40 protein-coding genes (2 of these 40 cut by a window edge) are annotated in these 57,671 nt (G+C 71.4%); 17 read left to right on the forward strand and 23 right to left on the reverse strand.

Annotated features, from left to right (window positions below; translation table 11 throughout):
• Window positions 1-705 carry the 5' portion of a LacI family DNA-binding transcriptional regulator gene (locus tag ACY34I_RS12480; protein WP_462754942.1) on the reverse strand. Its footprint begins 405 nt before the window's first position, so only the first 705 of its 1,110 coding nucleotides appear in the window; its start codon is at window positions 703-705; its stop codon lies off the left edge, out of view.
• A 63-nt stretch (window positions 706-768) separates the two neighbouring features.
• On the opposite strand from ACY34I_RS12480, the gene ACY34I_RS12485 reads away from it, so the two are divergent.
• The 5 genes from ACY34I_RS12485 to ACY34I_RS12505 all read left to right on the forward strand — a co-directional run bounded on the left by ACY34I_RS12485 (window position 769) and on the right by ACY34I_RS12505 (window position 20,255).
• Window positions 769-3,240, forward strand: a complete 2,472-nt coding sequence (locus ACY34I_RS12485) for a beta-galactosidase (protein WP_462754944.1) — start codon at window positions 769-771, stop codon at window positions 3,238-3,240.
• A gap of 214 nt (window positions 3,241-3,454) precedes the next feature.
• Entirely contained in the window at window positions 3,455-4,333 is an 879-nt protein-coding gene (locus ACY34I_RS12490) for an AfsR/SARP family transcriptional regulator (protein ID WP_462754946.1), read from the forward strand.
• 148 nt (window positions 4,334-4,481) lie between these two features.
• Complete coding sequence (locus tag ACY34I_RS12495) at window positions 4,482-10,232, forward strand: RHS repeat-associated core domain-containing protein (protein WP_462754947.1); 5,751 nt, start codon at window positions 4,482-4,484, stop codon at window positions 10,230-10,232.
• Window positions 10,233-10,378: 146 nt separating this feature from the next.
• Window positions 10,379-15,943, forward strand: a complete 5,565-nt coding sequence (locus ACY34I_RS12500) for an RHS repeat-associated core domain-containing protein (RefSeq protein ID WP_462754949.1) — start codon at window positions 10,379-10,381, stop codon at window positions 15,941-15,943.
• Window positions 15,944-15,953: 10 nt separating this feature from the next.
• On the forward strand, window positions 15,954-20,255 hold the full coding sequence (locus ACY34I_RS12505; RefSeq protein WP_462754951.1) for a LamG-like jellyroll fold domain-containing protein: 4,302 nt from the start codon (window positions 15,954-15,956) through the stop codon (window positions 20,253-20,255).
• A gap of 117 nt (window positions 20,256-20,372) precedes the next feature.
• On the opposite strand, the gene ACY34I_RS12510 is transcribed toward ACY34I_RS12505, so the two are convergent.
• Both ACY34I_RS12510 and ACY34I_RS12515 read right to left on the reverse strand, forming a co-directional pair.
• Complete coding sequence (locus ACY34I_RS12510) at window positions 20,373-22,052, reverse strand: Na+/H+ antiporter (protein ID WP_462754952.1); 1,680 nt, start codon at window positions 22,050-22,052, stop codon at window positions 20,373-20,375.
• A gap of 265 nt (window positions 22,053-22,317) precedes the next feature.
• Window positions 22,318-23,709, reverse strand: coding sequence for an aminotransferase-like domain-containing protein (locus ACY34I_RS12515; protein WP_462754954.1), 1,392 nt, complete (start codon window positions 23,707-23,709; stop codon window positions 22,318-22,320).
• Between the two features lie 88 nt (window positions 23,710-23,797).
• Here ACY34I_RS12515 and ACY34I_RS12520 point away from each other — a divergent pair, with 88 nt between their 5' ends.
• The 5 genes from ACY34I_RS12520 to ACY34I_RS12540 are packed head-to-tail and all read left to right on the forward strand — an operon-like array spanning window position 23,798 to window position 28,314.
• Complete coding sequence (locus tag ACY34I_RS12520) at window positions 23,798-24,787, forward strand: substrate-binding domain-containing protein (protein WP_462754956.1); 990 nt, start codon at window positions 23,798-23,800, stop codon at window positions 24,785-24,787.
• Window positions 24,788-25,606: a deaminated glutathione amidase gene (locus tag ACY34I_RS12525; protein WP_462754958.1), complete on the forward strand. Its 819-nt coding sequence runs from the start codon at window positions 24,788-24,790 to the stop codon at window positions 25,604-25,606.
• Between the two features lie 31 nt (window positions 25,607-25,637).
• Complete coding sequence (locus ACY34I_RS12530) at window positions 25,638-26,561, forward strand: ABC transporter substrate-binding protein (protein ID WP_462754960.1); 924 nt, start codon at window positions 25,638-25,640, stop codon at window positions 26,559-26,561.
• Between the two features lie 5 nt (window positions 26,562-26,566).
• Entirely contained in the window at window positions 26,567-27,523 is a 957-nt protein-coding gene (locus ACY34I_RS12535; RefSeq protein WP_462754961.1) for an amino acid ABC transporter permease, read from the forward strand.
• Window positions 27,520-28,314 carry an amino acid ABC transporter ATP-binding protein gene (locus ACY34I_RS12540; protein ID WP_462754963.1) on the forward strand — a complete coding sequence of 265 codons (795 nt, stop codon included), beginning with the start codon at window positions 27,520-27,522 and terminating at the stop codon, window positions 28,312-28,314. The genes ACY34I_RS12535 and ACY34I_RS12540 overlap by 4 nt, the downstream gene beginning before the upstream one ends.
• 141 nt (window positions 28,315-28,455) lie before the next feature.
• Here the strand turns inward: ACY34I_RS12540 and ACY34I_RS12545 are convergent, their stop codons facing one another.
• The 8 genes from ACY34I_RS12545 to ACY34I_RS12580 form a co-directional block, all read right to left on the reverse strand.
• Window positions 28,456-28,965 carry an FBP domain-containing protein gene (locus tag ACY34I_RS12545; protein WP_462754965.1) on the reverse strand — a complete coding sequence of 170 codons (510 nt, stop codon included), beginning with the start codon at window positions 28,963-28,965 and terminating at the stop codon, window positions 28,456-28,458.
• Window positions 28,966-29,046: 81 nt separating this feature from the next.
• Window positions 29,047-29,253, reverse strand: coding sequence for a hypothetical protein (locus ACY34I_RS12550; RefSeq protein ID WP_462754967.1), 207 nt, complete (start codon window positions 29,251-29,253; stop codon window positions 29,047-29,049).
• A gap of 269 nt (window positions 29,254-29,522) precedes the next feature.
• Window positions 29,523-30,350, reverse strand: coding sequence for a DUF72 domain-containing protein (locus ACY34I_RS12555; protein ID WP_462755131.1), 828 nt, complete (start codon window positions 30,348-30,350; stop codon window positions 29,523-29,525).
• 136 nt (window positions 30,351-30,486) lie between these two features.
• Window positions 30,487-31,704, reverse strand: a complete 1,218-nt coding sequence (locus ACY34I_RS12560) for a L,D-transpeptidase (RefSeq protein WP_462754969.1) — start codon at window positions 31,702-31,704, stop codon at window positions 30,487-30,489.
• A 144-nt stretch (window positions 31,705-31,848) separates the two neighbouring features.
• A complete protein-coding gene (locus ACY34I_RS12565) occupies window positions 31,849-33,021 on the reverse strand; it encodes an anhydro-N-acetylmuramic acid kinase (protein ID WP_462754970.1) in 1,173 nt (390 codons plus the stop codon).
• Window positions 33,018-33,923, reverse strand: a complete 906-nt coding sequence (murQ, locus tag ACY34I_RS12570) for an N-acetylmuramic acid 6-phosphate etherase (RefSeq protein WP_462754971.1) — start codon at window positions 33,921-33,923, stop codon at window positions 33,018-33,020. Before murQ ends, ACY34I_RS12565 begins: the two co-directional genes overlap by 4 nt.
• Before the next feature lie 192 nt (window positions 33,924-34,115).
• Entirely contained in the window at window positions 34,116-34,673 is a 558-nt protein-coding gene (locus ACY34I_RS12575) for a hypothetical protein (protein ID WP_462754972.1), read from the reverse strand.
• A 59-nt stretch (window positions 34,674-34,732) separates the two neighbouring features.
• Window positions 34,733-35,497 (reverse strand): DUF427 domain-containing protein, encoded by a 765-nt coding sequence (locus ACY34I_RS12580; protein ID WP_462754973.1) that lies wholly within the window; start codon window positions 35,495-35,497, stop codon window positions 34,733-34,735.
• Window positions 35,498-35,733: 236 nt separating this feature from the next.
• Here ACY34I_RS12580 and ACY34I_RS12585 point away from each other — a divergent pair, with 236 nt between their 5' ends.
• Entirely contained in the window at window positions 35,734-36,957 is a 1,224-nt protein-coding gene (locus tag ACY34I_RS12585; protein WP_462755133.1) for a multidrug effflux MFS transporter, read from the forward strand.
• A 55-nt stretch (window positions 36,958-37,012) separates the two neighbouring features.
• Window positions 37,013-37,942: a diacylglycerol/lipid kinase family protein gene (locus tag ACY34I_RS12590; protein ID WP_462754974.1), complete on the forward strand. Its 930-nt coding sequence runs from the start codon at window positions 37,013-37,015 to the stop codon at window positions 37,940-37,942.
• 76 nt (window positions 37,943-38,018) lie between these two features.
• Here ACY34I_RS12590 and ACY34I_RS12595 read toward each other — a convergent pair whose 3' ends face one another.
• The 5 genes from ACY34I_RS12595 to ACY34I_RS12615 all read right to left on the reverse strand — a co-directional run bounded on the left by ACY34I_RS12595 (window position 38,019) and on the right by ACY34I_RS12615 (window position 40,427).
• Window positions 38,019-38,297 carry a hypothetical protein gene (locus tag ACY34I_RS12595; RefSeq protein WP_462754975.1) on the reverse strand — a complete coding sequence of 93 codons (279 nt, stop codon included), beginning with the start codon at window positions 38,295-38,297 and terminating at the stop codon, window positions 38,019-38,021.
• A gap of 26 nt (window positions 38,298-38,323) precedes the next feature.
• Window positions 38,324-38,695, reverse strand: coding sequence for a DUF2267 domain-containing protein (locus tag ACY34I_RS12600; RefSeq protein ID WP_462754976.1), 372 nt, complete (start codon window positions 38,693-38,695; stop codon window positions 38,324-38,326).
• On the reverse strand, window positions 38,595-39,152 hold the full coding sequence (locus ACY34I_RS12605; protein ID WP_462754978.1) for a ribosomal maturation YjgA family protein: 558 nt from the start codon (window positions 39,150-39,152) through the stop codon (window positions 38,595-38,597). The genes ACY34I_RS12600 and ACY34I_RS12605 overlap by 101 nt, the downstream gene beginning before the upstream one ends.
• A 90-nt stretch (window positions 39,153-39,242) precedes the next feature.
• On the reverse strand, window positions 39,243-39,974 hold the full coding sequence (locus ACY34I_RS12610) for a L,D-transpeptidase family protein (RefSeq protein WP_148797469.1): 732 nt from the start codon (window positions 39,972-39,974) through the stop codon (window positions 39,243-39,245).
• Between the two features lie 105 nt (window positions 39,975-40,079).
• Complete coding sequence (locus ACY34I_RS12615) at window positions 40,080-40,427, reverse strand: hypothetical protein (RefSeq protein ID WP_462754980.1); 348 nt, start codon at window positions 40,425-40,427, stop codon at window positions 40,080-40,082.
• A 220-nt stretch (window positions 40,428-40,647) separates the two neighbouring features.
• Between ACY34I_RS12615 and ACY34I_RS12620 the strand changes: the two genes are divergently transcribed.
• The 3 genes from ACY34I_RS12620 (at window position 40,648) to ACY34I_RS12630 (ending at window position 43,594) form a co-directional block, all read left to right on the forward strand.
• On the forward strand, window positions 40,648-41,400 hold the full coding sequence (locus tag ACY34I_RS12620) for a dienelactone hydrolase family protein (RefSeq protein ID WP_462754982.1): 753 nt from the start codon (window positions 40,648-40,650) through the stop codon (window positions 41,398-41,400).
• Window positions 41,401-41,478: 78 nt separating this feature from the next.
• Entirely contained in the window at window positions 41,479-42,867 is a 1,389-nt protein-coding gene (locus tag ACY34I_RS12625) for an FUSC family protein (protein ID WP_462754983.1), read from the forward strand.
• Between the two features lie 13 nt (window positions 42,868-42,880).
• The gene (locus tag ACY34I_RS12630) at window positions 42,881-43,594 is read left to right on the forward strand and encodes an RraA family protein (RefSeq protein ID WP_462754984.1); all 714 of its coding nucleotides are present in this window, start codon (window positions 42,881-42,883) and stop codon (window positions 43,592-43,594) included.
• Between the two features lie 2 nt (window positions 43,595-43,596).
• On the opposite strand, the gene ACY34I_RS12635 is transcribed toward ACY34I_RS12630, so the two are convergent.
• Window positions 43,597-44,133, reverse strand: coding sequence for a hypothetical protein (locus ACY34I_RS12635; protein WP_462754985.1), 537 nt, complete (start codon window positions 44,131-44,133; stop codon window positions 43,597-43,599).
• 314 nt (window positions 44,134-44,447) lie between these two features.
• The gene (locus ACY34I_RS12640; RefSeq protein WP_462754986.1) at window positions 44,448-46,322 is read right to left on the reverse strand and encodes a Xaa-Pro dipeptidyl-peptidase; all 1,875 of its coding nucleotides are present in this window, start codon (window positions 46,320-46,322) and stop codon (window positions 44,448-44,450) included.
• A 135-nt stretch (window positions 46,323-46,457) separates the two neighbouring features.
• Between ACY34I_RS12640 and ACY34I_RS12645 the strand changes: the two genes are divergently transcribed.
• Together ACY34I_RS12645 and ACY34I_RS12650 are read left to right on the forward strand one after the other, a co-directional pair.
• The gene (locus ACY34I_RS12645; protein WP_462754988.1) at window positions 46,458-47,012 is read left to right on the forward strand and encodes a DUF1707 SHOCT-like domain-containing protein; all 555 of its coding nucleotides are present in this window, start codon (window positions 46,458-46,460) and stop codon (window positions 47,010-47,012) included.
• A gap of 191 nt (window positions 47,013-47,203) precedes the next feature.
• Complete coding sequence (locus ACY34I_RS12650) at window positions 47,204-51,883, forward strand: family 78 glycoside hydrolase catalytic domain (protein WP_462754989.1); 4,680 nt, start codon at window positions 47,204-47,206, stop codon at window positions 51,881-51,883.
• 97 nt (window positions 51,884-51,980) lie between these two features.
• Here the strand turns inward: ACY34I_RS12650 and ACY34I_RS12655 are convergent, their stop codons facing one another.
• From ACY34I_RS12655 to ACY34I_RS12675, 5 genes are all read right to left on the reverse strand, one after another.
• Entirely contained in the window at window positions 51,981-52,973 is a 993-nt protein-coding gene (locus ACY34I_RS12655; RefSeq protein WP_462754991.1) for a TIGR03842 family LLM class F420-dependent oxidoreductase, read from the reverse strand.
• Window positions 52,974-52,985: 12 nt separating this feature from the next.
• Window positions 52,986-54,389, reverse strand: coding sequence for a dihydropyrimidinase (hydA, locus tag ACY34I_RS12660; protein WP_462754992.1), 1,404 nt, complete (start codon window positions 54,387-54,389; stop codon window positions 52,986-52,988).
• Window positions 54,386-55,228, reverse strand: a complete 843-nt coding sequence (locus ACY34I_RS12665) for a nitrilase-related carbon-nitrogen hydrolase (RefSeq protein ID WP_462754994.1) — start codon at window positions 55,226-55,228, stop codon at window positions 54,386-54,388. Before ACY34I_RS12665 ends, hydA begins: the two co-directional genes overlap by 4 nt.
• Window positions 55,225-56,781 carry an NCS1 family nucleobase:cation symporter-1 gene (locus ACY34I_RS12670; RefSeq protein WP_462754995.1) on the reverse strand — a complete coding sequence of 519 codons (1,557 nt, stop codon included), beginning with the start codon at window positions 56,779-56,781 and terminating at the stop codon, window positions 55,225-55,227. The genes ACY34I_RS12665 and ACY34I_RS12670 overlap by 4 nt, the downstream gene beginning before the upstream one ends.
• A 244-nt stretch (window positions 56,782-57,025) precedes the next feature.
• On the reverse strand, window positions 57,026-57,671 hold the final stretch of the coding sequence (locus tag ACY34I_RS12675; RefSeq protein ID WP_462754997.1) for a PucR family transcriptional regulator. The gene runs 959 nt beyond the window's last position; 646 of the gene's 1,605 nt are visible here — the last part of the coding sequence; its start codon lies beyond the right edge, outside the window; its stop codon occupies window positions 57,026-57,028.

The following is a 57,671-nucleotide window of genomic DNA, read 5'->3' on the forward strand; positions in this document are numbered from 1 at the left end:
CAGCCGCCGCAGCACCTGCTCGGCGGCGTGCACGCCGTCGGGCTGCTGCAGGCCGACCCGGATCGGGGCCCGGGGCAGCGGCAGCTCCAGCTCCCGGTGCGCCCGTCGGAACCCCGCCCAACGCTCGGTCACGTCGGGCGAGCCGCTCGGGTCGCCGACGAACTCCAGCCGGCGCAACCCGTGGTCGACCAGCAGGTGCCGGGTCAGCGCCGCCGTCGCGGCGGCGTTGTCCACCCGCACGGCCGGCACCCCGGCGGGCCCGTCGCCGGCCAGCACGACGATCGGGAGCGTGGTAGCCAGCTCCTCGATCGTCTCGTGGGAGACCGTGCCGCCGAGCACGGCCAGGCCATCGACCCGGTGGGCCATCTCCATGACCTCCGCGTCGGAGTCGGCGCGCAGGTGGGTGCAGAGAATGTGGACGCTGGTCCTGGTCTTCACCGCCTCCGACTCGAAGCCCTGGATCAGCTCGGAGAAGTACGGCCCGGACAGCCCGGGGAAGACCAGGCCGACCGCGCCGTGCCGGCGCGCCGCCAGGGCACGACCCAGATGGTGCGGGCGGTAGCCGTGCTCCTCGATGGCTTGCAGCACCCGGCGGCGGGTCTCCTCGGACACCTGGCCGGTGCCGTTGGAGACCCGGGACACCGTCGCGACCGAGACCCCGGCCAGGCGAGCGATCTCCCGAACCGTCAGCCGACTGTTGCTCATACCACCACCGACCCGCTACGTTCTCGGTCACTGAAACCGGTTACAGCAGCACCATAGGCAGCTGTGCCGCAGTTCACAACCGCACGGCCCGAGATTTCCGACGACGAGGAGTTGTCCTCGATGGCCACCGTCGCGTTGCACCGCCGCCGCATCCTGCTCAACGACCGACCGCACCTGCTGCTCGCCGGAGAGGTGCACTACTTCCGCCTGGACCCCGGCGACTGGGCCGACCGGCTGCACCACCTGCGTGACGCCGGCGCCGACACCGTCGCCACGTACATCCCCTGGCTCTGGCACGAGCTGCCCGACCGCTCGGTCGACCTGCACGGCCGCACCCACCCGCAGCGGGACCTGGCCGGGTTCCTCGACCTGGCCCACCGCCTCGGGCTGCGGGTCGTCGCCCGGCCCGGCCCGTTCGTCATGGCCGAGCTCAAGAACGAAGGCATTCCCCACCGGGTCCACGAGCAGGCGCCGCACCTGCTACCGACCACCTGGGACGGCCGGCCGGTACCCACCCGCACCCTGGACTACCTGGCACCGGAGTTCCTCACCGCCGCCGACGGCTGGTATGCCGCGGTCATGCCGCTGCTCGCGGAGCGGCTGGCACCCCGCGGCGGGCCGGTGGTCGCCGTGCAACTCGACAACGAGATCGGCATGCTCTCCTGGGTCACCAACGCACCCGACCTCACCGACACCGTCTGCGCGGACCTGCGCCGCTGGGCCATCCAGCGGTACGGCCGGGCGGAAGCCGACGCCCGCTTCGGCGCGGCCGACGCTCGATCATGGGCGACCGTGCTGCGGCACCCGCCCGAGCCGGTCTCCCTCGCCGTGCACGACGACCTCGGGCGGTACATGCGCGATCGGTACCGCCGCTACATGCTGGCGTTGCGCCGGTCGGCGCAGCGGCACGGGATCACCGGTGTTCCGCTGATCGTCAACGTGCATGGCACCGACGCCGGGCGGGGGCGGACCTTTCCCATCGGCATCAGCCAGCTGTACGAGGCGTACCGCGGCCAGCCGCAGCTGACCTCGGGGTCGGACCTGTACCTGGGCGACCTCACCGTGACCAACGTGGCCGACCTGTACGTCGCGAACGCGTTCCTGGCGGCCGCGCACGACGGCGACCAACCGCTGACCTCGATGGAGTTGGAGGCGGGCACCGGCGACTACGGCGAGGACCTGTCGGTGCTCCACCCGCCCGAGGCGGTCGAGCTGAAGACCCGGCTCTGCGTCGCCCAGGGCAACCGGCTGCTGAACGTCTACCTCTTCGCCGGCGGGCACAACCCGCCGCTGGCGGAACCCGTCGGTGACGGCAACGACCGCATCGCCTTCACCGGGCAACGGCACGGGTTCGCCGCGCCGGTCGGCCCGGAGGGCCAGCTCACCCCCGCGTACACCGCCGTCCGGCGGGTCTTCCACGCCGTCCGCGCGGTGGCGGACCTGCTCGCCGACTCCGACGAGGAGTACGACGACCTGACGCTCGGCTTCGTGCCGGACCACTACCTGACCGAATACCACCACCCGGCCTCGGCGGTCCGGGCCGCGCAGGTGGCAGACCTGGAGCGCTTCCGCGGCATGGGTCCGCGGGACGTCCTGGCCCGGGCGCTGCTCTTCACCGGTCTGTCGTTCCCCGCCGTAGACCTGCAGTCCGGTGCGTTGGACGCGGCGCCCCCGCGGGTGCTCGCGCTGGCCAGCCCGCCGACCCTGCACCGGGACGTGCAGCGGCGGCTGGCCCGCTACGTCCACACCGGCGGGCGCCTGCTGCTGCACGGCGTCCTGCCCGAAACCGATCACGAGGGACGCCCGTGCACGGTGCTCGCCGAGGCGCTCGGCCTGCGGCCGCGCGACCGGGTCGACGAGGACCACCCGCGCTACTTCCCGTCCGTGGTCGGGCACGGCTTCGCCGCCGGCCGCCCCGAGGTCCGCGTCGGGTACGCGCACCTGATGGACCCGGGCCCGGGGACACCCGTGCTCACCGAGGTCGGCTCCGGCAGGGTGTGCGGCGTCGAGGCCACCGCAGGCCGGGGGAGGGCCCTGGTCATCGGCTGCGACTACCCCGCCCACCTGGACTTCTGGCGCACCGCGCTGGCCCGGCTCGGCGTACGACCGCGGTGGCGCCACGACGCCGACGCGCCCGGCCTGGTCGTCACCTCCACCGTCGACCCGAGCGGGCAACGGCTGCTGCACCTGCTCAACGTCGCCCCGTCGGGGGTGGCGACCGCGCTGGCCCACCGGGATGAACCGCTGGTCGGTGGTCGACGGATCCGCGTCGACGCCCGCAGCGGCCTCATGCTGCCGGTCGGCGTCCGCGTCGGCGAGGAGACGGTGATCGTCGGCTCCACCGCCGAGCTGGTGGGCTTCGACGGCGGGGAGGTGCTGCTGCGCCCGACGCAGGACGAGGACGTGGTGGTGCTGGACACCAGCCGGACGGTTACCACCGACCGGGGCGATGTCCACGTCGCCGGCGGGCGGGTGAGCGTCACGGTGCCGCGCCGGACCGTGGAGGACCCGCCGATCCGGCTCACCCTGACCTGACCGTGCCATGCGCACGTAGCCGGATGAGCGACAGACCGCGACCAGGCGCTCACTGTTCGGGTTTGTTCGCCTCCGTTCGGGACGCTGGACATCCAGCCCTCGGCGAATTGACGATCTTGCCGTGTTAGCTGTGAATTTGCTGGGTCCCCTAGAGGTGCGGCAGCGGGGGTGCCTGGTGCCCATCCCGACCGGGAAGGCGCGCACCCTGCTGGCGATGCTGCTGCTTGATCGGGAACGCATGCTACGTCGGGCGACGGCCTACACCGAACTATGGGGTGACTCCGTGCCTGCCTCGGCCGCCTCGAACTTCCGCAGCTATCTCGCCGAGTTGCGGCTGTGGGTGATGGACCTGGGCGGTCAACTGTTCCAGGGCCGCTACGGCTGGTCCTTGACCATCGCCGGCAGCGTCGACGCTCTGCAGTTCCAGGCCATGATCGACGAAGGTCGCAGTGCGCGGCGCGACGGCGACCGGGCCTCGGCGATCAGACTCTTCGCCGACGCGGTCTCGCTGTACCGAGACTCGCCGATGCTCGACGTGCCGCAGGGGCCGGCCCTGTTCGGATACGCGCAGGCCCTGCTCGTCCTGTGGCAGTCCGCCGTGGAGGAGTACGCCGAACTGCTGATCGAGGCGGGCGAGCCTGATCGGGCACGCCTGCTGTTGCATTCCTTTCTCGGCCGCCAGCCATATCGCGAGCGGGCCTGGGGCCACCTCATGGTGGCCTGTAGCAGCAGCGGCGATGTCGCGGCCGCCGTTGACGCGTACCGGCGCGCCTGTGGCTATCTGGCCAACGATCTCAAAGCGCGGCCGAGCCCGCTGTTGACGTCGCTGTACGAGGCCATTCTGCGCGGAGATCCGCGGGTACGGCTCGGGTCTGGTCCGGCGCCGCACTACCAAGGCGGTTGGCGACGGGACACCGGCGCGGTGTGCGCTCCGAAATGCGCACAGGCGTGCGGCACCGACCAACCCTACCCGCATGAGAGAACGAGTAACGAGATGGCGTGCGGTTGTGGCGTCAGCGACCGGGGCGGTGTTGGCAGCGACGCTGCTGGCCGTGCCGGCGCAGGCCAAACCGGATCGCCTGCTCCGTCCTGACCCGCCCAAGCCGGCGTCGACGCCGGGCACCAGTGCCGCTCAGACCGCCGGACACCGGCCGGGCCCCGAGGAGGCCAGGTTCCTTCGCGCCTCGCCGGGCGCGACCTGGCAGGCCGCGGTCGCCGCGCCCACAGGGGTACGAGCGGAGGTGCTTGACCGCGCCGCCGCCACCCGTGCCGGGGTCAACGGCCTGCTCCTGCGAGTCTCCAGCGACAAAGCCAAGACCGCGTCTGTCGAGGTCGACTACCGCGGGCTGAGGCACGCTTACGGCGGTGACTGGGCCTCGCGCCTGCAGTTCGTGCGGGTCCACGACGGCAAGGTGTTCCCGGGCCGAAACGATCTGAGAAACGGAAAGCTGCGGGCCGAGCTGCCGCTGCCGGCCAAGTATCGCCTGCCGAGCGGGCAGCGTGCGGATGACGATCCGACTTTCGCCCAAGCGAGTCTGTTCGCGGTGACCGCCGCATCCAGTGGTCCCAACGGCAGCTTCCAGGCCACGACCCTGTCGCCGTCGCTGAGCTGGCAGGTCGGGCTGAACTCCGGTGACTTCAGCTGGTCGTACCCGATGGGGGTGCCCGACCTTCCCGGATTGACCCCCGACCTGGGTCTCAACTACTCCTCGGGCAGTGTCGACGGGCGGATGGCGGCGACGAACAACCAACCGTCGATCATCGGTGAGGGCTTCGACTCGCAGGCCGGGTTCATCGAGCGCTCCTACCAGTCGTGCAAGGAGGACGGGCAGGCCACCTCGCAGGAGTTGTGCTTCGCCTCCCAGAACGCGACTGTCGCGCTGCCCGGCATCAGCGGCGACCTGGTACGCGACGACGCGACCGGCGTCTGGAAGTCCGAAGAGGACAGCGGATGGCGCGTGGAACTGCTCACCGGCGCAGCCAACGGCGACAATGACGGTGAGCACTGGCGGCTGACGTCACCGGAAGGCACCCAGTACTTCTTTGGCCGGTCGGCGGCGGCGAAGTCGGCATGGACGGTGCCGGTCTTCGGCGACGACGCGGGGGAGCCGTGCCACCATGCCGTGTTCGCCAGCGCGTGGTGCACCCAGGCGTACCGGTGGAACCTCGACTACGTCGTCGACACCCACGGCGATGCGACGGCGTACTACTACGACACCGAAACCAACTACTACAGCCGGGCGCAGTACGTGCGGGCCGGGCAGTTGAACCGGATCGAGTACGGCTTCCGCGACGGCTCGGCCGCCCCGGCGCCGGGGCGGGTCTCGTTCACCACCGCGCCGCGCTGCATCCCCGGGACTGTCTGCGACCCGGCGACCAACCCGGAGAACTTCCCCGACGTGCCGTTCGACCAGCAGTGCACGAGCACGACATGCGCCGTCACGACCCCGACCTTCTGGACGACGAAGCGGCTGGCGAAGATAACCACCCAGATCTATCACGACTCCGGATACCGCGATGTCGCGTCGTGGACGCTCAACCACGAGTTTCCCTCGAACGGCGACGGTACCGACCCCGGGCTGTGGCTGGAGTCGATCGTTCACACCGGGCACGTCGGTGGGACGGTGGCGATGCCGCCGGTGCAGTTCGACGGGGAACTGCGCGACAACCGGGTCGACGGGCTCGACATGGCACGCCCGTTCGCCAAGTGGCGGTTGAAGACCATCAGCAATGAGACCGGTGGCCGGATCGAGGTCACGTACGCGGAGCCGGAGTGTCATCGGTCGAGCCTGCCCGTGCCCGACAGCAACGCGATGGCCTGCTATCCCGGGTACTGGCTAATGGGTGGCTCCACCGAGCCGACGCTGGACTGGTTCCACAAGAGCGTGGTCAGCCGGGTCGTCGAGCGAGACATGACCGGCAGCGGCAATGCGGCGGAGGTCACCGAGTACGAATACCTCGGTGGCGCCGGGTGGACCCACGACATGGGTGAGCTGACGCCGGCCCGGTTCAAGTCGTGGGGACAGTTCCGTGGCTACCAGCGCACCCGGGTCAAGCACGGCGATCCGCTGGCCGGGACGCAGAGCGTCGAGGAGCACCTGTTCCTGCGGGGCATGGACAACGACCTGCTCGCCAACGGCACGCGGCGTGACGTGTGGGTCAGCGACTCGCAGGGCGGCAGCATCGAGGACAAGCCGGTGCGGCGGGGCTTCACCCGGGAGATGACCGTCTTCAACGGCACCGACTGGCTCAGCAAAACCATCTCGGAACCGTTGGAGATCCGCAGGACCGCCAGCCGCAACCGGTCGATCGGGCCGCTGGAGGCGTACCTGACCGAGGAGCGGTCCGAGCGTGAGTACACCAAGCATCCGAACGGGGTCTGGATCACCGAAACCCTGTACTCGTACGACGACTACGGCCGGGTGATCCAGACCCATGATCGCGGAGACGTGTCCAACCCGGATGACGACACGTGCGCCCGGACGTCGTACACGCAGAACCTCACCTCGTGGATCATCGACACGTTGGCCAGGATGGAAACGGTCAGCGTGGGCTGCGACGTCACGGCGACAGACGCCGACCTCATCGGCGACCAGCGCCAGTACTACGACGGCGCGACCAGCATCACCATGCCCCCCGTCAGGGGCGATCTGACGAAGTCGGAGGAGGTGTCCGAGCCGGGCGTCTACGTGTTGGTAGGTTCCGCGCGGTACGACGTGCACGGCCGCCCGATCGAGTCGACGGATCCGTCCGGTGACAAGGGCACGGTGACCTACAGCCCGGAGACCGGTGGGCCGGTGACGTCAGTCGTGCAAACCAACGCCCTCGGGCACACCAGCACCACCTCCCTCGACCCGTTGCTGGGCACCGTCCTGTCCACGGTCGACGCCAACGGTGTCCGTACCGACATGACCTACGACCCGCTGGGCCGGCTCACCGCGGGCTGGGCCCCCGGGCGCAGCAAGGCGGCCGAACAGTCACCCTCGGCGACCTTCTCCTACCTGGTGCGGGGCAACGCGCCCTCGGTCGTCACCAGCAGCACGCTGCTGTCCAACGGCTCGTACCTGGTCAGCCGGAACCTCTTCGACGGGTTCCTGCGGCTGCGCCAGACGCAGAGCCCGTCACCGGCCGGCGGCCGGGTCATCACCGACACCCTCTACGACAGCCAGGGTCGGGTCTTCAAGACCAACGACGACTACTGGAACGCCGATTCCGCCCCGGCGACCTCGTTGTTCCTGGTGTCAGACGCCAGGGTGATGGCCCAGACGCGCTACCTCTTCGACGCCGCGGGGCGCGAGACCGACGAGCTCCTGCTGTCGGAGGGGGTCGAGAAGTGGCGTACCAGGACGTCGTACGGCCCGAACTGGACGGCAACGGACCCGCCCGCGGGCGGCACGCCGACCATGGAGGTCTTCGACCTCGAAGGCCGCACCGTCGAGCTGCGGCAGTTCCACGGCGACTCGCCGACCGGCGCCTACGACGCGACAAAATACACGTACAACAAGGCCGGGCAGAAGGCGAGCGTGACCGACGCGGCCGGCAACGTGTGGCGCTCCTCGTACGACCTGCGTGGCCGGATGATCCGCGACGAGGATCCCGACTCCGGGGTCACGGTCAGCACCTACGACGACGAGGACCAGCTGATCTCCAGCACCGATTCCCGCGGCAGCACGGTGACCAGCACCTATGACGCTCTGGGGCGCAAGACCGGCCAGTTCAAGGGGCAGACGAAGCTGGCCGCGTGGACGTACGACACGCTCCCCAACGGCAAGGGGTTGCCGGTGGCCTCAATCCGGTACGTCGACGGAAACGCCTACTCCAGCGAGGTCACGGGCTACCAGCAGGGAACCGGCCGCGCGCTGGGGTCGAAGGTGACCATCCCCGGATCGGAGGAAGGTCTGGCTGGTACGTACACCACCAGCCTGACCTACGACGGGTTCGGGCGGCTCACAAAGACCGAGCTCCCATCCGCGCCGGGGCTGCCCGCCGAGGCCCTCACCCACAGGTACAACGAGTTTGACCTGCCGCAGCAGCTGTCGGGGCTGGACAGCTACGTCAACGACACGTCGTACGACGAGTTCGGCCGCGTCACCAGCACCGCACACGGCGCGGCAGGGCACCAGGTCTGGTCCGGGTTCGGGTTCGACCCGGTGACCGGGCGGCTGGAGTTCGCCTCGATGGACCGCGAGGACGAGAACGACCCGAGCGTGTCAGCGGTGACCTACACCTACGACCCGGTCGGCAACGTGCTGTCCAGCGCGGACGCCGTCTCCGGCGACCAGCAGTGCTTCGGCTACGACCACCTGACCCGGCTGACCGAGGTATGGACCCCGTCGTCCGGCGACTGCGGCGACGCGCGATCCGCGACCGCGCTGGGCGGGCCCGCAGCCTACTGGCACTCGTTCACCTACGACAAGACCGGGAACCGGCTGTCCGAGGTCCGCCACGCGGCGGGTGGGGACACCACCCGGGCGTACACCTATCCCACGGCGGGCTCGGCGCAGCCCCACACCCTCAAGTCGGTGACCACCACCGGCCCCAGAGGGTCGAAGACCGACACCTACACCTACGACAGCACCGGCAACATGCTGACCCGGCAGGGCCAGAACCTCACCTGGGACGCGGAGGGGCAACTTGAGAGAATCGGAGACACCTCGTTCCTGTACGACGCCGACGGTAACCGGCTGATTCGTCGCGACGCCTCCGGCACCACCCTCTACCTCGGCGGGCTGGAGATCCATCGCGGTGCCACTGGGAGCCTCTCCTCGACCCGCTACTACGGCAACGTTGCCGTACGCACCTCGGCCGGGTTGAGCTGGCTGGTCTCCGACCACCAGGGCACCGCCAACGTCACGATCAACGCGTCGGACCTGTCGGTGACCAGGCGGTACCAGACTCCGTTCGGGCAGACACGCGGCACTGCCGTGAGCTGGCCGTCAGAGCGCGCTTTTGTCGGCGGAACGAAGGACCCGTCGACCGGGCTCGTCCATCTCGGCGCGCGGGAATACGACCCGGAGATCGGTCGCTTCATCTCGATCGACCCGATCGTCGACGAAGGCGATCCGCAGCAGATGAACGGGTACGCGTACGCGAACAACTCACCGGTCACGTTCTCGGACCCGGACGGGTTGAAGTACAGGTGCTCCAACCCGCGGCAGTGCGACGGCAGCGACGCAAAGCAGAAGGCGGACGCAGCCAAGCGGGCGGCTGCCGCGCGAAAGGCCGCCGCCGAGCGGGCCCGCCAGGAGCAGATCCGGGCCCGCAACCGGGCGGCAATCGGCCGAGCGCAGGCCAAGGCGGCGCGGGACAAGGCGGCGGCGGAACGCAGGAAGGAGCGCATCCGCGCCAAGAACCAGGCGGCGGCGGCCAAGGCGGCGGCGAAGGCGGCCCGGGACCAGGCCAAGAAGGAACGGGCGGCGCAGAAAAAGCGGGACGATGCACTGGCGAAATGCGGCGGAAGCATTCGTGCCTGCCAGAAGAAGGACGAAGAGCGCTACACGAAGAAGGTCTGCTACAACAAGGCCTCTTGCGAGCACTACGAGCGCCGCTTCGTCAAGCCGAAGCAGCCCGCTGCGAAGAAGTGCGGTGGACGTTACGGCTGTACATCCATGGGACCTGCCAAAGGACCGCTCAAGCAGACGGCAGGATCGTCCTGCCATGGGTTCGCTCTGGACTGCTGGAAGGCGGATAACGACACGGTCATCCGAAACGTCTCCAAGGGTGCGGTGATAGTCGGAGGCGCCGCGGCCGGAGCGGTCGCCTGCGGGACGGTTGTCCTGTGCGCTGCGGGCATCGGCGCGGCCGCCGGCGCCCTCGGTTACGCGGTTACCGCCGATGAGGAGGAGTGGGACAACGGCGACTTCATAACCGAAGTCCTCGGCGGCGCCTTCGCCGGAATAGCCGGTAATCGCTTGGCTCCGAAGCCCCCGGCGAAGCCGCGCATCCGTGGCAGGTGGGAAAACGGCGAGTTGAAGGGGTACCTGGTCGACTAGCCATCCTCACGCGCGGCGTGCTCCACGCCGCTTGGATCAGGTCGATGTGCGGTTCGATATGCGCCTCGCGGTAACGCTGTAGCCGGCTCTGCTTGTCAGCGGGGCCGGCTACTCGTTGCTGGAGGCTGTTTGTGCGACGTTTCGGCTTGACACTGCTGTGCGCCCTGTCGCTCACGGCGCTACCCCTTCCCGCGCAGGCCGCACCGGAGGGCACGGCCGGGCGTCCGGCGTTGAGCAGCAAACCCGGGCCGGGCGTCTCTGCCCGGGCACCCATGGACGACCCGGCCAGCAGGAACGCGTGGCGCAAGGCGCCCGCGGTCGCCTGGCCGGCGCCCGGCGTGGCGGAGGTCAAGGTGCCGGCGTACGACGTCGAGAAGGTCGACGCGGAGGCGCCGAAGCTGGCTCGCGCCGGGACGCTGCCGATCTGGCTCGGGCGATCGGCGACGGTGCGGCTGATGCGCTCGGGCAAGGACTCCGGTCTCGTCTTCAGCGTTGGCGGCATGCGCGGGCGAGCGCCGATCGAGGTGGACTACACCGGGTTCCGGCACGCCTTCGGCGGCGACTGGGCGGCCCGCCTCAAGCTGGTACGCCTCGACGGCCAGCCCATCAGGAGCCGCAACGACCCGACCCGGGGCCGGGTCACGACGACCGGCGCCGATGGCGTCTACGGGCTGGTTTCCACGTCCGACAGCAGCGCGGGCAGCTACCGGGCGACGAGCCTGGCGCCTTCGGCGACCTGGCAGGTGGGCGTGGGCTCGGGCGACTTCACCTGGTCGTACCCGATCACGGTGCCCCAGCTGCCCGGCCCGGTCCCGGACCTGAGCCTCTCCTACAATTCGGGCACGGTCGACGGGCGCATCGGGTCGACCAACAACCAGCCATCGGTGGTCGGCGAAGGGTTCGAGCTGCGGACCGGCTACATCGAGCGCTCCTACCACGGCTGCGACCAGGACGGCCAGGCGGGCGTCGCTGACCTGTGCTATCTGTCGCACAACGCCGTCGCGGTGCTGCCCGATCTGACCACTGAGCTGGTGCGCGATGAGGCGACCGGCAAGTGGGCGACGCAGCGCGAGAGCGGCTGGCGGATCGAGCAGCTGTTCGGCGCGTCCAACGGGGATGGTGACGGCGAATACTGGCGGTTGACCTCGCCCGGTGGCGTGCAGTATTTCTTCGGCAGCGGCGCCGCCGCCAGCTCGGCTTGGACGGTGCCGGTCTACGGCGATGACGGCGGCGAACCCTGCCACCAGTCGACGTTCGCCGCTTCCTGGTGCCAGCAGGGCTACCGGTGGATGCTGGACAAGGTCGTCGACCCGCACGGTGACATGATCACCTACACCTACGAGAAGGAGACCAACAACTACCGCAGGGGCGGGGTGATCACCCCGTACGTGCGCAGCGGTCACCTGGTCGGTGTCGAGTACGGCGGCGGCGCGGCCCGGGTGGTGTTCACCCCGGCCGGTCGATGCCTGCCCGGGTCGACCTGTGCCAGCAGCGAGCCGGCCAACTTCCCCGACGTCCCCTACGACCAGGAGTGCGGCACCAGCAGTTGCGCCTACACCGCGCCGACGTTCTGGTCCACCAAGCGCCTGGCGAAGATCACCACGCAGGTCAACGACGGCAGCGGCTTCCGCGACGTCGACTCGTGGACCCTGACCCACTCGTTCCCGGACACCGGCGGCGGCGCCGACGCCGCCCCCGCGCTGTGGCTGGAGTCGATCGTGCGTGCGGGGCACGTCGGCGGCAGCACCGTCACGCTCCCGCCGGTCAGGTTCGCCGGGCTCATGCGACCCAACCGCATCGAGACGATCGACGGCACGGTCCCGCTGAACAAGTACCGCGTCCAGGGCATCATCAACGAGACCGGCGGGCAGATCAAAGTCAACTACTCGCTGGCCGACTGCGCGGCGGGAAGCACGCCGAGTCCTGACGCCAACGTGCGCAAGTGTTTCCCGGCCTTCTGGAGCCCGGGCGGCACCGGAGCAGAGCTGGACTGGTTCCACAAATACGTCGTCAGCGAGGTGGTCGACGAGGACCTGGTCGCCGGGCGCACGGCGAAGGTCACCCGGTACGAGTACCTCGACCCCGGCGCGGCGCTGTGGAGCCACGACGACTCCGAGATACTGCCCGCCACGCAGCAGTCCTGGGGGCAGTGGCGCGGGTACCAGCGGGTGCGGGTGCGCACCGGCGGCCAGTCGGCGACCGAATACCTGTTCCTGCGCGGGCTCTACGACGACAAGAAGGCAGACGGAAGCCGGCGGCTGATCACGGTGGACGGCGTCGACGACCGGGCGGCGTTCAGCGGGATGGCCCGGCAGACCACCGTGTTCGACGGGGCCAACGTGGTCAGCCGTACCACCTCCCAGCCGCAGCTCATGGCCACCACCGCGACCCGGGCGCGCGCCTCCGGCACACTCGAGGCGACCCTGGCCGACGAGGTGTCGGTGCGGAAAGCCGTCACGCTCACGGGCGGGGGAACGCGCACCGTGGAAAAGCGCTTCGGCTACGACAGCCGCGGCCGGCTGGTGCACACCAGCGACCTCGGCGACACCTCGACCACCGCCGATGACAGCTGCGTACGCAACACCTACACGGAGAACACGACGACCTGGATCATCAACACCATCGGCCGGGTAGAGACCCTGGACGCGGCGTGCGACGCGACCGGAACGACGCTGACCGATGTCAAGAACACCTACAGTGACGCCGGTGACCTCACCAAGGTCGAGGAGTGGAACGGCACCGGCTTCGTCACCGCCTCCCGCACCGTGCCCGACCGCTACGGCCGCCCGCTGGAGCAGTACGACGCGCTGGGGCACGTCACGCGGACCGCGTACACCCCGGCGAGCGGTGGCCCGGTGACCCGTACCGTGGTGACCAACCCGGCGGGCCACACCGTGACCACCGACTACGAGCCGCTGCGCGGGACCGCCTCGGCCACCACGGACGCCAACGGCAACGTCACCCACACCGCGTACGACTCGCTCGGCCGGCTCACCGCCGTCTGGCGGCCGGGCCGGGCCGCCACCGCGACCCCCAACATGCGCTACGAGTACCTGGTCCGCGCGAACGGACCGTCGGTGGTCACCACCCGCCCGTTGATCGGCCCGGTCAACCACGAGCTGTACGACGGGCTGCTGCGCCCGGCACAGACGCAGACAAGCTCCCCGAGCGGCGGCCGCATCGTCAGCGACACCGTCTACGACAGCGCCGGCCAGGTCTCCCGGGACATCGACGACCATTGGGACGCCGGAGCGCCAGGGACGAGCCTGCTGGCCGTGCCCACCACCCCGGATCGCGAAACGCGGTACACCTACGACGGGGCGGGCCGGGTCACCGTCGAAGCCCTCTACTCGGGTGGGGCGCAGCAGTGGCGCACCACGACCGCCTACGGCGGCGACCGGGTGGACGTCGACCCGCCGCAGGGCGGGACGGCGACGACCTCACTGCTGGACGGACATGGCCGCACCGTCGAGCTGCGGCAGTACGCCGGCGGCGCACCGACCGGCGCGTACGACGCCACCCGGTACACGTACACGAAGCTGGGCCAGCTCGAGACGATCACCGATCCAGCCGGCAACGTACGGCGCAACACCTACGACAGCCGTGGGCGCCAGATCAAGGCCGAAGCGCCGGACACCGGCGCGGTCGTCCTGGGCTACGACGACGCCGACCGGCTCGTCTCCCGCACGGACGCACGCGCCCGGACGGTGACCTACGCCTACGACGACCTGGACCGGCGCACCGCTGTCCGCGAGGGCAGCACCACGCTGGCCGAGTGGGTCTACGACACCGCACCGGGCGGCAAGGGGCTGCTCGCGTCGTCGACGCGGTACGCCGGCGGCGCGGCGTACGTCTCGGCGGTCACCGGCTACGACGAGCGGGGGCGGCGCAAAGGCGCGGCGGTGACCATTCCGGCCGTCGAGAACGGGCTGGGCGGCACCTACACCACCACGTTCACCTACCGTGAGGACGACCAGCCCGCCACCACGACGCTACCGGCGGTCGGCGGCCTGGCGCAGGAGACCCTGACCCACGGCTACGACACGCTGGGCAACCCGGAGACGCTGACCGGGCTCGCACCCTACGTCGCCGGCACGGCCTATGACGAACTCGGTGAGCTGTACTCCCGCTCGTCCGGTCCCACCGGGCGGCAGGTCTACCGCTACTACGGCTGGGATCCAGCCACCCGACGACTGGCGTACGCCTCGGCGTACCGCGACGTGGAGACGCAGCCGACGCTGGCCGACCGGGCTTACACCTACGACGCCACGGGCAACGTCACCTCCATCACGGACAGCCTGGACGACACCACCGACCGCCAGTGCTTCCGATACGACCAGCTCCAACGGCTCGTTCAAGCCTGGACGCCGACCGGTGACTGCACCGCGTCGCAGACGACCGACGGCCTCGGCGGCCCCGCGCCGTACTGGCATGACTACAGCTACGACCGGATCGGCAACCGGCTCGGCGACGTGTGGCACGCGGCGGCCGGCGACACCATCCGGACCTACACCTACCAGGCCACCCAGCCACACCTGGTGCGGTCGGTGACCACCGGGTCCGCGACCGCAAGCTACGGCTACGACGCGTCCGGCAACACCACCTCGCGGTCCGGGCAGACCCTCAGCTGGGACGCCGAAGGACGCCTGGCCGCCGCCGGTGCGGAGTCCACCGTGTACGACGCCGACGGCAACCGGCTCGTCCGGCGTGACGCGACCGGCACCACCGTCTATCTCACCGACACGGAGGTGCACCGGGCCGCCTCCGGGTCGGTCACCGCGACGCGCTACTACCGGCAGGCCGACAGCGTTGTCGCGGTACGCACACCGTCGCGGCTGAGCTTGCTGGTCGACGACCACCAGGGCACGGCCACGGTCGCGGTCGCCGACCAGGCCGGGCAGCCCACCGTCCGCCGTCACCAGCTTCCGTTCGGTGCCACCCGCGGCGCCGCACCCGCCTGGTGGGACGGCGAACGGGGATTCGTCGGCGGCACCGCCGGACCGGCCGGGCTGGTTCACCTGGGCGCGCGCGAGTACGACCCGGAGATCGGCCGGTTCCTCTCCGCCGACCCGGTCGTCGACACCGCCGACCCGCAGCAGATGCACGGCTACTCGTACGCCAACGGCAGCCCGGTGACGATGTCGGACCCGGACGGGCTCAAGGCCAAGAAGTCGACGTCGTTCCCCGGCAAAAAGGTCGTCGACAAGCTGCGCGACGTGGTGATCGACAGACTCCTGAGCCAGCCGTACGACGACTACTTCGTGTGCGAGGGCTGCGGCTGGGAGTACTACGGCGAGACCATCTGGGATACTGGTGGGTACTACGACGACACCTACGACGAGCCGCAGGTCCGGTACACGTATCAGCAGACCGAGTGCGGGGGATGGGGCGGCCAGTGCGTGACGCCGCGCCCGTACGGGTGGGTGGCCGACTACGGCGACGCCACTGAGTTCCCGCTGTCCTCGGGGACGCGTATCGTGACCGGCTCGCCGTCGTCGGGGACGAGCATCGGGACCTCGGTGATCGGCTACTCGTCCTCGTTCTCGTTCTCGTCGTGGTCCCCGTCCTCCTCGGGATCGAGCTGGGGCAGACTCCGCCCCGCCAGCTCACCCCCGTTGGGCTCATCGATGATCTGGGACCCGCCGCGGCGGTCCGGTCCATGGACGGGATGGCTGCCCGGCCTCGGGTCGTCGTTGTTCGGTCACCGGTAGGCGGTGCGTCGTGAACCGTGGTGTGGTGGCGGCGCTGTCGGGTCTCGCTGTCATAGGCATCCTTGCCGTCCCTGGATCCGGCGGCACCGCGCCCGCCGGATCCCCGCCGGCCCGTGAGTCGGTCGCGGGCCAGGAACCGGGCCCGGTCGGGGAGGCCGTCGGTCTGGCGGCCGCCCGCCGCACCGGCCGCCCGGTGGAAGTGACCGCGCTGACCACCCCGACCAGGCAGGTCTTCGCCCGCCCCGACGGCACCATGTACGCCGAGGTGAAGACGAGCCCCGTGCGGGTCAGGCGGGGCAACGGTTGGGTGCCCATCGACACCACCCTGGCGCGGCAGGCGGGCGGATTCATCGCCCCGAAGGCGTCCCCGGCGGGCGTACGCTTCTCCACCGGCGGTGACGGCCCGTTCGCCAGCCTCACCGACGGCGCCCGGCGGGTCGAGCTGAGCTGGCCTGGCCGCCTCCCTGGGCCGCACCTGGCCGGGGACTCCGTGACGTACCCGGCCGTGCTGCCCGGTGTCGACCTCGTCGTCACCGCCACGCCCACCGGGTTCACGGAGAAGCTGGTCGTACACACGCCCGAGGCCGCACGGCACCCGGCCGTGTCGCGGATCCGGTTCGGCCTGCGTACCGAGAACTGGACACTGACCGGCGACCAGCTGCCCGCCTTCATGTGGGACTCGTCGCCGCGGGCCCGCAAGCACCCCATGAAGGTGGAGGTCGGCCGGGACAGCCTGACCGTCGTCCCGGATCCAGCGGTGCTGTCCGACCCGGACCTGGTCTACCCGCTGTACCTGGACCCCGAGGTGCAGACGCCCCGCCCGCACTGGGCGATGGTGTGGTCGGCGCTGCCCGACCAGAGCTACTACGACACGTCATGGCACGCGCAGGTGGGTACCGACCCGGCCGACCCCGCCGGCGGTCGATGGCGCTCCTACTTCGAACTCGACACCTCGTTCGCCGCCGGCAAGCACATCATCAGCGCGACCTTCCGGGCCACGCTGCTCTACTCCTACAGCTGTAACGCCGAGCCGATCTACCTGTGGCACACCGGCACGATCAACTCCGGTACCAACTGGAGCAACGCGCCGAACAAGATCTCCCAGGTGGGTGCCCCGGTCACCACCATCAAGGCCGGCCATGAGGCCTGCCCGGGGACGCCGGTGGCCGAGTTCGATGCCACCTCGTTGGTCACCACGGCCGCCGCACAGGCATGGCAGCACGTCACCCTGGCACTCGCCGCCGACGAGGCCGGCGTGGGCGGCAAGGTCTTCGAAAACGACGCCCGCTACGCCTACAAGGTGCCCGGCATCGGTGTGGTGTACAACTCGGTGCCGGAAGCACCCGTGGCGCAGCCGACCACGACCATGCCCGGATGCGCCGGCGCCCCGGCGATGTGGGTCACCACGCTGACCCCCCAGCTGTCGGTGACGGTCGCCGACGCCGACACCGGCGACCGCCATGGCATCGGCTTCGAGATCCGGGCGGCCGGCGCGGCGTCGCCGTCGCACACGCCACCCCGGACCGTGTCCGGGACGTACGGGTACGACGTGCCCGACGGGGTGCTGGTCGACGGCGGTAGGTACGAGTGGCGGGCGCGGGCCAGCGACAGCGTCGACACCGGCCCGTACAGCCCGTGGTGCCCGTTCACCGTGGATGTCACCGGCCCGACCAGGGCGCCGACCATCACCTCACAGCACTTCATCCAGGTCAAACCCGGACAGGCCCAGTACGGCATCCGGGTCGACCAGGTCGGCCAGTTCACCTTCGGCGCGGGCGATGATCCGGATGTGGCCGGGTACGACTACGAGATCCGGGTACCCAACCGGTCACCGGTACGCGGGCGGGTCATCGCCCCGGCACCGGGTGCCGCCGCATCGCTGTCCTACCGTCCGCTGGTCGGCGGGTTTTCGTCGCCGTACGAGATATGGGTGTGGTGTGTGGACGCGGCGGGCAACCGAGGGCCGAGGAACCCGCGCTACCAGTTCCGGGTCAAGGAGTTGCCGGCCGTCGTCGACCTGCACTTCGCCGACGACCCGGCGGGAGACACGGCGTCCGACTCCGCCACGACCGGCGCCGACGGGACGCTGACCCTTACCCCAGGGGTGTCGTGGGTGGACGGGCAGGTCACGCAGGGCCTGCATCTGGCCGGAGCTGGCGCCGGTGGCGTGGCCACGCAGAGCGCCGTCGACACGGCGCAGAGCTTCACCGTCATGGCGTGGGTACGGCTGCTCTCCGACGACACCGACAACGCTGCGGCACTCAACCTCGTCGGCCACTCCAGCACCGGCTTCGCGCTGCGCTACCAGAAGATCAGCAAGCACTGGCAGTTCGCCATGCCAACGGGGCCGGCGGCCGACGCGCCGGATGTGGTCGCGACCTCCGACACCATCGCGCAGGTTGGCGTGTGGACCCACCTGGCCGGAGTGCACGACCAGGCCTCCGGCCAGATCCGCCTGTACGTCAACGGCAGGCTCAGCGGCACCGCGCCGTTCACCACGCCGTGGACGGCCAGCGGGCCATTGCGGATCGGGCCGTTGCAGGACAGCCCGCCGTGGGTCGGCGACCTCGACGAGATCAGCGCCTTCGACACGGCCGTGTCCGAGGCGATGATCCGCAACGACATGGGCTGGCCGGAGCCGCCCGGCAGCGAAGCGCACTGGCGACTCGACGAGAACGGCGGCATCGCCGCGGCCGACAGCTCCGGAAACCGCCACACCGCGGTGCTGTACTCCCAGGCCTCGTGGACGAGCGCTCGGCACGGCGGCGGCGCCCGGTTCGACGGCGGCTGGGCGCACACGGATCGACCGGTGATCGAGCCCAACGCCAGCTACACGGTCGCCGCCTGGGTGAAGCTCGACCGGCTGCCGGGGCAGGACCAGTTCATCGCGGTCAGCCAGGACGGCCGCTGGGACAGCCGGTTCAAGCTCGGCGTCTCCCGCGGCTGGGGCATGCCCAACGGATGGATATTCGCGGTGAACGCCGCCGACACCCCCGACGACAGCCTCGCCGGCAGCCAGGCCACCTGGGTCCAGAGCGACATCGCGGAGCAGGTCGGCGTCTGGACCCACCTGGCCGGCGTGTACGACCAGACCGCGGGACAGATCCGACTCTACGTCAACGGCCGGCTCAGCGGGACCGCGCCGTTCGCCAACTCCCAACCCGCCGTCAGCTCGCTGGTGTTCGGGCGCTGGCAGAACGAGGGTTTCCGGGTCGGCACCTGGCCCGGAACAATCGACGACATCCACGTGACGCAACAAGCCCTCTCCGCCTCGGAAATCGAGGCGTGGATGGACTGGCCCAAGTGGGGTCCCAACGCGCGGTGGACCTTCGACGAGGCCAGCAGCATGGTGGCGACCGACGTGAGCGACAACGACCACACCCTGGCCCTGGTCGACCGCGCGAGCCGGATCGACGTCCCGTCCGGCAAGGCGCTACGCCTGGAGGGGCAGACGAGCCCGGACTGGGCATACGACGGTGCGCAAGGCCGGACCGGCGGACCGGTCGTGCCCGCGGGAAACAGCTTCACCGTCGCCGGTTGGGGGCGGCTGGACAACCTGAACGCCTCCGCCGCACTGCTGAGCCAGGACGGGATCAACGACAGCGGGTTCAGCCTGCTCTATGACAAGAGCGCGAACGCGTGGTCGTTCCGCATGGCCAAACAGGACAGCCTGACCAGCGACGAGTACGCCGCAGCCCGTGGCGGCAGCCCGCAGGCGGGCGTGTGGACCCACCTGGCGGGGGTGTACGACCATTCGGCCGGAACCCTGAAGCTCTACGTCAACGGATCGCTGGTGGGATCGACCAACTACCGGCCGACCTGGTTCGCCGACCGGGCATTCATCGTCGGCCGCGAGTTCGGCAGCGGCTACGGAGCGCCGATGTCCTGGTGGAAGGGCGAAATCGACGAGATGCACGTCCTGGATCACGCCGCCACCACGACCGAGATCGGGCAGATCAAGGGAACTCCACCGGTGCCGCCGCCGACAGCCGTGGTGAGCGCCTCCGGATCCTGCGAGGCGACCGGCTTTCCAGGCGGTTGGGGGGTCTATCTCAGCGGCAGCATCGCGGACACGACGCTGAACATCAGCAGCGCCTACGTGTCGTACTCCGCAAGCGGTGTCGACCCCAACTACGGATCGCCATCGGGCACCGTGTACCTGAACACAAGCGGACGCTCCTTCACCGGCAACTTCCCCAGCAGTTCCGGCTGGGAGTTCGTCGGCGGTAGCGGGGCCAGTTGGACCGTGACGGTCACCTTGAGCGACGGCAGGTCCTACAGCAGATCCGGCTACACCAGCAGGTGCGGTTGATCGAGGTCGGGGCCGGGGCAGTGCCGCCCCGGCCCCACGCGACGCCGTGGTGGCCGGCCGCCCGCAGCGACGCGCGCGATCTCGCCGGCGTCTCCTAGCCTTCGTCTGGTTCGCCGGTCACCGGGAGTCGCGTTTCGGCAGGAGCAGCTCCTCGTGATCGAGTTCGCGTTCCAGGATGCGGAGCCCCTCGTCGGGCAGCCGGCCGGCGTCGCGCCAGCGCAGGAGCTCCTCCCGCTGGGCGTCGATCGCGGCCCGCCGGATGCGCAGCGCCGCCTCATAGCGCGGCGAGGTGGGCACCTCGGCTGACTCGGCGCGCTCCAGCAGGTCGAGACGGCCGCGGTAGCGGGCCAGCCGGGTCAGCAGCTGCGCGCGGGTGACGTTCACGGCCTCGACGTTGCCCGGCTCGTCGGCGGCGACCTCGTCGAGGCGGGCCAGGGCCGCCTCGACGGCCGCCGACCGGGCCTCGTTGCGTACCCGGGCCTGATCGGTCTCGTTGGCACGGAGGCCCAGCGCCCGGACGAGCGGCGCGAACGTCAGGCCCTGCCCGACGAGGGTCACGAGAACGACCACGAACGTGCAGAACAGCAGGAGGTCGCGATCGGGGAAGGGCGCGCCGCGGTCGGTGGTCAGCGGCAGGGTGAAGATCGCGGCCAGGCTGATGACGCCGCGGGTTCCCGCCCAGCTCAGCGCCACGACGTCGCGGCGGGTGAGCCGACGGGCGTTGCGGGCCGCCTGGGCGGCCTGCCGGCTGCCGCCGGGCTCGTCGGTGTCGTCCTCGTCGGAGGTGCCGCCCAGCCGGGTGTGCAGCGACCGGGGGAGCACCTGGGTCAGCACCAGCCACGCGGGGCGCAGGAGCAGCACCACGCCGACCGACACGGCGACCGCGATGACGACCGTCGAGGTGTCGTACTTCCGCAGACCGCTGACGACCGTGGGTAGCTGCTGGCCGATCAGCAGGAAGACGAAGCCCTCGAGGAGGAAGTCCACCAGCCGCCACACCGCGCTGGTCTGCAACCGGCTGGCGCCGGAGGCGAGCCGGGGCGTCTGGTGGCCGACGATCAGCCCGGCGATCACCACGGCGAGCACGCCGGAGACGTGCAGTTCCTCGCCCAACAGGTAGGCCACGAACGGCGTCGCCAGCGAGATGGCGTTGGACAGCAACGGATCCGCGGTGAGCGGTCGGGCCAGACGTACCCCCCACGCGACGAGAGCACCCACCGCGACCCCGCCCACCGCCGCCAACAGGAACTGGCCGACAGCGGACGGAAACGAGAAGCCGCCGCCCACGGCGGCCGCGACCGCGACCTTGAGGATCGTCAGGGCGGTGGCGTCGTTCAGCAGCCCCTCACCCTGGATGATCGTGACCAGCTTCGGCGGCAGGTTCACCCGGCGACCCACCGCCAGCGCGGCCACCGGGTCCGGCGGCGCGATCGCGGCGCCGACCGCGATCCCGGCGGCCAGCGTCGCCCCGGCCACGAACAGGTGGAAGCCGACTCCCACCAGCACGGCGGTGAGCAGCACCAGCACCACGGACAGGCTGACCACGATACGGAGGTTCCGGCGGATGCCCAGCAGCGAGGAGTCCAGCGCCGCACCGTAGAGCAGCGGCGGCAGCACGACCGTCAGCACGAGGCCCGGATCAAGGCTGATGTTTGGCCCCGGGAGCAGCGCGTACGCGATGCCGATGAGCGGCAGGAGCGCCGCCGCCGGCAGGCCGGTGCGCGAGGCCACCCACCGCACGACGACGATGACGGCGACGGCGGCGAGCACGAACAACAACGTCGTCTGGGGGCTCACCCGTTACTTCTTCCTGGCCGGCGGACGGTCCGAGCTGACGGCGGGTTCGACCGCCGGCTCCGGCTCGGATCGGCCGCCCGGAGCCGATCGGACGGCAGCGGCGCTGGTGGGCCGGCAGCACAGCCCTGCCGCAGTCCGGAGCGTACCCGCTGCCACGGACGCGGCGACCTCCGCCGCGGATCGAGGAGAGCCCGCCACGACCCCGGCGGTCAGCCCGGTACCGCCTCGGTCACCGTCACCGGCCGGCCGCGGGATCACCGATGGTTCAGCCCCCGACGACGGTCGGCTGTGGGGAGTCACGCTCCTCGAATGCGGCGAAGGCCAGCAGGTCGGCCACCTCCTCGACGTGCTCATGGAGTCGGCTGGTCGCGACGCGGAGGAACGGTGTGTGCGGGCCGGAGAAGTAGCGGCCGCCCGGGACGACAGCCACGCCGTGCGCGGCGAGCGTGACCAGGGCGGACCGTTCATCCTCGACGGGCACCCACAGGCTCAGTCCTTCGGTGCCGCCGGTGCGTACGCCGCGGGCGGCCAGCGCCTCGGCGAGCGCCCGTCGTCGGCTCCGGTACGTCTCGCCGGCCTCCGCGACAAGCGCGCGGGTGGGTGGATCGGTGAGCAGGTGGGCGAGGCAGTTCTGCAGGATCCGGCTCGTCCAGCCGCTGCCGAAGGTGCGGTAGACGCGAGCGCGCTCGATCGGCGGTGCCGCGCCGCCGAGGACGGCGAGGCGCAGGTCGGGGCCGTGCGACTTCGAGTACGAGCGGAGGAACACCACCCGATCGGGAAGGGCCGTGCCGAGGGTCTGCACCGGCCCGGGGGCGAGGTCGGCCATGCCGTCGTCCTCGATCACCAGGGTCTCCGCACCCCGCAGTACGGCGGCGAGTTCCGCGCTACGCGCCGCGTCGACGCTGTGCCCGGTGGGGGAGTGGGCGTGCGGTTGATAGATGAAGAGCACCGGCTTGCGGCGTACCGCGTCGGCCAGGGCGTCAGGCCGGGGTCCGCGCTCGTCGCGCGGGACCGGGATCACCTCGGCGCCGACCGCGTCGAGGATGTCGAGCAGGCGCGGCGCGGTTGGCTCCTCGACCGCCACCTTGTCGCCGGTGACGACCAGGGTCTGGCAGAGCAGCAGCAGACCGTCGAAGCCGCCGTTGACGGCCAGCAGGTCCGCGGGCGGAAACGGCCACGTGGGACGGACCGCGTCGGCGAGCCGCTCGGTGATCGGTACCCGGTGGTATTCGTTCAGGTCTTCGACGCGCAGTGCCGCCGCGAGCGGAGTCTCCAGCGGCGGTAGCAGCGCGGTGTCCGGTACGGCGAGGCGGAGATCGTGCCGCAGGCGGCTGCCGTGCCGGCCGACCTCCTCGAAACGGCGGGGATGCGGTACGTCGGGTGGACCGATGACGACGGTGCCGGCGCGACCGCGGCCGGCGACCGAGCGGCGCCGGCGCAGCAGGGACCAGGCTTCGGACACGGTGGCGGGGCTGACGCCCAACTGGAGCGCGAGGGTGCGCACGGTGGGCAGCCGGGTACCGGAAGGGATCGTGCCGGCGCGGATGAGCGCGGCGACCGTCGCCGCGATGCCGCGGGCGCTGGGCTCCTCGATCAGGTCGGCCAGCCACTGGGAGTCGACGTCGCCGGTGGGGGTGCCCGGGTGCGGGGGAGTCATGGCAGATAGTTCACCACATGCTGGGAAAAATGAACAGTAACAAAACTTCTATTGTCTGACGAAGGTCTGAACTTTATGGTTGCCGGCGATGGCTACCTCACTCAACACCCCGCTTCACCTCGGTGTTCGGCCCTGGTCGCACCTGGTGCCGCTCGCGCTGGGCGAGGTCGGGGCGCCCCCGCTCGAGGTGCGCGTCGCGCGCCTGCCGGCGACCCCGCACCTGCTCGACGAGAGCGGTCTCGACGCCGGCGAGACCTCTTTCAGCCGGTACACCCTGGCCCGCGCGGCCGGCGACGACCGGCTCGTGGGCATCCCCGCCTTCGTCATGCGCGGCTTCCGGCACCGCTGCATCCTGGTGCGCAAGGACAGCCCCGCCGCCGACGCCGCCGATCTCGCGGGCGCCCGGATCGGACTCACCGGCTGGCCGGACTCCGGCAACACCTGGACCCGGGCCGTGTTGCGCCGCGCCGGCCTCGACCTCACCGCCGTCGAGTGGATGGTCGGGCCGCTCACCCCCGACGCGGCGGGCGGCGACCGCATGGGTGGGATGACGCCCCCGCCGTGGGTACGGCTCGCCGGACCGGGGGAGTCGCTCGTCGGCGGCCTCCTCGACGGCACGCTCGACGCGATCATGACGCCGTTCATGCCGCCCGGATTCCATCGCGACGACGCGCCGCTGCGCCCGCTGTACCGGGACTACCGCGCGGCCGAGGTCCGCTACGGCGAAGAGGTCGGGTTCATCCCTGGCATCCACCTCATCGCCGTGAAACGCGAGCGCGTCGAGGCGCGGCCGGAGATCCTCACCGACCTGATGACGGCGCTGCGGGCATCGCAGCAGGCGTGGTGGGTCAGCTACCGCAAGCACGCCGACACGACGCCGTGGGCGCTCGCCGAGATCGACGAGACGGAACGGCACTACGGCGCGGACTGGATGCCGTACGGCCTGGCGGCCAATCGCTCGATGATCAGCGCCTTCTGCGCGGAACTGCACGCCCAGGGCATCGCCGGGTCGCCGATCGACCCGGAGGTGCTGTTCCCCGAGTACACCAAGATCGCCACCGAGACGGGAGTGGAGTAGATGCGCCTCGCACTGGGTCAGCTCGCCGCCAGCGAGGACTGGCAGGTCAATCTCCGGCAGTGCACGGCCCTGGTGGAGCGGGCCGCGGCCGGCGGGGCCGACCTCTTGGTCCTGCCCGAGGGGGTGTTGGCCCGGTTCACCGACGACTTCACCCGGCTGCGCAGCGCCGCCCAGCCGCTGGACGGGCCGTTCGTCACCGGTCTCGCCGCCGCCACCGCCGGCACCGAGGTCACCGTGGTGGCGGGGGTGCACGAGCCGGGAGCGGATGGCAGGGCGTACAACACCCTCGTCGTCCTACGTGACGGCCAGATTCTCACCAACTACCGCAAACTGCACCTCTACGACGCGTTCGGCGCCAGGGAGTCCGACAACGTCATCCCCGCCGACGGCCCGGTGGTGACCTTCCCCTGCGCCGGGCACACCGTCGGCCTGATGACCTGCTACGACGTACGCTTCCCCGAGATGGCGCGACTGCTCGCGACCGACGGCGGCGCCGACGTCCTCGTCCTGCCCGCAGCGTGGGTCCGGGGGCCGCTCAAGGAGCGGCACTGGGAGCTGATGGTCTCCGCGCGTGCCCTGGAGAACACGGTCTACGTCGCGGCCTGCGGCGAATGCGGGCCCCGCAACATCGGGCACTCCATGGTCGTCGACCCGCTCGGGGTGGTGGTCGGGCGCCTCGCCGAGGACCCGGACCTGCTCTGGGCCGAGGTGTCGGCCGATCGGCTGGCCCAGGCCCGGCAGCGGCTCCCCGTGCTCGCCAACCGGCGGTTCTCCGTCGACCCCACCCCGACCCGACCACTTGCCACCACGACCGGCTGATCAACAGCAACCTTGGATTGAAGGAATAGTCATGCGCCGTACCCCCATCGCAGTGACCGCCGTGTCCGTGCTGCTTTTTTCGCTGTCGCTCGTCGGCTGCGCCAAGGACCCCTCCGAAGCTCAGCAGGGTGGCGGGGGCGAGACCACCACGCAGCAGCAGAACACCGCGCTGCACGACAAGCTGCCTGACAAGATCAAGCAGTCCGGCAAGCTGGTGTCGGTCAACAGCGGCTCCTTCCCGCCCTACGAGATCGTCGGCAGCAACCGGGACCTCAGCGGCGCCGCCGCGGATCTCTCCGACGCGCTCGGCCAGGTGCTCGGCATCAAGGTCGAACACGTGACCGTCGAGGGTCTCTCCGGCGTGCTGACGGGCATCAAGGCCGGCCGGTACGACTTCGCCCTCGGCCCGATCGGCGACTTCCCCGAGCGCGAGACCGACAACGACTTCGTCGACTGGGTGCAGGAGTTCGTCGTCTTCGCGGTGCCGAAGGGCAACCCGAAGCAGATCAAGGACCTCGACAGCACCTGCGGCCTGCGCGTCGCCGTGATGGCCGCCGGCTCGGCGGAGAAGGTGATCAAGGAGCAGGCGCAGAAGTGCACCGCCGCGGGCAAGCCGGCGATCGAGGTGCAGTCGTACAAGGACCAGCCCTCGTCGATCCTGGCGGTCAAGTCCGGCCGCGCTGACGCCTTCTTCTCCTCGCAGGCGCCGCTGACCTACTTCGTCAAGCAGTCGAACGGTGAGCTGGAGCTGGCCGCCACCGGACAGAAGAACGGCTTCGACGACCTCTTCCAGGGCGCGGTCGTGCCGAAGGACTCGGCGCTGCGCGACGTGCTGCTGGCCGCGCTCCAGGAGCTCTACGACAACGGCACCTACGCCAAGATCATGGCGAAGTGGGGGCTCGACGGCAACAAGCTCGACAAGCCGGGCATCAACCTGGCCGGCGGCAAGGGGTGAGCACCGTGGCCCAGAAAGCTCCGGCAACCCGGGCAGCCGACGATCGCGTCGCCGAACCGGTCGACGTCGCACACGCCGTGCCCCAGCGGCATCCGCTGCAGTGGGTGGCGACCGTCCTGGTCGCGGTCCTCGCCGCGCAGCTGATCCACATGCTGGTGACCAACCCCAACTTCGAATGGGACGTGGTCCTCCGCTACTTCAACACGGAGTCGATCGGCCGTGGCCTGTGGACCACCCTGAAGCTCACCGTCATCGCGATGGCCGTCGGCATCGTGCTCGGTGTGCTCCTGGCGGTCTGCCGGCTCTCCACGAACTGGCTGCTGCGGTCCCTCGCCGCGCTCTACATCTGGTTCTTCCGCGGAGTGCCGGCGCTGGTGCAGCTTATCTTCTGGTTCAACCTGTCGGCGCTGATGCCGCGGGTGTCGATCGGCATCCCGTTCGGCCCCGAGTTCACGCACTGGGAGACCAACGCGCTCATCACGCCGCTGCTCGCCGCGATCCTCGGCCTCGGGCTGAACGAGGGCGCCTACATGGCCGAGATCGTCCGGGGTGGCCTGATGTCGGTCGACCAGGGCCAGACTGAGGCGGCGCAGGCGCTGGGCATGAGCCGGACGCGGACGCTCTTCCGCGTCGTCCTGCCGCAGGCGATGCGGTTCATCGTGCCGCCCACGGGCAGCCAGGTGATCAACATGCTCAAGGCGACCTCACTGGTGAGTGTGATCGCGCTGAGCGACCTGCTCTACACCGTGCAGTCCATCTACAACCGGACCTTCCAGACGATCCCGCTCCTGCTCGTGGCGTGCGTCTGGTATCTGGTGATCACGTCGATCCTCTACGTCGGGCAGTCGTTCATCGAACGGCACTACGCCCGAGGGAGCAACCGCAACGCACCCACCCGGTACCGCGACGTCCTCAAGATCCGTCGTAAGCCGGCTGTGGCGAGGGTGGAGGTGCCGTCATGACCGCTGCCGACCAGCCGCTGATGTCGGCTCGTGCAGTCCGCAAGCACTTCGGGCCGCTGGAAGTGCTCAAGGGGGTCGACCTGGACGTGCACCCCGGCGAGGTGGTGGTGATCCTGGGCCCCTCCGGCTCCGGAAAGTCCACCTTCCTCCGCTGCGTCAACCACCTCGAGCGCATCGACGGCGGCTCCGTCACCGTCGACGGGGAACTCGTCGGGTACGAGCAGCGCGGCGGCCGCATCCACCGTCTGCCGGAACGTCGCATCGCCCGGACCCGGCGCCAGATTGGCATGGTGTTCCAGCACTTCAACCTCTTCCCGCACCTCACGGTGCTGGGCAACATCATCGAGGCGCCCGTCGGGGTGCTCCGGGAGCCCAGGGCGAAGGTGGCCGAACGGGCACGGGTCCTGCTCGACAAGGTCGGCCTGGCCGACAAGGCGGACTCGTTCCCCCGGCAGCTCTCCGGCGGCCAGCAGCAGCGCGTGGCCATCGCCCGGGCCCTCGCCATGCGCCCCAAGCTGATGCTCTTCGACGAGCCGACCAGCGCGCTGGACCCGGAACTGGTCGGTGAGGTGCTCGCCACCATGCGGGACCTTGCCGCGGACGGGCTGACCATGATCGTGGTGACCCACGAGATCTCGTTCGCCCGCGAGGTCGCCGACCGGGTCGTCTTCATGGACGGCGGCACGATCGTCGAGAGTGGCACCCCCGCCGAGGTGCTCGATCGGCCGACCAACCCGCGTACCCGGGCCTTCCTCTCCCGGTTCCTGCCGGCCGGACAGCCGGCCGCCTGACCGGAAGCTCAGGGTTTGGCCCCGCCGGCCGCACGATCGCGGCCGGCGGGGCCAGGTCTTGTGCCGCCACTCGTTGCCTGCTGCATCAGCTCGCCGTCTCTCGCAGTTGCCGTCGACGTTCCGCCGTCGACGGAGCGCGGGTCAGCCCGCGACGACCCGGTTGGTGAAGGCGGCCAGGTTGGCCACCGCCCGGTCGATCCGCTCCTGCAGGGTCAGCGTCTCCTCCCGGCGGACCAGCCGCATCTTCGGCTGCCGCTTGCCCCGCAGGTAGAGCGAGCAGGCCAGATCGGCGCAGAGGTACTCGCCGACGGTGTTGCCGTTGCGCCCGGCCGCCCCGGCCAGGGGCGCGACGAACAACGCCACCCCCGACGCGGTGTGGTCGGTGAGGCAAATCCGGCACATGCTCGACCGCATCGTGCTTGGCTTGTACGCCTCGGGCCGCCGCAGCAGCACGCCCGTCGGTCCGTCCTCGCCGGGCAGGACCAGCAGCGCCCGCAGCGGGGCGCCCGGGTCGGTCCAGCCGAGGAAGTCGAGGTCGGCCCAGGGGATGGTGCCCTCGGCGAAGGCGGCGGGCAGTCGGATCCGGCTCGCCTCGCCCTTGCTGCAGTTGACGAAGGACTTGCGGATGTCCTTCTCATCGAGTGGTTGCATTCCGGGGAAGCTAACTGGGCCCCACGTTCGCGGTCAGCCGATTTTCCGCGCCGGGAGCGAGGGCGTGTTGTGTGCCTCACGTCAGGGCGGCGCGGGCGGAGCCCACGCCTGCCCGTCCGACGCCTCCACGGTCCGCCACGTCGGCTCCTCCTCGGTGGGTGAGGTGTCCGGAGCCCGGGCATCTTCGTCCGTCATGGCGTCGTCCGGCTCGGCCGAGAGGTCCCGGCGGCCGGCCCGCTCCGGGCGGCTCCTGGCCTCCGGCTCCCGGTCCTCGAAATGGTGCTGCACGTCGGGCTTCCCTTCCCCGTAGACGTGGACCGCATGAACCCGTCAACCCCTGCCCGCACCCGGGCCCAATCGTCACGGCATACCCGGCCGCGCCGCATGGACACGACAGGGCGTGTACGAGATGCCGACTCACGGCAGCCCGCAGATCCCGTGCCGTCCTGGGAATTTCCGACAAGCAGCGGCAAAAGGGGCATCTTGCCGACAGAGTCAGCCCACTCGAAAGGTCGAAGACGCACCGGCCCGGCGCGTCTCCACCGGCCCGCAGCGGGTCAGAACAGCGTCAACGGCCCAACCGGCGTCGGCTCGGGCAGCGGCTCGACCTCGGGCAGGCGTGCCCGGACCTGGTCGTGGAACCTGCGCGCGAGGTCGGGCGCGTCGGCGTTGTCCGGGGTGTGCACGAACACCGTCGGGGACCGGCCCTCGCGCAGCCAACCGGTCACCACGTCGAGCCACGGTTGCCAGCCCTCGACCGTCCGCGCCGGGTCGTCCCGGCCGAGGTAGCGGACGATCGGCCGGTCGGTCAGCGCGCGGGTACGCAGCGGCGTACGCGGCTTGCGGGTCCACGCCTCCCGTTCCGCGTCACTGGTCGGCCGGGTGCGGAAGAAGGCGGTGGTGTCGAAGGGAACCCACTCCGCGCCGACCCGGTCCAGCGTCTCCTCGAGTGTGCCCACGGCCCGGGGATCGTCGAAGAAGGCCGGGTGGCGGACCTCCACGGCGTACCGGTGGGCGGTGGGCAGCCCGCGCAGGAAGCGGGCGAGGGAGGGTACGTCGGCAGGGCCGAACGAGCCCGGCAACTGGATCCAGAGGGCGTGGGCCCGTGGGCCGAGGGGCTCGATCGCGGTCACGAAGTCGCGCAGCTCGTCCTCGGCGCCCATGAGCCGGCGTTCGTGCGTGACCGCCTTCGGCAGCTTGAGCACGAACCGGAAGTCGGGGTCGGTCTGCCGCGCCCACGTTGCCACCGTCTCCGGTGCCGGGGTGGCGTAGAAGGTGGTGTTGCCCTCGACCGCGGTGCACCAGCCGGCGTAGGCGCGCAGCCGCTCGCCGGCTGGCAGCGGGTGCGCCAGGAAGCGCCCCGGCCAGGCCTTGTGCGTCCACATCGCACACCCCACGTGCAGGCGCATCCGGTCCTCCTCACGGCTCGACGGCTGGGTCGCCACGTTCCGCCGCCGCCCGTGACGAGCCCGGTCTGTCACGGGACGACGGCGGTACCGGGACGGCCGGCGTGCGGACCGGTCACCATTTGTCCCACGGGATGGTCCAGTCGCCCACCCCGTCGGTGAGCGCCATCGCTCGCGGGGTGTTGCGTACGTCGACCACGTCGCCGAGCCGGAACGTGTCGTAGAACCACCGGGCGTGGGCCGGTCCGACGTTGATGCAGCCGTGCGAGGTGTTCTGGTTGCCCTGGGCGCCGATGTTCCAATCCGCCATGTGGACGAACTCGCCGGAGTACGAGATCCGCAGGCAGAGCTGGATGACCTCGTCGTAGTAGTTGGGGTCCTTGGGGTCGGTGACCCCGTAGCTGGCCGAGGTCATCCGGTGCGAGGGCTCGCGGGTCATCACCACGTGCGGGCCGGACCGCGTCCAGTAGCTGACGGTCTCCCCGTTCGCGCCCGTGGTGGTGCCGCCCTTGCCCATGCTGATCGGGATGTCCCGCACCACCTTGCCGTCGATGTACACCTTCATCCGGTGGGTACGGGCATCGGCGATGGCGATGCGGGACGGGCCGATGGTGAAGTCCGTGCTGGCGTTGGAGCCGCCGTAGACACCCTGGCCGAGGTTCTGGCCGAAGAGGTTGACCTTCACCGAGATCTTCGTGCCGGGAGTCCAGTACTTCGCGGGCCGCCAGTGCGCGTTGCGGCTGTCGATCCAGCGCCACCGTCCCTCCACGGCCGGCGTGGTCTGCACCAGCATCGCCTTCTCGGCCTCGGCGCGGTTCTTGACCGGCTTGCTGAAGTTGACCATCACCGGCTGACCGACCCCGTACGTGCCGCCGGCCCGGAGCGCGGTCAACGCGTTGGCCTGGAACGTGACGCCGGCGACCCCGGACGGCTTGACGGTGCTGAAGGTGCTCCGGTGCTCGGTCACGGTGCCGGCGGAGTCGGCCGCCGTCACGGTGACCGTGTACGTCTTGCCGTAGGCCAGCTTGCCGGTCGACCGCCAGATCTGGTCGTCGCCGAGCTTGCCGGCGACGGACTTGCCGCCCGTGGCCACCGAGACGCCCTTGATCGTGCCGCCCTCGGCCGCCACGACGACGTGTTCCAGCGGTGACACCTTGGTGGCGTCGGCGGCCGGGGTCACGGTCACCCGCACCTCCGGCGCCGGGGCGTTCGCCGCGGCCGGACCGGGCTGCGACCACGCCGCGCTGGACGGCGACTTCTGGCTGCAACCTGCCGTCACCAGGCCGGCCGTGACGCCCAGACCGGTGGCGATCAACTTTCGACGACTGATCATCGCGTTCCTCTCCGCCGGGAGAGTACTTGCCGGCGGCCCGCCGCGCGAGGGTCGGGCGGGTGTTCCGCCTCGGCGTTTCGCCGGCCTCACGGCGGGCCCGCCTGAGCCTGCGGAACGGTGCGGCTACCCGGTCACGTCGACGCGTCAGCCGGCACCGGTCAGCCGCAGCGCGGTGGGCGCGGCGGCCACCGGCGCGGGCAGGCGCAGCGGGCCGGCGCCGGGGACGATGGCGCCGAGCACCCGGGCGCCGGTCGCGCCGGTGCACGACGGCACCGTGGCGGGCAGGCCGTGCGCGGTGTGCCAGCCGATCAGCGCGAAGGCGATCGCCTCCTTGGTGTCGGCCGGCGCGCCGAACTCGTCCGCGGTGGTGACCCGCACCCCGGGCAGCCGCTCCCGCAGCATGCCCATCAGCGCCGGGTTGGCGCAGCCGCCGCCGGAGGCGACGAGGGTGTCGACCCGGTGGCGGCGTACCTGATCGGCGACGGTCTGCGCGGTGAGCGCGGTGAGGGTGGCGGCGACGTCCGCGTCCGGCAGGCCGGGGTGGCCCGCCAGCGCCGACTCCAGGTATGCGGCGTGGAACAGCTCCTTGCCGGTGGTCTTCGGCGGGTCGAGCAGGTAGTACGGCTCGGCGAGCAGCTCCGCCAACAGGCCGTCGTGCACCCGGCCGGCGGCGGCGAGGCGGCCGTCCTCGTCGTAGCGCAGCCGGCCCCCGCTGGCGTGCACGACGGCGGCGTCGATCAGCGCGTTCGCCGGCCCGGTGTCGTAGGCCACCGGGCCGCCGCCACTCGGCCGCAGCACGGTCAGGTTGGCGATGCCGCCCAGGTTGAGCGCGGCCGGCCGGCCCGGCAGCCCGGACAGCAGCAGGACGTCCATGAGGGAAACCAGCGGTGCGCCCTGGCCGCCGGCGACGACGTCCCGCACCCGTACGTCGGCGACCACCGGCACGCCGGTGCGCTCGGCGATCCAAGCCGGCTGCCCGATCTGCAGGGTGCCCCGCACCTCGCGTCCCTGCACCCAGTGGAAGACGGTCTGCCCGTGCGAGCAGATCAGGTCGATCCCGCCGGCCCGCCCGGCCGCGCCGGCCGCCACCTCGGCGAACGCCTGACCGATCAGCGTGTCCAGCTCGCACGCCTCGGCGAAGGTCAGCGCCGCCGGGGGCAGCGCGTGCATCAGCCGGACCCGCAGCTCCTCCGGGTAGGGCGCACTGTCGGCGTATGCGACGGTGCCGTGCAGCACCCCGTCGCGCAGGGTGAAGTCGACAGCGGCGACGTCGATGCCGTCGTGGGAGGTGCCGGAGATCATGCCCAGCACCCTCACGGGCTCGCCTCCAGGGCCTTGCGCAGCCGGCCGCCGCTGGCCGCCAGCCGCTGGCGGGGATCCGCCCCGTCGACCGGTGCGTCGAGCATCAGGATCGCGGTCTTGACATCCAGCCCGGCGCGGTCGAGCGCCGCCTCCGCCTCGGCGCGGGGCGCCCCGGTGACCCGCCGGATGATGCGCACCGCACGGTCGCGCAGCTTGGCGTTGGTCACCCGCAGGTCGACCATCAGGTTGTCGTACGTCTTCCCCAGCCTGATCATCGAGATCGTCGAGATCATGTTGAGGACGAGCTTCTGCGCGGTGCCGGCCTTCAGCCGGGTCGAGCCGGCCAGCACCTCGGGGCCGACGGGCACCTCGATCGCCTGGTCGGCGGCGGCGCTCAGCGGGGTGTCGGCGTTGCACGACAGGCCGACGGTCAGCGCGCCCCGCTGCCGGGCGGCCTGCACCGCCGCCAGGACGTACGGGGTGCGGCCGCTCGCCGAGATCCCGACGACCGCGTCGGCGGCCGTGATCGCGCAGTCGGCGATCGCCTGCGCGCCGGCCGCCTCGTCGTCCTCGACCCCCTCCTGCGCCGCGAACAGCGCCGCGGGGCCACCGGCGATGACGGCGCGCACCAGCTCCGGCGGGGTGCTGAACGTCGGTGGGCACTCCGACGCGTCGAGCACCCCCAGCCGGCCGGCGGTGCCCGCCCCGACGTAGAGCAGCCGCCCGCCGGCCGCCAGCCGGTCGGCGATCCCTTCGATGGCCGGCACGATCTGCGGCAGCGCGGCCCGCACGGCGCCGGGCACGGTGGCGTCCGCGTCGTTCATGACCGCCGCCAACTCCGCGACCGAGGCGGTGTCGAGGCCGGCGTACCGATCGTCGACCTGTTCGGTCAGCAGGTCACCCAGGCGATCCGTCATGCGTTGCGTCCACTTCTCGGGTCGAGGGCGTTGCGGAGCCCGTCGCCGAGCAGGTTGAGCCCGGCCCGGGCGCTGGCCGTACGCCCGGCGACCGAGTATCACGGGGGCCGCGGAGTGCTGTCAACAGTTTCCAACGCGTGGCGATGAGATGAAGAAAGTTGCCAGGCGTGGGAACGCCGCGCCACGGACCTCTCAGCGGGTACGCGCGAGTGCCTCGACCTCGGCGAGGGTGGCGACCTGATCGCACTCCTCCGGCGTCAACTTGTTGATCAACGCTTTGGCCGCCTGGGCCTGGGCCGTGGTGGGCAGCTCACCGGCGACGAGGCCGGGCAGGAGCAGCTCGTAGCCGACCCGGGCCCGCGGCGTGTATCGCGCGCGGTTGCGGGCGACGGCGAAGGACACGCGGATGGCGTGCTCGTTGCCGGGCGGCACGTTCGGCCGGTCCGTCTCCCGCGCGGCGAAGCGCATGCCGTGGTAGAGGGCGCACCGGTGACAGGTGGCCGGGCCGCGGGTGAGCGTGGCTGCGCAGAGCGGGCAGGTCAGCCGGTCGAGGGCGGCGTCGACCACCCGCCAGTCGTGCTCGTCGGGGCTGTCCGCCACGAGCCAGCCCAGCGCCGTCTCCTCCGACGAACCCGGGGCGACGTCCAGCTCAGCCAGCAGGCGCGCCCAGGCCAGCTCGAGTTCCGCCTCCAGCACACCGATGGTCCGGGCCAGGGCCGGGCTGCGCCACGTCCACCGATGGTCGTCCATGCCGCCCAGCATGCGCCCGCGCCGGACGCCGCGACACCGGGTTTCGCCCGGCCCGCCGCTCAGGAGAAGTGCGTCCTGGGTCGGGCCAGTCGCTCCCCGTCGACGACCAGGTCGACCTTCTCGTTATAGAAGGCGACCAGACCGGCGATCGGCAGCAGCGCCGCGGTGGGAAAGCTGTACGACCAGGCCAGGTCCGAGTGCACCGTGCCGTCGACCCGGACCGACCAGTAGTCGCTGGTCCGGCCCTTGTAGGGGCAGGCGGTCGTGGTCTCCGACGGGACCAGGTGGCGGAAGTGCACGTCGGTGTGGTTCAGGTAGTAGCGGGTCGGCAGGCCGGTCTCGAAGACCAGCACCGGGCACGTCGACTCGGCCAGCACCGTACCGTCCAGCTCCACCCGTACGTGGCGCGCGGACCGCAGTGCGTCCACCCGCGCGTACGGGTTTCGGGGATGCACGAACACCTCCTCGTCCTCCTCGAACCAGCCGTCGAGGGCAGCCCAGTCGAACCGGATCGTGTCCGCCAGCCCGGGCAGCGCGTCGTCCCCGTACCAGCGCGCGCACGCGGCACGGGTGGTCTCGCCGACCCGCAACCCGTGCAGCCGCGCGGTGCCGCGCCGCGACGGATCCGTACGCTGCTCGTCGACGAGCAGGTCACGGTTCACGTCCGCGCTCGGAATGTAGAACTGCGGGTAGAACGGCCACTCCCACACGTACCGGGCCCGGGTGGTGTCCAGCACCGGCTCGGCGGCGAGGAACGCGCGGACCCGGCGCGGCACGGGCTCGATGTGGTCCACCGGGGTGATGGCCTTCGGGTAGTCCGCCACAGGTCCTCCACTGCTCGCTCGCGTCGGGCACCGGTTCAACGATCGACGTGCTGCGCGCGGCGTGTGACCTGAGGCACCTTCCAGCCGACCGGGAATGAGATCAGCGGTCCGGTGATTTGGTGGCAGGTGTGACCGCCGCACAAGTTCTCCGCCCAGGTCCGGACGGACGTGGTCCCGTGACCGCGACCATCGACACCATCCAGACACCCACCCCGCCCCAGCTTTCCGGTGACCTGATGAGCACCCGGCAACGGCTGCGCCTCGTCCTCGTCCTCGGCTCGCTCATCGCCATCGGGCCACTGACCATCGACATGTACCTGCCCGCGCTGCCGGCCATCACCACCGACCTGCAGACCACCTCGGCGGCCGTCCAGCTCACCCTGACCGGCACCCTCGCCGGCCTCGCCCTCGGCCAGCTGCTCATCGGCCCGCTCTCCGACGCGGTCGGCCGGCGCAAGCCGCTGCTCGCCGGCATCGGGCTGCACATCGTGGCGTCCGTGCTCTGCGCGATCGCGCCGAACATCGGGATCGTCGGCACCCTGCGCGTGCTGCAGGGGCTCGGCGTCGCCGCCAGCTCCGTGGTGGCGATGGCCGTCGTCCGCGACCTGTTCAGCGGTGCCGCCTTCGCCCGGCTCTTCTCCCGCCTGATGCTGGTCATGGGCGTGGCGCCGATCCTGGCCCCCACCCTCGGCAGCGGGCTGCTGCGCTGGTCGGACTGGCGGGGCGTGTTCGTCGCCCTCGCCGTCTTCGGCGTCCTCCTGGTCACCGTCGCGGCGTTCGGGCTCGCCGAAACCTTGCCGCCCGAGCGCCGCCGCCGCGGCGGCGTGGCCGCCACCGTGCGGGACTACGGCGCGCTGCTGCGCGACCGGACGTTCGTCGGCCTCGTGCTGGTCGCCGGGCTCGCCATGGCGGCGCTCTTCGCCTACGTGGCCGGGTCGTCGTTCGTCTTCCAGCAGCAGTACGGGCTCGACGAGCAGCAGTTCGGCATCGCCTTCGGCGCCGGCGCCGTCGGCCTGATCACCGCCACCCAGCTCAACGTGCGGCTGCTGCGCCGATACTCGCCGCAGCGGATCCTCGTTACCGCGCTCGCCGTGGGGACGGCGGCCGGACTGGTGCTGCTCGCCGTCGCCGCCACCGGCTTCGGCGGTCTCGCCGCCATCCTCGCCTCGCTGTGGGTGGTGCTCGCCGCGGCCGGGCTCGCCATGCCGAACGCGCCCGCCCTGGCGCTGTCCCGCCACGGCGAGGCCGCCGGCACCGCGGCGGCCCTGCTCGGCGCGGTGCAGTTCGGCGTCGGTGCGCTGGCCGCGCCGCTGGTCGGCGTGCTCGGCAGCGGCAGTGTGGCGATGGCCGCGGTGGTCGCCGGCGGCATGGTCGCGGCGATGGCCGTCCTGCTCGTGGTGGTCCGGCCCGCCCGGCTGGCCGAGGTCGAACCCGCCGCGGTCGCCGTGGCCGCGCACTGATCGGACGCCGCCTGTTCACCACCTGACCGGCGCCCGCCGGATAGGGTCGGGCGTCATGCGAACCAAGCAGGAGCTGGGGGCGGCCATCCGGCGGGAGCGGCGCGCGGCGCTCGTCGTCAACGCCCACTCCCGCCGGGGCCGCCAGCTCTACGAGGGTGCCCGGTCGCGGCTGCTGGCGGCCGGGTTCACCCTGCTCGGCGCGGACCCGGTCGACCGGCCCGGCGAACTCGAACAGCGCCTCGCCGCGGCCGCCGACCTCGGACCGGACCTGCTGGTCGCCGGCGGCGGCGACGGCACCATCGGCACCGCCGCCCGGCTGCTCGCCCACCGTGACATCGCGCTCGGCCTGCTGCCGCTGGGCACCACCAACAACTTCGCCCGCACCGTCGGCATCCCGCTCGACCTCGACGCCGCCGTCGGGATCCTCACCGGCGGCAAGGTGATCGACGTCGACCTCGGCCTCGTCGGGAACATGCGGTTCACCAACCACATCGGCGTCGGCCTGTCCGCCGACGTGATGCTCCGGACGCCGCCTCGGCTCAAGCGGGCCGCCGGCCGGCTCGCGTACCCGCTCACCGCCCTGGCGCTGCTCACCCGGCACCGGCCGCTGCGCGTGACCGTGCGCGCCGAGGCGCGCACGCACGAGTTCGTCACCCACCAGTTGTACGTGGCCAACGGCGGCCACCAGGCCGGCCGGCCGATCACCGCCGACGCCAACGCCGACGACCGGCTGCTGGTGGCGTACCCCGTCGGCGGGCCGGCCCGCCGCGGCCTGCTGCGCGACACCGCCCGCAACGCCGCCACCGGGCACCGCCGCACGCTCGGCGACCACCCGTTCCTCGCCGTCCGCCAACTGTGGTTGGAGACCGACCGGCCCGCGCCGGTCGAGGTCGACGGCGAACTTTACGGCGAGACACCGATCCGGATCGGCCTGGACGCGAACGCGCTGCGCATCATGGCCGCCGCGGACAGCCCGGACCGCTGAGTGCCGCCGCCGGCCGGTCGGTCACCGGCCTGCCTGCCGTCCGCGCGCTGCGCCCGGCGGCGCGGTTTCCGGACGCTCAGTCCCGGCGGTCCTCGTCGGGTACGGGAATCTCCTGGTTCTGCTCCACGGCGTCTGCCGGGTTGACGCCGCCGTGCACGGCGCCGGCCAGGTCGGTCCGGTCACTCGGCGGCCGCAGGACGCCCTGCTCCGCCAGGTCCGCCTCGGACGCCTCCGGCACGGCCTCGGAGACCGTGTCCGGCGGGCCGACCACGGTCTCGTCCTGCCGCTGCTCCTGCGCGTCGGCATCCGGCGGTCGGCGCAGCGGGTCAGCCTGCTCGTCCCAGTTGGCGGTCATCGTGGCCTCCGACCCGAGCGCCCCGGTCAACGCGTGCGCTGCACGAAGGGCGCGGTCTGGTCGGCGATCTCGCCGAACTCCGCCGGAAGCTGGGACACCACGTCGTCGTACGCCTCGGGCGGGAGCGCCTGACGGAGGGCGTCGAACACGGCGGTCGCCCCGTCCTTCGCCCGCTCCGGGTCGACCTCGGCGCGCCCGCTGACCCGCTGCAGGAAGACGTCGAGCCCGAAACGCTCGGCCGTCTCACTCGGGCCGAACGCGTACGGTCGCAGGCCCTCGGGCAGTTGGCCCGCCAGATCACGCGCCTCGCCGCCGTCGATCCGCTCCGCCAGCGTCGTCAGCGTGGCCCGGACGAGGGCGGTCGCCTGCCGCGACGACGTCCCGGTGCGCTTCGCCACCAGGCCGATGAACTGGTTGTCGTCCATCATCAGGGCCCTTCTCTCGGACGGATGCCCGCGTCTTCCCCGCCGTCGCCGGCTCAAACGGCAGCAGCCGGTGCAGCACGACCAGCGGCACCACGCCGACGGGATACCAGAGCAGATCGACCGGATCGAACTGGACGCCCAGCACCAGCCGGGCCAGCAGGCTGCGCGCGGACAGCGCGGCCGGTACGCCGGTGAGCTGGAAGCACTCCATCGCCCAGCAGAAGCCGGCCGCGACGACCCCGGCCGGCAGCGGGCGCAGGCGCGGCCACAGGAAGAGCGCCCCGGCGTACACCAGGGAGGCGTAGAGGGCGGTGCCCGAGTATTGCTCGAGGCGGCCGTCGGCGACGGCGCGGATGGTCAGCGCCACCGCCAGGAACAGCGCCGCCGACAGCAGCATGAGCAGCCGGAAGACGGCCGGCCGGAGCGACATTCCGGCGATGCTATCGGCGCAGGTCGGTTCATGCCGTCCCGGGCCGGCGGCCCGCGCAAGGATCGGCGGGCCGCCGGCCCGGGTGGCGGGTCAGCGGTAGATGTGCACGGGGACGCCGACCCCGATGACCGACCAGAGCCGGTTCATGGCGGGGATGGGCACCCGGACGCAGCCGTGGCTCGCCGGATAGGTCGGCACGGAGGTGGCGCCGTGCACCGCGTAGCCGCGGTAGAAGTAGTTCGGCCGCCACAGCAGGCCCAGGTCGCTCTGGCGCCAGCCGTCGATACGCCGCTGGATCGTGTAGTTGCCGGTGGGGGTGGGGGTGCTGGCCTTGCCGCTGGAGGCGTCCAGGATCCGTACCACTGACCCGCCGCGCGCCAGGTACAGCACCTGCGTGGTCAGGTTGGCCTCGAGCGAATAGCCGGAGTGCGTGTACCTCGGCTTGGGGACGACCGGGCGGTCGAGTGCCGCCCAGGTGCGCGGGCCGACGATGCCGTCCCGGGTCAGCCCGTTCACCTTCTGGAAGGCGACGACGGCGTGGTGCGTCGACGGTCCGAAGATGCCGTCGACCCCGCCGACGTCGTAGTGCAGCGCGGTGAGCCGGCGTTGCAGGGTGCTGACCGCGGTGCCCCGGGAGCCCTGTCGCAGCACCGGCTTGCTCGTGGCGGCGAGCGTGACGGTGGCGACGGTGGAGGTGGTGGGAGCGGCGGCCGACGCCGAGGTGGCCGGAACGGCCAGGCCGGCGACGAGGAGGGCCATCCCGAGCGCGGCGCGCGAGGCGGGGTGGCGAAGGCGGGTGGTGTGTGGTGAGACGGGAAGCATCGTCCCTCCCTTCCGAATTCCTGAGCATGACGGTAGCCCGCGGAAGCGAGGACGGCTGCCCCGTTTCGTACCAGTTCCGCACGTTCGAGATCAGAACACCGCGCGTCAGGCCACCCGCGGCACGGGCTGGATCGGCAGGGCCGCCCGGTGCGCGGAGACGTCGCCGGTACGCTCCACCGACGGCGCCGGGGCGAGCTCACCGGCCCCGGTCGTGGCCGGGCCCGACCCGGTCACGTCACCGCCGGCCGGGTCATCGGGAGCGGCGACACGCTGCATGTCGGTGAGCAGCGTCAGGAGTCGCCCGAGGTCGTCAGCGGGCATCCGGAACGAGCCACGGCAGAGCGTGCCGCTCCACAGGGACAACACCACCGCGCCGCGGTCCGGGTGGTAGCTGACCCGCAGGGTCCGGTCCTCGCCGCGCAGGTCGGTGAACAGGTCACCGAAGCTGGGCATCGGTCGCACCTTTCCCATCGATCCAGGATGCCGCAGACACCCGGGCACGGAAAGACCTACGACGCCGCGGGTGCACCGAGCTCCGGCCAGGGCTGAGGTGGGGCAGTCGCACGGTCCTCCCGCGCTGACCCGTCACCGCGCGCGCCGCGCCCTCGACGGGCGGACCCGCGACGCGGCGAGTAGCGTGCACCCGAACGATCAACGCGAGGAGGCTCCCAGCGTGCACACGACGACCGTGGACGTGCCGACCGGCGACGGGATGGCCGACGCGTACCTCGTCCGGCCCGACGGCGACGGCCCCTTCCCGACAGTCCTGGTGTTCATGGACGCGTTCGGGCTGCGCCCGCAGATGGCGGAGATGGCCGAGACGATCGCCGCCCGCGGCCACGTCGTGCTGGTGCCGAATCTCTTCCACCGCTTCGGCCGCGCGCCGCTGGTCGACCTGTCCGGGCTCCGCGACCCGTCCCAGCGCGGTGCGCTGTTCGAGCAGCTCGGCCCGATGATCCGCTCCCTGACCGCGGCGGTGGTCGCCCGGGACACCGCCGCCTACCTGGACTTCCTGGCCGCGCAGCCCGACGTCGCGTCCGGCCCGGTCGCCATCACCGGCTACTGCATGGGCGGCATGAACGCGCTGCGCGCCATCGAGGCGCACCCGGACCGGATCGCCGCCGCGGCCGCCTTCCACGCCGGGCGGCTGGCCACCGACGCCCCGGACAGCCCCCACCTGGCCGTCGGCGCCGTCACCGGAGAGCTGTACTTCGGCCACGCCGACCACGACCCGTCGATGCCGGCCGAGCAGATCGCCGTCCTGGAGAAGGCCCTGGACAGCGCGGGCGTCACCTACCGCTCCGAGGTCTACCCCGGCGCCCGCCACGGCTACACCCAGGCCGACACCTCGGAGTACGACGAGCAGGCCACCGAACGGCACTGGGCAGCCCTGTTCGACCTGCTCGACCGCACGTTCCGCCGCTGACCCGGGCGCCGAGCGGGCGGCCGCCACAACCACCACCAACGGGACGATTCACCCGCGCCGCGCCGGGTAACCGCCGCCATGGCCGACGAGCGCCGCACCGCCGACAGCGTCCGCTCACCACTGGACCGGGTGACCGAGCGGGGCGAACGAGCGGTGGGCCGGGCCCGCACCCAGGGCGGACAGGCCGGCCGGCTGCGGCTGCGCCAGCTGGAGATCACCACCGTGATCTCCGTGCAGGCCGGGCTCGCCGCCGCACTTGCCGCCCTGCTCGCCCAGTACCTCCTCGGCTCCGGCGCGCACGTCTTCGCCCCGGCCGCCGCGGTCGGCACCATCGCCACCGCCATCGGACAGCGGGCCCGCCGGACAGCCGAGCTGCTGATCGGGGTGGGACTCGGCATCGTCGTCGGAGACCTGCTGCGTTTCCTGCTCGGCTCCGGGACCTGGCAGCTCGGGCTGGTCGTGGCCCTGGCGATCGCGACGGCGCTGCTGGTGGCCGGCCGGGGCGGCGCCCTGGTCGGCCAGGCGGGCGGTACCGCCGTCCTGATCTCCGCCCTGGCCCCGGTCCGGTCCGGCCTCGAGCTGCCCCGGATCTTCGACGCGCTCGTCGGCGGCGCGGTCGGCCTCGCGGTGGTCGCTCTGCTGCTGCCGGTCAACCCGATCCGGGTGCTGGACCGGGCGGCCAAGCCGATCTTCACCCTCCTCACCGCGCAGCTCGACGCGGTGGCGCACGCCCTGACCACCCGGGACGCCGACGCGGCCGTCCGCGCCTTGGAGGGACTGCGCGGGCTGGACGCCGACGTCGGGCGGCTCAACGAGGCGCTCACCGGCGCCGGGGAGGTGGTCACGCTCGCGCCGGCCCGTTGGCACCGCCGCGCGCTGTACCACCGCTACGCCAACGGCACCGCACACCTAGAACGGCTGATCCTCTACGCCCGGTCGGTGGCCCGCCGATCCGCCACCGCCCTGCAGTACGGCGAGCCCATCCCCGCTGAACTCCCCGACGCCGTCACCCGGCTCGCCGACGCCGCACGGGCGCTGCGTCACGCGGGCCGCTCCGGCGGGGAGCTGGACCGCACCCACCAGCTGACCCAGGAGAGCGCCCAACTGGCCGGCCGGGCGTGGGCCCAGGGCGTCCGCTCGTACGGTGACGGGGTGATCACCGACCTGCGCACCGCGGCCAGCGAGCTGCTGCGGGCCACCGGTTGCGACCCGGACGACGCCAACCGGATCGTGCGGAGCGCGGCCGGCGCGGGTGAGGCGGAGCTGCGTCCGCCGATCCGGGCGCGGATGCTCCGGCCACAGCGGGACACCCCGCGTGCCCGACGCCGCCTCCGGCTGCAGCGGCGTACCCGCGGACGGCGGGGCGGGGCCCAGCGCGTCACCGCTCCGGCCCGAGGCGGAGCGCGAGCCGGTGCGGCGGCAGGCCACGGACCGGAAACTGGCCCCTCCCACGACCGCCGCGGCTGACTACCGTCGGGTCATGGCCATGGACCCGGATGAATTGCGCGGCCGCTTCGCGAGTCTGACCACCGCCCACGTCGCCGACGCCTGCCTGCGGGCCGGCGTGCCGGTCCGCTGCGCCCCGCCGGGCGTGGGACCGGTGGTGGCCGGTGGGCGGGCGGCCGGGCGGGTGCTGCCGGCCCGGCACGTCGGCAGCGTCGACATCTTCCTCGAGGCGATCGACCGGGCCGCGCCCGGCGACGTGCTGGTGGTGGACAACGGCGGGCGCACCGACGAGGCGTGCGTCGGCGACCTGGTGGTGCTGGAGGCACAGACCGCCGGGCTGGCCGGCCTGGTGGTCTGGGGCCTGCACCGCGACACCGGGGACATCCGGGCCGTCGGGCTGCCGGTGTTCAGCCTCGGCGCCACCCCCACCGGGCCGCAGCGGCTCGACCCCCGGCCGCCGGAGGCGTTGACCTCGGCGCGGGTGGGGGAGTGGAGCGTCGGCCCCGACGACGTCGCGCTGGCCGACGACGATGGGGCGCTCTTCATCCCGGCCACCCGGGCCCGGGAACTGTTCGACCTCGCGGAGTCCATCAGGGACACCGAGCGGCGGCAGGCCGACCGGATCCGCGCCGGTGAACCGCTGCGGGCGCAGGTGGGCTTCGGCGGCTACCTGGCCGCCCGGGCGGAAAACCCGACGCTGACCTTCCGGGACCATCTGCGCGCGGTCGGTGGCGCCATCGAGGAGTGAGCTCAGCGGGGGTCGTGCCACGGTGCGGGGGTGAGGCGCCGTAGCCGGCGGTTCCACCACGCGGGGCGGGTGTGCGCCTGCCGCCGCAACCGCCGGTGCTCCCAGTGCTGGTACGCGACGAGCGCCGGCACGAGTCCGAGCATCGCCAGCGGCACGCGCCGGCGGGCGGTGGGGTTCTCCCCGGCGACGGCGAGCAGGCCCGCGACGGCCGAGGTGTAGAGGATCGGGTTGTAGAAGCGCATCAACTCGGGTCCCAGCCCCTCGCAGTCCACCAGCCACGGCACGCCTGCCCTGCTGCGCCGGATCGGCCAACCGAGCAGATGGGCCGAGACGGCGGCGAGCCCGAAGCCGTTCGCCGCCGCCAACAACGTGTCCACGGACTCGTCGCGAACGGTGGCGGTCAGGACCCCGCCGGTGACGAGGGTCCAGAAACCCGCGGCGGCGTACGGCCCGATCACCGAGGCGAGCGGCATGCCGACGCCGGCGCCCAGCTCGAAGGCCACGTGTGCCGCCAGGCTGACCACGGTCAGCCGGGTCAACGGGCGACGACCGACGCGGGCCGCCCGGACGGGACGGGCGCGCGGCGCCCGAATCTGTCCGACACCACGGACTGTGTGCCGGAAAGGGTTCATTCGGCTCCGCCCTTCACGAGGCCCCCTCTGGCCGTTGCCGGAATGGCGATCGCCCGCCCGAGTTCGGCCCGGTGTACCCCGTTTCCCGGCGGGCATTCGCCGACGCGGGATCAGGGGCGCGAGCGACCGTCGGTTGATCACCGGCTGGGCGGCGCGGAAGGTGGACAGCGAGCCGTCGCCGGCCCGGACGGCGCGGGAGCCGTCCGGGCCGGCGGCGTACCTCAGAAGCCGAGCGCCTCGCGGCCGCCGACGATCGGCAGGGTGAGGCGGCTGGAGCCGGGCTGGACGGTCAGTCGGGTGCCGCCGAGCGGCAGCAGGGTGTATTCCTGGTCGCTGGAGAAGACGACCACCCCGATGCGGTGCCCCGCCGCGAAGACGTAGTCCTTCGGCTGCAGGGTCCACTGGTAGTCGTACATGATCCCCTGCTGGACGGCGGTCGTGTGCGACCAGCCGGTCCGGTTCTGCGGATCCATCCAGCCCCGGGTCACCACGACCGGGCGCGCCGTCGAGCCGGGCGCGCCGTAGTCGACCAGGTAGACCGACAGGTTGGCGTCGGCGCGGTTGTCGATGGACATCCGCAACCGCATCTCGGGCCGCCCGGACAGGCGCACGTCGCGGGCCAGCACCGGGGAGCGGTAGACGAGCCGGTTGGCGCTGGCCGTGTCGGGACCGGCCACCAGGGTGCTCGGGCTGATCGTGCGGCCCTCGTCCACGAAGGACTGCTCGGCGCGCTGGTTCAGCGCACCCGTGGTGATCAGGCTGCCGGGCTCGGTAGCGCTGTCGGCGGCGAGGTGCAGCGCCACGTCCCGGGCAGCCGGGTCCGGCCAGTTGGCGTACGTGGTGTAGGACCGGTCCTCGCGCTGCAGCACCGCCGTGGGCTCGTCCATGATGCCGTTCGGCACCCCCCACAGCCAGTAGTCGAACCAGCGGTTCTCGGTCTGCTTGTAGGTCCACGCCTGGCCACCCGGCAGGGTCACCGTCGCGGAGCTGCCCGGCCCGCCGTGGCCGCCCTGGTGCAGCCAGATCTTGCGCGGCACACCGGCCGCGGCGAGGCGGTCCCACCAGCCGGCGAAGTTCTCCGTCTTCACGTTCCAGTCGTTGAGCCCGTGCACGACGAAGACGCTGGCGGTGACCTTCCTGGCGTCCGGCAGGTAGTCGCGTGCCCGCCAGAACTCGCTGTAGTCCCCGGTGACCCGGTCCTGTTCGGCCGTCAGCTGGGCGATCTCGTCGGCGCACCGGCCCTCGGCGCGCGCCCGGCCCGCGGTGTACTGGGCGAGGATGTCCAGGTCCTCACCCTGGAAGGTGCCCGGCGCCACCACCAGTCCGTTGGCCCGGTAGTAGTCGTACCAGTTGCTGATCGCGGAGACCGGGATGATGGTCTTGAGGTTCTCGACACCGGTCGTGGCCACCATGTTGGGCAGCGTCCCGTTGTACGACACGCCGGTCATGCCGACCGCGCCGGTGGTCCAGTCGGCGGTGACCGGCTCGCCGGCGGCGTTGTACGCCTTCGCCCGGCCACCCAGCCAGTCGATGATGGCCTTCGTGCCCAGCGTCTCGGCCATGTCTCCACTGGTCGGACAGCCGTCGGAGTCCGCGGTGCCGATGCTCTGCCCGAGCACCACCGCGTATCCGCGCGGGACGTAGTAGTCGTCGAGGGAGCCGGGCAGGTTGGCCTTGGCCCGCTGGATCCCGATCGCCTGCGCCTGGCTGCGCAGCTGCTGGGTGAGCCCGGTCTGCGGCAGCTCGTCGACCAGCACGCTCGGGTACGGCACGTCGTTCCAGGTGCCCTTGCGGTACGGGCTGTGCTCGAAGACGACGGGGACCTTGAAGCCCTCGGTGGCGGTCTCCCGGGGACGGGAGATGTCGGCGACAACTCGGTCGAGCCGGCCGTCGTGGTCGGTGTCGAGCGGCGTCTCCACCCACACCCGTTCCTCGATGGCGTCGGTGAACGAGAACACCGGTTGCGTCATTCCGTCGCGGACGACGATGCCGGGTGACGGCGTCGGCGCGGCGCCGGCCGGTGCCGCGGGCACGGCCAGGATCGATGTGGTGGCTAAGGCGGCGGCGAGAAGAATGCGGTGGCGCGGTTTGTGCACAGTTACCTCCCGTGGTGGGGGCTTTCACAGCGGGATCATGGTAGTTGCGCCAGTGGCCAGGGTCGATGGCCGCCGGGGGCGGACATGGCCCGAATGCTGCTGCCGTTCCGTCGCGGTAGGCCGTAGGTTGAGCGGGTGACGGGAGAGCTGGTGCCAAGGCCCGAGATGCGGGTGTCCGATGCCGAGCGGAACCAGGTCGTCGAGCAGCTGAACCAGGCGGTGGGCGAGGGACGGCTCACGCTCGCCGAGTTCGAGGACCGGATCGGGGGCGTACTCGCCGCTCGTACCCACGCTGACCTGGCGCCCTTCACCGCGGACCTGCCGGCGGCCGCCGCGCCGCAGGTGCTCGAGCTGCGGTCGCGCGCCTCGTCGCTCAGGCGGGCCGGCCGGTGGGTCGTGCCGAGGCAGGTGGTGGTCGAGGCCCGCTCGTCGAAGGTACGGCTGGACCTGACCGACGCGGTGATCACGTCGCCGACGGTGCAGGTGTCGCTCAACGTCCGCTCCAGCTCGGTCACGCTGGTGCTGCCGCCCGGGGCCTCCGCCTCAATCGACCAGGTGGAGATGTCCTCCAGCACAGCCGAGCAGCGGGTGCCGGACTCAGGCGGCCTGCACATACACGTGAGCGGCAAACTTCAGTCGTCGAGCTTGAAGGTGCGGCGCCAACGCCGCTTCCTGCGCTGGCGGTGGTGATCGGCGGACCCCGAGGGCTTCTCGGTCGCCCGGCCGGCGCGGCTTCCTGCCCCGTCGCGGTGACCGGAACCGGCCACGCTTGGGCGTTCCCTGTGGACGGACGGAGGGGTACCTTCTCGACCTATAACCAGTCGCTTGAAACGATTCAAGCGCTTCTGGTGAGAGCCCGGCGTCGGCAAAGGGAGCCCTGCATGAGGACGGCACGCTTACAGCCCGAGCCGATGTCCAAGCTGCTCCGACTGGCCCGGGCAACCATGGCCCCGGTGCTGCTCGGGTGCCTGCTGGCAGTGAGCCCGACGCCCGCGGCCGCGGCGGCGGCCGTACCGGCCATCGCCGTGCGCGACCTGTCCGTCAATCACCGCGACGAGGCCCTCGGCATCCCCGTCGAGGCACCGACCTTCTCCTGGCGGATCACCGGCACGGCGCGGGGCATCGTGCAGTCCGCAAGGCAGATCCAGGTCGCGACCGCCGCCGACCGCTTCGACCAGCCCGACGTCTGGGACAGCGGGCGCGTGACGAGCCGCGACTCGGTCAACGTCCGCTACGCAGGGCCGGACCTGCGGGCCCGGACCCGGTACTTCTGGCGAGTACGGGTCTGGGACGGCGCCGGCACGCTCAGCGACTGGAGCAAACCGGCCTGGTTCGAGACGGCCCTGCCGGCGGGAGACACCGCCGCGGCGGACTGGGACGCGCAGTGGATCGGCGGACCGCCGAGCGAGCCGCTCGGCATGGACTGGCGCGACTACACGCTGACGGTGCGGACCAGCAACATCAAGGAAGCGCTGGGCATCGTCTTCTACGCGGACTCGGCGGCGGGCACCAACACCTACATGTGGCAACTGTCGGCGCGTGGAGCCCCGAGCGTGCGCCCCCACAGTCGGGTGAACGGCGTCTGGACGGAGATCGGCGGCACCCCGGTGCCGGCGGAGCTGCTGCCGGGCGGCTTCACGGCCGAGCACGAGGTGTCCATCGCGCTGTCCGCCGGACAGGCGGTCACCAGCATCGACGGGCACGTCATCGAATCCCGTCCCATCCCGCTGCGCTCCGCCGGGACGGCCGGGTTCCGCGTCGGCGCGGGCGAATCCGGCGTGGTGCACGAGGTGACGGTCACCAAGGGCCCGGACACGTTGTTCCACACCGACTTCGCCGACCGGCACAACCCGTTCGCGATCGGGACCCTGACCGAGAACGGGCTGTCCATCTCAGGCTCTCCCGAGCTCGGCGTCTTCGTGACACCGTCGCTCCCGCTGCCACTGCTGCACCGCGATTTCGAAGTCCGCAAGCCGGTGCAGGCGGCGCGCCTGTACAGCACCGCGCTCGGCGTCTACCAGGTGCAGATAAACGGCAGGCGCGTCGGTGACGAGGAGCTGGCGCCGGGCTGGACGGACTACAGCAAGCTGGTCCAGTACCAGGTGCACGACGTCACCGGAATGCTGCGCGAGGGCGGCAACGCGGTCGGGGCGGTGATCGCCCCCGGGTGGTACGCCGGCAACATCGCCTGGTTCGGGCCCAAGCACTTCGGCTCCAACCCGGCCTTCCTCGGGCGCCTCGAGATCACCTACGCCGACGGCACCACCGACACCCTGACCACCGACGGATCCTGGGTCTGGCGGCCGGGACCCGTGCTCGACGCCGACCTGCTCATGGGCGAGACCTACGACTTCCGCCGCCAGGTGCCCGGCTGGAGCGAGCCGGGCGCGACGGCGGACTGGCAGCGTGTCCAGGTCCACCAGCCCACCGTCGGTGACCTGCATCCCCAGACCGACCCGCCCGTCCGGGTGACCGGGCAGCGGACCACCGAGGCCGTCAGCCGGCCCGCTCCCGGCGTGACCGTCTACGACATGGGCCAGAACATGGTCGGCTGGGTGCGCGTCCGACTCACCGGAAAGCGCGGCGACGTCGTGACGATCCGGCACGCCGAGGTGCTGAATCCGGACGGCACCCTGTACACGGCCAACCTGCGCACCGCGAAGGCGACCGAGACGGTCACCCTGGGATCCGACGGCACCACCGAGTACAGCCCCAGCTTCACCTTCCACGGCTTCCGCTATGTCGAGATCACCGGGTTGGCGACGCCGCCGGCGGCATCGGACGTGGTGGGCGTCGTGGTCGGCACGGCCAATGCGCCGACCTCGTCGTTCGACACCTCGAACCCGCTGCTGAACCAACTGCAGTCCAACATCACGTGGGGGATCCGCGGAAACTTCCTGTCCATCCCCACCGACACTCCGGCGCGCGACGAACGCCTCGGCTACTCCGGCGACCTCAACGTCATCGCCAACACGGCCACGTTCAACCTGGACGCCTACGCCTTCCTGGACAAGTGGCTGCGCGACATGCGGCTGCGCCAGGCGCCCAACGGGATCTTCTCGCAGTTCGCCCCCGGCATCGATCCGGGGGTCGGCGAGAGCGTGGCGACGGCCGGTTGGGGTGACGGCGCCATCACGGTTACCCACAGCCTGTGGCGACAGTACGGCGACTCGCAGGTGATCGACGACAACTGGCCGGCGATGGTCAAGCACGTCGCGTTCTGGACCTCGGTGGCGAAGAACGGCGTCGTCCCCGACGGACACGGCATCGGCGACTGGCTGAACCTCGACGACCCGACCCCGAACTCGCTGCTGGCCACCGCCTACTACGCCCAGGACACCCGGCTGCTGGGCGAGATGGCCCGCGCGACCGGACGCGCTGCCGAAGCGGAACAGTACGAGAGGCTCGCCCGCGACATCCGGACGGCGTACGCCGCGGAGTTCATCAAGCCGGACGGGAGCGTCTCGACCGGGTCCCAGACGGCCTACGCGATGTCACTCGGCATGGACCTGGTGCCGACCAACCTTCGGGCCGCGGTCGGCAAAAAGCTCGTCGCGGCCGTCGAGGCCCGCGGCTGGCACCTCTCCACCGGGTTCCTGGGCACGCCCCACCTGCTGCCCGCCCTGAGCTCCACCGGTCACGACGACGTCGCGTACCGGCTGCTGAACGAGCGGCAGTACCCGTCGTGGCTCTACGAGGTGACCATGGGGGCCACGACGACCTGGGAGCGGTGGGACTCGATCCGACCGGACGGCTCGTTCCAGGACCCGGCGATGAACTCGTTCAACCACTACGCGTACGGCGCCGTGGGCGAATGGATGTATTCCTCGATCGGCGGCATCAGCCCGACCGGCCCCGGTTACTCGACCTTCCTGGTCGCACCCCGGCCGGGTGGTGGGCTCACCCACGCTGATACCACCCACGTCTCCCCGTACGGGACGATCGGCTCGGCCTGGCGGCTCAACGGCCGCGGCGAGATGACCCTGGACGTGACGGTACCGGCGAACACCACCGCCACCGTGCGCGTTCCCGCCGTCAGCCGGCACGCCGTCACGGAAAGTGGCGTGAGCGCGGAGCAGGCCCCGGGCGTCAAGTTCCTCGAGATGACCGACGGCACCGCGGTCTACCTGGTGGGATCGGGCAGCTACCACTTCTCCGTGGACAACCTCCGCGGTTATCTCGGGATCGCGAACGACGAGGCGGCGGGCGTACACGATCGCGTCGTCACCCTCGTCCGGTCAGGCACCCTGACCCAACCGGCCAGCGGCAAGCTCGTCGCGGCGGCCGCCGAGCTGCTGGCCACCACCGGTCGCGCCCGCACGCACTATCTGGCCGGCCGGGACCGGCCGGCGATGGAGGCCGCCGCCAGCGCCCAGGCCCGCACTGCTCGCCTGGTCGCCCTGCTCGACACGTACGCGGACGCGGGCACGCTCTCCCGCACGGATGCCGAGGCGCTCCAGGAAAGCCTCGGGCGGGTGGCGGCGGCGATCTCGTCGGCGAGCCAACAGCTCCACCAGACCGCCGCGTCCCTCTCCGTGCCGTCGTCGACCCTCGTGCCAGGCTCGACGTCCCGGGTCGAAGCGGTGCTGAAGAACGCCGGCGACCAGGTCCTCCACGACCCCGAACTGGTGCTGCACCTGCCCGAGGGGTGGTCGGCCACCCCGGCGGAGGGTACGCCGGCCATTGTCCCGGCCGGAGGATCCGCCGTGCTGCGCGTCGACGTGACGGTCCCGGCCGACCAGCCGCCGATCGGTGACCTGGAGCTGAACGGTGTCGTGGCCTACCGGCGAGGTGCGGGAACGGTCGAGGTGCCGGTCCAGGCCGTCGTGGACGTGCTCTCGCCCGTCGAGATCGTCCGCGTGGAGGCGGACCCGCGCATCCTCGACACGGCGGGCGGCACCAGCACGGTGACCGTGACCCTGCGGAACCTCCGGGCGGCCGCTCCCGTCGACGGTGCTGTCACCCTGACCGTGCCGGACGGCTGGCATCTCGACGCATCGACCCACCCGTACCATCTCGCGGCCGGCGGGCAGGGGACGGTCACCGCGCAGGTGACCTCGCCGGCGGACGAGACCGCGCCCGCGGCCGATGTCGGGGTGACCGTGACCTACGGCAACCTGACCGGGGGTACGGCTTCGGTCCGGATCACGTCGGCCTTGCGGTCGTGGCTCTTTGACACGGACGGCGATGCGGAGGGCTGGCAGCCGGCGAATCAGCTGACCCCGTTCGTGGTCGCGGAGGGGTCCCTCCGGTCGACCTCGACCGGCGGCGACCCGTACCTGGTCAACGGCGGCCCACTGTCGGTCGATGTGAGCGAGGGCGCCAGCGTCGAGATCACGATGTCGAGTTCCACGGACAGTGACGCGCAGATCTTCTGGGGCACGGCGGACGAGCCCTTCTTCGCGGAGAGCAGGAGCACCCGCTTCTCGGTCAAGGCGGGTGGGCCCCACTCCTACACCGTGCCGATTCCGCCACAGGGCCCTCGACTGACCATGCTTCGCGTCGATCCGCTCACCGTCCAAGGTGACGTTCGGATCGACAGCATCCGGATCGTTCGATGAGGGGCGCCACCGGCGCTCGGTAGCGGGCCGGTGGGCGGCCGGAACATTGTGCCGCCCAACCGGCCCCACGACGCGCCGCATGTCGGCGGCCCTCGGATCACACCTGCGTGATCACGTCCTTGCCGTACGCGGACAGGGTCTTCTCCTTGTCGTCGTGCATCAGGTAGAGGGCGAACTGCTGCACCCCGATCTCCCGGAGCTCCTGCAGCCGGTCGACGTGGGCCGACTCGGGTCCGAGCAGGCAGAACCGGTCGACGATCCCGTCCGGGACGAAGTCGGTGGACGGATTGCCGGCCCGGCCGTGGTGCGCGTAGTCGTAGCCCTCGCGGCCCTTGATGTAGTCGGTCAGCGCCTTCGGCACCATCCCGGAGTCGCCGTAACGGGCGACCAGGTCGGCCACGTGGTTGCCGACCATGCCACCGAACCAGCGCAGCTGGTCCCGCTGGTGGGCGAGGTTCGTGCCCACGTAGGCCGGCGCGGCCACGCACATGGTGATCGCGTCGGGGTCCCGGCCGGCGGCGCTGGCCGCGTCGCGTACCGAGCCGATCGTCCAGCGGGCGATGTCCGGATCGGCGGTCTGCAGGATGAAGCCGTCGGCCTGCTCGCCGACCAGCCGCAGCGCCTTCGGGCCGTACGCGGCCATCCAGATCTCCAGCCGGCCGTCACGCACCCACGGGATGCGCACCGGCGTGCCGTGGTGTTCGACCGCCCGCCCCTCGGCCAACTCCTTGATCACGTGCATGGCCCGGCGCAGCGTGTCGAGGCTCGCCGGCGGCTGGCCGATCACCCGCCGCGCCGAATCGCCCCGACCGATCCCGCACACCGTGCGGTTGCCGAACATCTCGTTGAGGGTGGCGAACAGCGACGCGGTGACCGACCAGTCGCGGGTGCTCGGGTTGGTCACCATCGGCCCGACGATCAGGTGCTTGGTCGCGGCGAGGACCTGCGAGTAGATGACGAACGGCTCCTGCCACAGCACGCAGGAGTCGAACGTCCAGCCGTAGCGGAACCCGTTGTCCTCGGCGGCGGTGAGCCCGGCCACGACGTCGCGGGCGGGCGGGTCGGTTTGGAGTACGACACCGAAGTCCACGGCCACTCCTTGTCACACCAGGTACTGGCAGAGGTCGCGCTTGAGGAACGTGCCGTGTCCGGCCGCGCCGTGGAACGCGCCGTCGTCCACGACGACCCGGCCCCGGGACAGCACGGTGGCGACCTGCCCGGTCAGCTCCATGCCCTCGTAGGCGGAGTAGTCCACGTTCATGTGGTGGCTTCCGGCGGAGATGGTCTGCCGGGCCGTCGGGTCGTACACCGTGATGTCCGCGTCCGCGCCGGGCGCGATGACGCCCTTGCGCGGGTAGAGGCCGAACATCCGGGCGGGCGTGGTGGAGCTGATCTCCACCCAGCGCGGCAGGGTGATCTCGCCCCGCACGACGCCCTGGTAGAGCAGGTCCATCCGGTGCTCGACCCCCGGCATCCCGTTCGGGATCTTGGAGAAGTCGCCCCGGCCCAGTTCCTTCTGGTCCTTGAAGCAGAACGGGCAGTGGTCGGTGGACACCAGCGACAGGTCGTTGGTGCGCAGGCCCCGCCACAGCTCCGCCTGGTTTTCCTTCGGGCGCAGCGGGGGAGAGGCGACGTACTTCGCGCCCTCGAAGTCGGGCCGGGCCAGGTCGTCCAAGGACAGGAACAGGTACTGCGGGCAGGTCTCGGCGAACACGTTCTGGCCGGTGTCGCGGGCGCGGGTGACCGCGTCGAGAGCGTGCGCGGCGGACAGGTGCACGATGTACAGCGGCGCGCCGGTGACCTTCGCCAGGGTGATCGCCCGGTTGGTGGCCTCGCCCTCCAGCTCGGGTGGCCGGGTCAGCCCGTGCTGCACCGGGTCGGTGCGCCCGCTGGCCAGCGCCTGCGCGACGAGCTGGTCGATGGCGATGCCGTTCTCCGCGTGCATCATGATCATCGAGCCGGTGTCGCGGGCCTTCTGCATCGCCCGCAGGATCTCCCCGTCGGTGGCGTAGAAGACCCCCGGGTACGCCATGAACATCTTGAACGTGTTGACGCCCGCGTCGATGCAGGTCTCCATCTCCTTGAGCGACGTGTCGTTCACGTCCGAAATGATCATGTGGAACGCGTAGTCGATGGCGCAGTTGCCGTCGGCCTTGCTGTGCCACTTGTCCAGCGCGGACAGCAGGGAGGTGCCCTTGGCCTGGACGGCGAAGTCCACGATGGTCGTCGTGCCGCCCCAGGCCGCCGCGACCGTGCCGGTCTCGAACGTGTCCGCCGAGAACGTGCCGCCGAACGGCATCTCCATGTGGGTGTGCCCGTCGATGCCGCCGGGCACCACGTACTTCCCCGCGGCGTCGATCACCCGGTCGGCGCCGGACGCCCACTGCTGCGCCAGGCCCGAGTCCGGCGCGGCGAGCGCGGCGATCCGCTCACCCTCCACCAGCACGTCCGCCGGGTACGCCCCGGTGGCGTTGACGACCGTTCCGTTGCGAATGACGATGCTCACGGCGTCACCAACGATTCGTAGGTCTCGGGCCGGCGGTCGCGGTAGAACGCCCACAGGTCGCGGACCTCGGCCAGCTTGTCCATGTCCAGGTCGCGGACGACGACCTCCTCCTCGGTGTCCGACGCCGCCGCGCCGACCAACTGCCCGCGCGGGTCGACGAAGTACGACTGCCCGTAGAAGTCGTTGTCGCCCAACGGCTCCACCCCGACCCGGTTGATCGTCCCGACGTAGTACTCGCTGGCGACCGCGGCGGCCGGCTGCTCGAGCCGCCACAGATACTCCGACAGGCCGCGGCTGGTGGCCGACGGGTTGAACACGATCTTCGCGCCGGCCAGTCCCAGCGCCCGCCAGCCCTCCGGGAAGTGCCGCTCGTAGCAGATGTAGACGCCGATGCGTCCCACGGCGGTGTCGAACACCGGATAGCCGAGGTTCCCCGGCCGGAAGTAGAACTTCTCCCAGAACCCCTTCACCTGCGGAATGTGGTTCTTCCGGTGCTTGCCGAGGTAGGTGCCGTCGGCGTCGATCACCGCGGCGGTGTTGTAGTAGACCCCCGGCTGCTCCTGCTCGTACATCGGCACGATCAGCACCACGCCGTGCTGCTCGGCGACCTCGCGCATCAGCGCCGTCGTCGGCCCGTCCGGGATCGCCTCCGTGTACGAGTAGTAGTCGGCGTCCTGGACCTGGCAGAAGTACGGGCCGTAGAACAGCTCCTGCAGACACACCACCTGCGCGCCCTGCGACGCGGCGCGGCGGATCGCCTCGACCGCATTCGCGATCATCGACTCCTTGTCACCGGTCCACTTCTGCTGCACCAACCCGGCTCGGATGACGTTGCTCACCTGACCTCCCCCTTGGCGTGGCTGGCGCGCGGTAGCGACAACGCCAGATAGACCACGAACGCGCCGACCAGACCGGCGACCCAGCTGTAGTCGTAGAGCGGCTTGAGGAACGGGATCAACCCGTCCGCCGGGAACGGGCCCTTGCCGGGCGCCGAGTAGGCGCCCCCGACCGCGAGAAGCGCGCCGACCACGGTGGCGACCACCGCCGTCCAGCTCCAACCACCCGAGAACCAGTACCGGCCCTCGGGGCGGTAGAGGGCGGGCAACTGCAGGCGGGTACGGCTGCGCACCCAGTACCCGGCGATCAGCACGCCGGCGACCGCGCCGAGCAGGCCGCCGTAGAACCCGAGCCAGACGAAGATGTAGATGTTCGGGTCCTGCACCAGGCGCCAGGGCTGGATCAGGATGCCGAGCACGCCGGTGATCAGGCCACCGGTCCGGAAGGTGACCAGGCGGGGCGCCGCGTTGGAGAAGTCGTACGCCGGGCTGACCGTGTTGGCCGCGACGTTCACCGACAACGTGGCCACCACCACCGTGAACAGGCCGAGCGCGACGACCAGCGGGTTCTCGAACTTCGCGGCCAGCTGGATCGGGTCCCAGATCGCCTCGCCGTAGACCACCGCCGTGCCCGAGGTGATCACGATCGACAGGATGGCGAAGAACGACATCGTGGTGGGCAGCCCCAGGACCTGCCCGTACACCTGCTGCCGCTGGCTGCCGCCGAACCGGGTGAAGTCGGGGATGTTCAGCGACAGGGTCGCCCAGAACGCGATCATCGCCATCAGCGACGGCGCGAACAGCTTCCAGAAGTCGGCGCCCCAACCCAGCTTCGACGGCTGCGACAGGATCGGGCCCGGTCCGCCCGCCTCGATCAGCACCCAGATCAGCAGCGCGACGGCGACCACGAGGACGAACGGCGCGGCCCAGTTCTCGAAGCGGCGCAGGGTGTCCATGCCCCGCCAGATGATCGCCATCTCGATGGCCCAGAACACCAGGAACGACGCCCACAGCGTCCACGGGTGGTCCATGACCTGCGCGGCGTCGACCCACCAGGAGCCCAGCAGCTTGCCGGCGATCGCGTAGATCGCCTCGCCGCCGATCCAGGTCTGGATGCCGAACCAGCCGCAGGCGATGAAGGCGCGCAGCAGCGCCGCGAAGTTGGCGCCGCGCACGCCGTAGAACGCGCGGGCGAAGACCGGGAACGGGATGCCGTACTTCGTGCCGGCGTGGCTGTTCAATAGCATCGGGATCAAGACGAGCAGGTTGCCCAGGGTGATGGTGAGGAACGCCTGCACCCAGTTCATGCCGAGCTGGATGAGCCCGGCGGCGAGCAGGTAGCTGGGGATGTTGTGCGCCATCCCGATCCACAGCGCCGCGAAGTTGTACGTGTTCCAGGTGCGCTTCTCGATGGGCACCGGCGCGAGTTCCACGTTGAAGTAGCGGCTGTCGGCGATGGTGGAGAAGTCGCGCAGCTCCACTCGGCCATCCGGATGGGTGATCTGTGTGCCCGGCTCGACCGTGGTGGCTTCGCTGGGTAGGGGTTCAACGGCCATCGGTGTCACCTCCCTGTTGCGCTGCCGCAACAGGCGCCGCCAACCGGCGCGCGTGCTGCGGATGGGGGCGGAACAGCACGATCTTTATCTCGGAATGGTGAGTGTCACGGACCCACCACGGGCAGTGGCAAAGTGTCCACGCTTGCCATGATCAAGGCACACTGTGTCCACCGGCATGCCCGCGGCGATCGTGTCAATCCGTGCGGTGGACGGATTCCGGCGGCCTACCGGGGGCGGCGTCTCGTCACGCGTCGTCGAGTTCGTGCACCAGCAGCGCGACGTACAGCGACAGCATCGACTCCGGGTCCTCCAGCGACACCCCGAGCACCTGCGCGATCCGGGCCAACTGCTGGTAGTACGCGGTCCGCGACACATGCGCGGCGGCGGCCGCCGCCGACTTGTTCCCGCCCTGCTCGCAGAAGCAGCGCAGCAGCTCCAGCAGCCGGCTGTGGTGGTTGGCGTCCCGCGCCAGCAGCGGGCCCAGCTCGCGCTCCGCGAACGCCCGGACCCGCTCGTCGTCGCGCAACAGGTGCAGCAGGCCGCGCAGGCGCACGTTGTCCAGCCGGTGGTAGAGCTGGGTGCCGGGGGCGCGCAGGGCCGCCCCCGCCACGTGGGCGGCCTCGCCCAGGCTGCGGCGTACCTCGGCGACGTGCGACACGGTGGTGCCGACCGCCAGCAGCACCGGACCGGCCGCGGAGCGGTGCACCTCCCGGGCCAACCGGCGCAGCACCGCGTCGACCCCGGCCGACGCGGGCAACGACAACAACGCCCGCACCGTCGTGTCGTCCACCACGCCCACCAGCGCGGGCACCGCCACCCGCCGGGCCGCCAGCGCGGTCGCCTCCGCGAGGTCCCGCAACACCTCCTGGGTGGCCAGCGCGGGGGCCCGA

The sequence above is a fragment of the Micromonospora sp. RTBAU3-60 genome (assembly GCF_054963695.1).

Coding starts and splice junctions, on each gene's coding strand:
- ACY34I_RS12490 (WP_462754946.1), top strand. CDS start 3,455: ATGCTGCTGCTTGATCGGGAACGCATGCTACGTCGGGCGACGGCCTAC.
- ACY34I_RS12515 (WP_462754954.1), bottom strand. CDS start 23,709: ATGACTCCCCCGCACCCGGGCACCCCCACCGGCGACGTCGACTCCCAG.
- ACY34I_RS12520 (WP_462754956.1), top strand. CDS start 23,798: ATGGCTACCTCACTCAACACCCCGCTTCACCTCGGTGTTCGGCCCTGG.
- ACY34I_RS12525 (WP_462754958.1), top strand. CDS start 24,788: ATGCGCCTCGCACTGGGTCAGCTCGCCGCCAGCGAGGACTGGCAGGTC.
- ACY34I_RS12530 (WP_462754960.1), top strand. CDS start 25,638: ATGCGCCGTACCCCCATCGCAGTGACCGCCGTGTCCGTGCTGCTTTTT.
- ACY34I_RS12540 (WP_462754963.1), top strand. CDS start 27,520: ATGACCGCTGCCGACCAGCCGCTGATGTCGGCTCGTGCAGTCCGCAAG.
- ACY34I_RS12545 (WP_462754965.1), bottom strand. CDS start 28,965: ATGCAACCACTCGATGAGAAGGACATCCGCAAGTCCTTCGTCAACTGC.
- ACY34I_RS12555 (WP_462755131.1), bottom strand. CDS start 30,350: ATGTGGACGCACAAGGCCTGGCCGGGGCGCTTCCTGGCGCACCCGCTG.
- ACY34I_RS12560 (WP_462754969.1), bottom strand. CDS start 31,704: ATGATCAGTCGTCGAAAGTTGATCGCCACCGGTCTGGGCGTCACGGCC.
- murQ (WP_462754971.1), bottom strand. CDS start 33,923: ATGACGGATCGCCTGGGTGACCTGCTGACCGAACAGGTCGACGATCGG.
- ACY34I_RS12575 (WP_462754972.1), bottom strand. CDS start 34,673: ATGGACGACCATCGGTGGACGTGGCGCAGCCCGGCCCTGGCCCGGACC.
- ACY34I_RS12585 (WP_462755133.1), top strand. CDS start 35,734: ATGAGCACCCGGCAACGGCTGCGCCTCGTCCTCGTCCTCGGCTCGCTC.
- ACY34I_RS12590 (WP_462754974.1), top strand. CDS start 37,013: ATGCGAACCAAGCAGGAGCTGGGGGCGGCCATCCGGCGGGAGCGGCGC.
- ACY34I_RS12595 (WP_462754975.1), bottom strand. CDS start 38,297: ATGACCGCCAACTGGGACGAGCAGGCTGACCCGCTGCGCCGACCGCCG.
- ACY34I_RS12605 (WP_462754978.1), bottom strand. CDS start 39,152: ATGTCGCTCCGGCCGGCCGTCTTCCGGCTGCTCATGCTGCTGTCGGCG.
- ACY34I_RS12610 (WP_148797469.1), bottom strand. CDS start 39,974: ATGCTTCCCGTCTCACCACACACCACCCGCCTTCGCCACCCCGCCTCG.
- ACY34I_RS12615 (WP_462754980.1), bottom strand. CDS start 40,427: ATGCCCAGCTTCGGTGACCTGTTCACCGACCTGCGCGGCGAGGACCGG.
- ACY34I_RS12625 (WP_462754983.1), top strand. CDS start 41,479: ATGGCCGACGAGCGCCGCACCGCCGACAGCGTCCGCTCACCACTGGAC.
- ACY34I_RS12630 (WP_462754984.1), top strand. CDS start 42,881: ATGGCCATGGACCCGGATGAATTGCGCGGCCGCTTCGCGAGTCTGACC.
- ACY34I_RS12650 (WP_462754989.1), top strand. CDS start 47,204: ATGAGGACGGCACGCTTACAGCCCGAGCCGATGTCCAAGCTGCTCCGA.
- ACY34I_RS12670 (WP_462754995.1), bottom strand. CDS start 56,781: ATGGCCGTTGAACCCCTACCCAGCGAAGCCACCACGGTCGAGCCGGGC.